Here is a 54,169-nt window from a genome sequence, read left to right as displayed (position 1 = left end):
CGACCAAGAGCGGCATCATGGTGGGCCTGGGCGAGACCGACGAGGAAATCCTGCAGGTGATGCGCGACATGCGCGCCCATGACATCGACATGCTGACCATCGGCCAGTACCTGGCGCCCAGCAACAGCCACCTGCCGGTGCGCCGATATGTGCACCCCGACACCTTCAAGATGTTCGAGGAAGAAGCCTACAAGATGGGCTTCACGCACGCTGCGGTGGGCGCCATGGTGCGCTCCAGCTACCACGCGGATCAGCAGGCACACGCCGCAGGCGTTTGAGTTCGCCGCACCCAGGCGGCTCTCAATGCCCAGCCCTCGCCAGCCCTGCTGCCGAGGGCTTTTTCATGGCCGCATGACGGCACATCAAGACGCGCAGGCAACAAAAAAGCAGAGCCGCTGACGCATGCTCTGCTTGAATTGGAGGCGATGTTGCCTCTTCTGACATCGTAGAAAAAAAGCCTGGCTAACCGGCAGACCGCTGGCTGGCAAACCGACTTGCTGCAGGCTGAACAGGCCTGGCGAGTCGCCCCACGATGAAACTGAAAAAGGCTTGCAGCTCGAATTCCCCACCAGAGAGTTTCTTGCTGCATTGGGGGATGATCATAGCATCGAATGAGAATCAATCGCAACTGAAGTCGCAAATCTTTTTCTGCGCCTCCCCGCCTGGATGAATTCATGGTCCCAGCAGCGCTGCGGGACTGTCCGAGCGCAGGACTTCCTGCGCCCAGGCAGTCAGCTTGCGTGTGTCGGCGCGCAAGATTTCCTGCTTGACGACCAGGATCTGCGCCGGATGCATGGAAAAGCTGCGCAAACCCAGGCCTAGCAGCAGGCGCGTCATGCCCACATCCCCTGCAGTCTCCCCGCAGACACAGACGCTCTTGCCCTGCGCCCTTCCTTCGGCGATCACGTCCGCCACCAGCTTGAGCACGGCGGGATGCAAGGGGTCATAGAGATGGGCCACGGTCTCGTCGGCGCGGTCGATGGCCAGCGTGTACTGGATGAGGTCGTTGGTGCCGATCGACAGGAAGTCGAAGTAACGCAAAAAGGTGCGCACGATCAGCGCGGCCGCAGGCACTTCGATCATGGCGCCCAACTTGACCGGGCCATGGGCCACGCCTCGCGCGTCGAGTTCGCTTTGCGCCAGCCGCACCTGGGCCAGGGTCTGCTCGATCTCGCTTTGGTGGGCCAGCATCGGAAACAGCAGATGGATCTGCCCATGCGCCGCCGCACGCAGGATGGCGCGCAACTGGGTGCGGAACATGGCCGGGTCAGCCAGGCTCCAACGGATGGCGCGCAGACCCAGCGCGGGGTTCAGGTAGTAGTCCTTGGGCTGTGCCTTGTCCAGCGGCTTGTCGGCGCCCACGTCCAGCGTGCGAATGGTCACGGGCATGCCCTGCATGCCGTCCACTGCCTCGCGGTAGGCGCGGTACTGCTCCTCCTCACCGGGCAGGTTGCCGCCGCGCCCCATGAACAGGAATTCCGTGCGGAACAGCCCCACGCCCACGGCGCCTGCATGCACGGCCGCAGGCCCGTCGCCGGGTTGCTCGATATTGGCCAGCAACTCGATGCGCTCTCCGTCCAGCGTCAGCGCGGGCGTGTGGCGCAGGCGTGAGAGGCGCTCGCGCTCCAGCTCGTTCTGGCGCTGGCGAAAGCCATATTCGGCCAGGATGATGGGAGAAGGATCGACGATGACGACGCCTGCGTTGCCATCGATGATGATCCAGTCGTCCTGGCGGATCAGCTGGCTGGCCGCGCGCGCGCCGACCACGGCCGGGATGTCCATGCTGCGCGCCACGATGGCCGTGTGCGAGGTGCGCCCGCCCACGGCCGTGATGAAGCCGGCAAACAGCCGGCTCTTGAACTGCAGCATGTCCACAGGCGAAAGGTCCTGCGCCACCAGGACCAGGGGCACATCGGTGACCTCGTCGAGCAGCAGCGGCTGCTGCGGCGCGCCCTCCCCCGTTGCATCGGCTCGCGGCAGCGCGGCAGGCGCGGGCACGGGGCTGGCCATGCCCTTCATGTAGCGCAGGATGCGCTCGACCACCTGCTCCAGGTCAGCCTTGCGCTCGCGCAGATACTCGTCCTCCATCTCGTCGAACTGGCGCGAGACGACCTCAAGCTGCGTGGTCAGCGCCCATTCGGCGTTGTAGAGACGATCGGAAATCCAGTGCTTGATGGCGGCGGCCAGGGCCTCGTCCTGCAACAGCAGCAGGTGGACGTCGAGCAGGGCATCGAGCTCGCCCGGCGCATCCTGGGGCATTTCATCCTGCAGACGGCGCAGCTCGTCGATGACGGCGTTGCGTGCGCTGCGGGCGCGGTCGATTTCCGCGTCCACCTGGTCGGGCCGGATGAAGTAGTGCACCACCTCCATGCGGCTGGAGGCAACCACCACCGCGCGTCCTATCGCAATGCCCCGTGAAACGGCCAGTCCGTGGATTGCAAACGTCATTGCGCCTGTCCTTTGCCTGCTGCTGCGCAGGCTCCGGGCCGTCGCAATGCGGCAGCGTCCGGGCCCGGCGCGTGTTGCTCTTTTGCGCTCACCGTCTGCCAGCGCAGCGGAGGCCCATCACTGGCCTTCGCCAAATTTGTCGTTGATCAGGGCCGTCAGCGCATCCATGGCTTCCTGCTCCTGCGGTCCTTCGGTTTCCAGCAGCACCTCGGAGCCCATGCCGGCAGCCAGCATCATCACGCCCATGATGCTCTTGGCGTTGATGCGCCGCTCGCCCTTGCTCATCCAGACTTCGCAGGGAAAGCTGCCTGCAAGCTTGGTGAGCTTGGCGGAGGCGCGGGCATGCAGGCCCAGTTTATTGCTGATGGTTATAGGGGTCTTGATCATTGGATGGTCGCGGACTCTGGTTCTGAGGCGTGTTCACGCCCACCTGCATCACCCCATGGCTGCCTCCCGCCAAGGCACGCTCGGCCACGGCTTCCAGCGCCTCGTGGCGATAGCCTATGGAGCGCAGCAGCATGGGCAAGTTCACTCCGGCCACCAGCCGCCCGGCAGGCAGCTGCGCCACCAGGCGCTGCGCCACGTTGCAGGGCGTCGCGCCAAAGAGGTCGGTCAGCACCAGCGTGGGCAGCGCCACCAGGCCGCCATGGTCCTCGAGCAACTGCTCGGCACGCATCAAGGTGGCCTCGGGCGGCTCCTGAGCGGGCACATCCAGGGCAAGGACGTCCTCGGCACTGTCGGCGAACACATGCAAGGCGCATTCGCGCAGTGCATGGGCCAAAGGTGCGTGGGTGAACAAAAGGATGCGCGTGGTCATGAAGTCACAGGGTTCGGAGTCGATTATGGCGTGCGCAGGCGCATGCAGGGCAACCGGCGCGCCTGCACTGCGTTCCATGCCACAGCTGCCTCCCGCATCCGTGGCTCCGAAACCTGTTGCCGTTGCTATTGCAGTTGCAGGCTGGCGAAGAAGTTGTTGGCCTCGTCTGTGCGCGGCTTGTCGCTGTAGATCACGGCATGGTAGAGGCGTGCGCCTGCCGGCTCCATTCGTGCAAACCACACGCCATGGGCGGTGAGCTTCCAGCCCTGGGGCCCCACGCCTTCAAACGTGGTGCGCAGCGACTGCGGCAGATTCAGTGCGCCTGCAGGCAGGAAAGGACCATCTTCCTTGGAGCGCAGTTGCTTGGCGCCCGCCGGTGCCTGCCCCGGAGCACCTGGGTTCATCTGGCCGAGCACGGCTGCCTGCCAGTACGACAGCATCTCGGCGGCTCTGGACGGCTCGCTGACCAGGAAGTGGGACACCGCGTAGGTCGACGCATCGGCGTCGCATCCCATCATGGACATCTGCACCGTGCCCATGCCCTGGCCCAGCTCCACCGGCCGTGTTGCGGATTGCGGATCGCAGGGCAAGAGCACGCGCAGCGGCGTGCCTTCGACCGCGACCTGCCGCCAATCCAGCCTGGGACTGCAGGCGGCCAGGGGCGCCAACACCAGCAGCGCGGCGCCGAGCCGCAGGGCCAGAGCGCGGCCCTTTGCTTTCGAAAAGCTTTCCATCAATGTCATGCCGGCATTATCGGCATGGCCCGACCTGTCCGAGCCCCGAACTTTTGCCCTTGCCGCGCATCGAAAGGCGGTGCACGGCATGCGTGCAGGCCTTCGGGCGCAACTTTGGGCACAATCGTCGCTATGGCAAGCAAACATTGGATCGCAGGCGTGGTGATCGCCGCAGCCGCCGGCATGGGCGCATGGGTGTATTCAGGTGCCGGCCAGACGGCCGCGCCGCAGTCCACCTTCGTGCTGCTGGACGGCAGCAAGCAGACCACGGCCGACCTCAAGGGCAAGGTGACCTTGGTGAACTTCTGGGCCACCAGCTGCACCACCTGCGTGGCCGAGATGCCCGAGATTGTTGCCACTCACCAGAAATTCCAGAGCCAGGGCTTCGAGACCCTGGCCGTGGCCATGAGCTACGACCCGCCCAGCTATGTGGTGAACTTCGCCGATTCGCGCAAGCTGCCTTTCAAGGTCGCGCTGGACAACACCGGCGCCGTGGCCCGGGCCTGGGGCGATGTGCAACTGACGCCCACCACCTACATCGTCAACAAGCGCGGCGACATCGTGAAGCGCTATGTGGGCGCACCTGACTTCGCGGAGTTGCATCGGCTGATCGAGAAGCTGCTCGCCGAGGCCTGATACAGCGCAGACCAGGGCACAAAAAAACCGGCACCAGGCCGGTTTTTCATTGGTGCATCCTCCGCCCGCCGCTCAACGGCTGCGGAAACTGTCGTGGCAGGCCTTGCAGCTGGCGGCGGCCGGGCCGAAGGCGGCCTTGAGCTGGTCCAGGTTGCCGGACTTGGCCGCAGCCGCGAGCTTGACCGTCTCGGCCTGCATCTTCTCCGACAGGTCCTGGAACTTGGCCTGCTCCTTCCAGATTTCAGGCTTGGCCTTTCCACCTTCCGTGCCCGCGCCAAACCCGGCCCAGGGCAGCTTGGCCATGAAGGCCACCACCTCGGCGTTTTCCTGGGCCGCCTTGGCATCGAAGGGGATCTTTCCGTTCGCCATGGCGCCCAGGCGCCCGAAGTGCTGGCCCAGCACGGCGAGCGCGCCCTGGCGGTACTTGATGGCGTCTTCGGACTTGGCGAACTGTGCGGACGCGGGCAGCGCCGTGGTGGCCACCAGGGCGGCCAGCGCCCATGCAGAAACTTTCTTCATCGTGGTTTTCCTTTGGGAGTGTGGGGAAATCTGCCGGGCCAGTATGGCAGCGGCGTCTTGCCGGCGCCGCTTTGATTGACCACGGCCAGGGTGCATTCCTGGTCCTCGCAGGAATGCGGGGCGGCACAATGCCCCATCCCCATCCCCATCCCCATCCCCATCCCCACCCGCATCCCAGCTTTCATGCCATGGCACAAGAATCGACCGCACAAGGCGCCGCCAAGCACAAGGTCCGCATCTGGGACCTGCCCACCCGTCTGTTTCACTGGCTGCTGGCCGCAACGGTGGTCGGCCTGGTCGTGACGGCCAAGCTGGGCGGCAATGCCATGAACTGGCATCTGCTGCTGGGCCATGCCATGCTGGCCCTGCTGCTGTTTCGCCTGCTTTGGGGCCTGGTGGGCGGCCGCTGGTCGCGCTTTGCCAGCTTCATCCACGCGCCCGCCACCGTGCTGCGCCATGTGCGGGGACAAGGAACGGAGAGCGACAGCGCAGGCCACAGCCCGCTGGGCGCCCTGTCCGTGTTTGCCATGCTGGCCGTGCTGATCGCCCAGGTGGGCAGCGGGTTGCTCAGCGACGACGAGATTGCGTTCTCCGGGCCGCTGAGCCGCTTCGTATCGGGTGACACCGTGGCACAGGCCACCGCCTACCACGCGCACTGGGGGCAGTATCTGCTGTACGCGCTGGTGGCCCTGCACCTGTTGGCCATCCTGTTCTATGCCTGGCGCGGACGGGGTCTGGTGCGCGCCATGGTGACGGGAGACAAGCACTTGCCCGAACCCCTGCCCTCTTCACGCGACACGGCAGCCAGCCGCCTGTTGGCCTTGGTCCTGGCGTTGGTGGCGGGGGCCGCCGCATGGTGGGTGCAGCAGCTGGGGGGTGCTTTCTGACGGCGTGGCCAGATGTTGCCAGCTTGCCGCTACACTGCGTTTTCCGTCGTTTTAGCCAAGTGCCCGTGGACAAGCCTGCTGTCGCCTTGCTGGCGCCGAATCCCCTGGAAGACATGGACGAAGTCCGCCAGATCTTCCAGGAGTACGCCGCAAGCCTGGATGTCGATCTGCAATTTCAAGATTTCGAGGCCGAGATCGCCGATCTGCCTGGCGACTACGCATCGCCGCGCGGCCACATCCTGCTGGCCAAGGTCGATGGCGCCGTGGCCGGCTGCTGCGCCTTGCGCCCGTTGGACAACTGCGATTACGCCAACGCCGCCGAGATGAAGCGCCTGTTCGTGCGCAAGGCCTTTCGCGGTTTCGGCCTGGGCCGCCAGCTCGCCGAGGCCATGCTCGATGTGGCGCGCCAGGCCGGCTATGACCATGTGCTGCTGGACACGCTGGACGACATGGAGTCGGCACGCGCCCTCTACACGGACCTGGGCTTCCAGGAAATCCCGCCCTACTATCACAACCCCATCGCAGGGGCGCATTACCTCAAGGCCGATATCTTCTAGGGCCGGCTGAGGCAGCCCCCTGAAATACAAAAAGGCATTGCACCTGGGTGCAATGCCTTTTTTCGCAAAAGCGCGGTGCCCAGGCCCGGCAGGCCTGCAGCACGATCAGGATCAGGCCTTGGCCTGGCCCAGCAGGGTGGCAGCGTCGCTGACTTCGAACTTGCCGGGGCCTTCCACGTTCAGCGTGGCGACCTTGCCGTCCTTGACCAGCATGGAGTAGCGGTTGCTGCGCAGGCCCAGGCCCTTGCCGTTCAGGTCCAGCGTCAGGCCGGTGGCCTTGGCGAAGGCGGCATCGCCGTCGGCCAGCATGCGCACCTTGCCGTCGGTCTTCTGGTCACGGGCCCACGCGCCCATCACGAAGGCGTCGTTGACCGACAGGCACCAGATCTCGTCCACGCCGGCAGCCTTGAAGGCTTCGGCCTGCTCCACGAAGCCGGGCACATGCTTGGCCGAGCAGGTGGGAGTGAATGCGCCGGGCACGGCGAAGACCGCGATGGTCTTGCCGGCAGCGGCTTCGGGCAGCTTCACGGGGTTGGGGCCGATGCTGCAGCCATTGCCTTCGACTTCCACGTATTCCATCAGGGTGGCAGCGGGCAGGGCATCTCCGACTTTGATCATCTCTATCTCCTTTGTGGTGCAAAACCGGGGGCCGCCGAAATGGTGGTCCCCAAACGAAAAAACGACCCACATTGTGGGTCGTTTCCTGTGGCCTTGCAGCCGGTGGGCCTGTGTAGGCTTACACCAGAGCAGCCTTTTGCACCAAGCGGGTAGCAACCCAGTTCTTGGTCTTGGACAGCGGGCGGCTTTCCGTGATTTCAACCACGTCGCCCAGCTTGTATTCACCTTGCTCGTCGTGAGCGTGGTACTTGCTGGACTTGATCATGATCTTGTCATAGATCGGGTGCTTGACGCGGCGTTCAACCATGACCGTCACGGTCTTGGCACGCTTGTCGCTGACCACCTTGCCAATCAAGGTGCGCTTGAGGGATTTTTTAGCTTCCGTCATGTCGGCTTCCTGATTACTTGGCAGCTTGCTTTTCAGCAAGGATGGTCTTGGCGCGGGCGATGTCACGGCGCGTGGTACGCAGCGTGTTCGTGTTACCCAGCTGTTGCGTAGCCTTTTGCATACGCAGGCCAAAGTGAGCCTTTTGCAGGGACTTCACTTCGGCTTCCAGGCCGGCAACGTCTTTTTGGCGGAGTTCAGCAGCTTTCGTCATGTTGTTCTCCTTAGGCACCAATTTGACGGGACACGAAGGTCGTACGCAGCGGCAGCTTTGCAGCGGCCAGGCGGAACGCTTCACGAGCCAGCTCTTCAGGGACGCCCACGATTTCGTAGAGCACCTTGCCGGGCTGGATTTCGGCCACGTAGTACTCGGGGTTGCCCTTACCGTTACCCATACGCACTTCTGCGGGCTTGGTAGAGATTGGCTTGTCCGGGAACACGCGGATCCAGATACGACCGCCACGCTTGACGTGACGCGAGATCGCGCGGCGAGCCGCTTCGATCTGACGCGCCGTCAGGCGACCACGGTCAGTGGACTTCAGGCCGAAGTCACCGAAAGCAACGGAGTTACCACGCGTTGCGATACCGGTGTTGCGACCCTTTTGCTCCTTGCGGTATTTGCGGCGAGCAGGTTGCAGCATCTTTATTCTCCTTTACCGTCCGCTGCTGTAGCGGGCGCGTCAGTCTTGCGAACGCGCTTAACGGAATCAGCGCCAGCGCCGGCGGGCTTATCGCTGCCGTCAGCAGGTGCTGCGTTAGCGCCTGCGGGGCGGCGGGCACCACGGCCAGCACCGTCACGACGACCATCGCCGCGACCATCACGGCGGGGGCCGCGAGGACGACGTTCTTCTTCGGGGCGGGGGGTCTCGGCTGCCGGCAGGTCGTTACGACCCAGCGTGTCACCCTTGTAGACCCAGACCTTCACACCGATCACGCCGTAGGTCGTCTTGGCTTCGGAGAAGCCATAGTCGATGTCGGCGCGCAGTGTGTGAAGTGGCACACGGCCTTCGCGATACCACTCGCAACGTGCAATTTCGATACCGTTCAGACGGCCCGAAGACATGATCTTGATGCCTTGGGCACCCAGACGCATGGCGTTTTGCATTGCACGCTTCATGGCGCGGCGGAACATGATGCGCTTTTCGAGCTGCTGGCAGATCGAATCGGCGATCAGCTTGGCATCGATTTCAGGCTTGCGCACTTCTTCGATGTTCACAGCCACGGGCACGCCCAGACGGGTTGCGAGTTCCTTCTTCAGGTTCTCGATGTCCTCGCCCTTCTTGCCGATCACGACACCAGGACGTGCCGAGAAGATCGTGATGCGGGCGTTCTTTGCAGGACGCTCGATCAGGATGCGCGACACGGCGGCATTCTTCAGCTTGGCCTTCAGGAACTCGCGCACCTTGATGTCTTCGGCCAGCATGCCGGCGAAGTCACGGTTGCTTGCGTACCAACGGCTGGCCCAGTTGCGGCTAACAGCCAGGCGGAAGCCGGTAGGATGGATTTTCTGTCCCATATTCTTCCCAGGCCTTTCAGTTGCCAACCGTCACGTACACGTGGCACGTGGGCTTGCTGATGCGATTGCCGCGGCCCTTTGCACGCGCGGTGAAGCGCTTGAGCGTGGTGCCTTGTTCGACGAAGATGGTCTTGACCTTCAGTTCGTCGATGTCGGCGCCGTCGTTGTGCTCGGCGTTGGCGATGGCGGACTCGAGCACCTTCTTGATGATCACGGCAGCTTTTTTCTGCGTGAACGTCAGGATGTTCAGGGCTTGGTCCACTTTCTTGCCGCGGATCAGGTCCGCGACCAGGCGACCCTTGTCCACAGACAGGCGGACGCCACGGAGAACAGCACGTGTTTCAGACATGTTCTATTCCTTACTTCTTGGCTTTTTTGTCCGCCGGGTGACCCTTGAAGGTACGGGTCAGCGCGAATTCGCCGAGCTTGTGGCCGACCATCTGGTCAGTCACATACACGGGCACGTGCTGCTTGCCGTTGTGCACGGCGATGGTCAGACCGATGAACTCGGGCAGAACCATGGAGCGACGCGACCAGGTCTTGACGGGCTTCTTGTCCTTGGTGGCGACGGCCTTTTCGGCCTTTGCCAGCAAGTGATGGTCAACAAACGGACCCTTTTTAAGAGAACGAGTCATTTGCTACCCTTTACTTCTTGCGACGCGACACAATCATCGACTGCGTGCGCTTGTTGTTACGGGTACGGTAGCCCTTCGTCAGGTTGCCCCATGGGTCAACAGCGTGACGACCTTCACCGGTCTTGCCTTCACCACCACCGTGCGGGTGATCGACAGGGTTCATCACCACGCCGCGAACGGTCGGGCGAATACCCATCCAACGCTTCACACCAGCCTTGCCCAGACGGCGCAGGCTGTGTTCTTCGTTGGCGACTTCACCGATGGTCGCGCGGCATTCGATGTGCACCTTGCGCACTTCGCCGGAACGCATACGCACTTGGGCGTAGATGCCTTCACGGGCCAGCAGCGTAGCCGACGTACCTGCCGAACGGGCGATCTGCGCGCCAGCGCCGATCTTCAGCTCGATGCAGTGGATGGTCGAACCCACGGGGATGTTGCGGATCGGCAGGGTGTTGCCCACGCGGATCGGGGCTTCCGAACCGCTGACGATCGTTGCGCCGACTTCCAGGTTGCGCGGAGCAATGATGTAGCGACGCTCGCCGTCGGCATAGCACACCAGAGCGATGTGGGCCGTACGGTTGGGGTCGTACTCAATGCGCTCGACCTTGGCGGGGATGCCGTCCTTGGTGCGCTTGAAGTCCACCACGCGATAGTGGTGCTTGTGGCCACCGCCCTTGTGACGGGTGGTGATGTGACCGTTGTTGTTACGGCCCGACTTCTGGTGCTGAGGCTCCAGCAGGGGGGCGAAACCTGCACCCTTGTGCAGATGGTCACGCGTGACCTTGACCGTGCCGCGTTGGCCGGGGGTCGTCGGTTTGAGCTTGATAACAGCCATGATTACGCAGCCTCCCCGGACAGGTTCAGCTCTTGACCGGGCTTGAGCATCACGTAGGCCTTGCGAACGTGGTCGCGGCGGCCAGTGGTCTTGCCAAAGCGCTTGGTCTTGCCCTTGATGTTCACCACGGAGACACCAGCAACTTCCACCTTGAACATCAGTTCCACGGCGGCCTTGATTTCATGCTTGGTGGCGCTCTGCAGCACCTTGAACGTCACGGCGTTGGACTTCTCGGCAACCATGGTGGCCTTTTCGGACACGATGGGAGCAACCAACACCTGCATCAGACGACCTTCGTCAAACTTGAGCGTGCTCATTCGAACATCTCCTTGAGTTTGTCGATCGCACCCTTGGTGACGAGCACTTTCTTGTAGTGCACCAGCGACACGGGGTCGGCGTAGCGCGGCTCGACCACGAACACGTTCTTCAGATTGCGGGAAGCCAGGTACAGGTTCTCGTCGACTTCTTCAGCGATCACCATGACCGATTCCAGGTTCATGGCCTTGAACTTGTCGGCCAGCACCTTGGTCTTGGGGCTTTCGAGCTTCAGCGAGTCCACCACGGCCAGACGGCCTTCGCGGGCCAGCTGCGACAGGATGGCAACCATACCGGCGCGGTACATCTTCTTGTTGATCTTCTGCGTGAAGTTTTCTTCAGGCAGATTCGGGAAGATGCGGCCGCCGCCACGCCACAGAGGCGAGGAAGACATACCGGCACGAGCACGGCCGGTGCCCTTTTGCTTGAACGGCTTGGCAGTCGTGTGACGAACCTGCTCGCGGTCCTTCTGAGCGCGAGTGCCCTGACGTGCGTTGGCACGGTAGGCGATCACGATCTGGTGGACGAGGTCTTCGTTGAATTCACGACCGAAAACAGTCTCGGGCGCATCGAACTTGGATGCGGCCTGGCCTTGTTCATTCAGGAGTTCGAGCTGCATTAGTTCGCTCCCTTGGAAGCTTTGGCCTTGATGGCGGGGCGCACCGTCACGAAGCCACCCTTGGAGCCCGGAACAGCGCCCTTGATCAAGAGCAGTTGGCGTGCTTCGTCAATGCGAACCACGTCGAGATTTTGGGTGGTGATGGTTTCATCGCCCATGTGACCGGTCATCTTCTTGCCCGGGAACACGCGACCTGGATCCTGGGCCATCGAGATGGAGCCGGGAACATTGTGCGAACGGCTGTTGCCGTGCGAGGCGCGCTGCGAGCGGAAGTTGTGACGCTTGATGGTGCCGGCGAAGCCCTTACCGATGGAAGTGCCTTGCACGTCCACCTTCTGGCCCACCGAGAACAGCTCGGCGACGGGCAGGACGGAGCCTGCGGCGTACTTGCCAGCGGTTTCTTCGGTCACGCGGAATTCACCCATCACTTCACCGGCTTCGACACCTGCCTTGGCAAGGTGGCCGGCTTCTGGCTTGGTCACGCGAGATGCCTTGCGCGAACCGAAAGTGACCTGCAGGGCCACGTAGCCATCGTTCTCTTGGGTTTTGACCTGAGTCACACGGTTGTTGGACACATCCACCACCGTGACGGGCACTGCGTCCCCGTCATCGGTGAACAGACGCATCATGCCCACCTTGCGACCCAGCAACCCGAGGGAGTTGCTCAGACTCATTTGTTTGCTCCAAAACTTTCGCCGCTGAAACTGCAATTGGCCCAGCGTTGCGCTCCCGCCCCAGATGTCCAAGGCCTTGCGCACGAAAGAAGGTTGATAAAACTTCGCTCAAGAAAGGCGAAGCCCCAAATTTTAACGCGAACTGCCTTTTCAAGCAAGTTCGCGTTAAATCAAAGCCCTTCAACGGCCCCGCAAGGGGCCGTGAAGTTCTTATTGCAGCTTGATCTCGACGTCCACGCCTGCGGGCAGGTCCAGCTTCATCAGAGCGTCAACCGTCTTGTCAGTCGGGTCAACGATGTCCATCAGGCGCTGGTGCGTGCGGATTTCGAACTGGTCGCGGCTGGTCTTGTTGACGTGCGGCGAGCGCAGGATGTCGAAACGCTTCATGCGTGTCGGCAGGGGCACGGGACCCTTGACGATCGCGCCGGTGCGCTTGGCAGTGTCAACGATTTCAGCAGCCGACTGGTCGATCAGCTTGTAGTCAAACGCCTTCAGGCGGATGCGGATTTTTTGCTTGGACATTGTGTATTCCTAGTTTTCCAAGAATTACGCAATGATCTTTGCAACCACGCCAGCGCCCACGGTACGGCCACCTTCGCGGATGGCGAAGCGCAGACCTTCTTCCATGGCGATGGGGGCGATCAGCTTGACGGTGATCGACACGTTGTCGCCAGGCATCACCATTTCCTTGTCGGCGGGCAGCTCGATGGAGCCGGTCACGTCGGTCGTGCGGAAATAGAACTGGGGACGGTAGTTGTTGAAGAACGGAGTGTGGCGACCACCTTCGTCCTTGGACAGCACGTACACCTCAGCCGTGAAGTGGGTGTGGGGCTTGATGGAGCCGGGCTTGCACAGCACTTGGCCGCGTTCCACGTCTTCACGCTTGGTGCCGCGCAGCAGCAGACCCACGTTGTCGCCAGCCTGGCCTTGGTCCAGCAGCTTGCGGAACATTTCCACGCCGGTGACGATGGTCTTCTGGGTGTCGCGGATACCGACGATTTCGATTTCTTCGCCGACCTTGATGATGCCGCGCTCGATACGGCCAGTCACCACGGTGCCACGGCCAGAGATCGAGAACACGTCTTCCACGGGCATGGCGAAGGCACCGTCCACAGCGCGCTCGGGCGTGGGGATGTAGGAGTCCAGTGCTTCAGCCAGGCGCAGGATGGCAGCTTCGCCCTTGTCGGACTGGTCGCCTTCCAGGGCCAGCTTGGCCGAGCCGCGGATGATGGGGGTGTCGTCGCCGGGGAAGTCGTACTTGGCAAGCAGCTCGCGCACTTCCATTTCGACCAGTTCCAGCAGCTCTTCGTCGTCCACCATGTCGCACTTGTTCAGGAACACGATGATGTAGGGCACGCCCACCTGACGGGCCAGCAGGATGTGCTCGCGGGTCTGGGGCATGGGGCCGTCAGCGGCCGAGCACACCAGGATGGCGCCGTCCATTTGAGCAGCGCCGGTGATCATGTTCTTGACGTAGTCGGCGTGGCCGGGGCAGTCAACGTGAGCGTAGTGGCGACCGGCCGTTTCGTACTCGACGTGGGCGGTGTTGATCGTGATGCCGCGAGCCTTTTCTTCAGGTGCTGCGTCGATCTGGTCGTAAGCCTTGGCTTCGCCGCCGAACTTCTTGGACAGAACGGTAGCGATAGCAGCCGTCAGGGTCGTCTTGCCGTGGTCCACGTGACCGATGGTGCCAACGTTGACGTGCGGCTTGTTCCGCTGGAATTTTTCTTTTGCCATGATTTCTCCGAAAGAGCAAAACCTGTGTGATGTTTAAGGTCTGCACCCCATTGCTTGGTCGCCCCGCACAGGTGACAGGGCGGCATGGGATCGCAGACCGGCAAAAATCGCAGCATCCCGGAGCCAAAGGCGCCGGGATGCTGCGATTCAAAAGCCTTCAATTATACAAAAAAGCTTACTTCGCGCGAGCAGCAACGATGGCTTCAGCCACGTTGCGGGGAGCTTCGGCGTAGTGCTTGAACTCCATCGTGTACGTAGCGCGGCCTTGCGTCTGCGAACGCAGCGACGTGGCGTAGCCGAACATTTCCGACAGAGGCACTTCGGCCTTGATGGACTTGCCGCCGCCGGCCATGTCGTCCATGCCCTGCACCATGCCGCGACGCGAGGACAGATCGCCCATCACGGTACCGGCGTAGTCTTCAGGCGTCTCGACTTCCACGGCCATCATGGGTTCCAGGATGACGGGACTGGCCTTGCGGGCACCTTCCTTGAAGCCGAAGATGGCAGCCATCTTGAAGGCCATTTCGTTCGAGTCCACATCGTGGTACGAGCCGAAGGTCAGGCGCACCTTGACGTCCACCACGGGGTAGCCAGCCAGCACGCCGGAAGTCAGCGCTTCGATCACGCCCTTCTCGACTGCGGGGATGTATTCGCGAGGAACCACACCACCCTTGATTTCGTCGACGAACTCGAAGCCCTTGCCTGCTTCCTGGGGTTCCAGGGTCAGCACGACGTGGCCGTACTGGCCCTTACCACCGGACTGGCGAACGAACTTGCCGTCCACATCGGTGACCTTCTGGCGAATGGTTTCGCGGTAGGCAACCTGGGGCTTGCCCACGTTGGCTTCCACGTTGAATTCGCGCTTCATGCGGTCAACGATGATTTCCAGGTGCAGCTCGCCCATGCCGGCGATGATGGTCTGGCCCGATTCTTCGTCGGTGCGCACGCGGAACGACGGATCTTCAGCAGCCAGGCGCGACAGGGCGATGCCCATCTTTTCCTGGTCGGCCTTGGACTTGGGCTCCACGGCCTGTGCAATCACGGGCTCGGGGAAGACCATGCGTTCCAGCACGATGGGAGCTTCAACAGCGCACAGCGTTTCGCCGGTCGTCACGTCCTTCAGACCCACGCAGGCAGCGATATCGCCGGCGCGGATTTCTTCGACTTCCACGCGCTCGTTGGCCATCATCTGCACGATACGGCCGATACGCTCCTTCTTGCCCTTGACCGAGTTGAACACGGTGTCGCCCTTGGTCAGGACGCCCGAGTACACGCGCACGAATGTCAGCTGACCGACGAACGGGTCGGTCATCAGCTTGAAGGCCAGGGCCGAGAACTTTTCGCCGTCGTCGGCCTTGCGGCTGAGCTTGGTTTCTTCGTTTTCGGGATCGGTGCCGGTGACGTCAGGGATGTCCACGGGCGCGGGCAGGTAGTCGATCACGGCGTCCAGCATGCGCTGCACGCCCTTGTTCTTGAAGGCAGTGCCGCACAGCATGGGCTGGATTTCGGTAGCCAGCGTACGAGCGCGCAGGCCAGCCTTCACTTCCTCTTCGGACAGAGTACCTTCTTCCAGGTACTTGTTCATCAGCTCTTCGCTGGCTTCAGCGGCGGCTTCCACGAGGTTCTCGCGCCACTTGTTGGCGGTCTCCACCAGCTCGGCGGGGATCTCGTGGTATTCGAACTTCATGCCTTGCGAGGCTTCGTCCCAGATGATGGCCTTCATCTTGACGAGGTCGACCACGCCCTTGAAGTTTTCTTCGGCGCCGATCGGGATCACGACGGGCACGGGGTTGGCCTTCAGGCGCAGCTTCATCTGGTCCACGACCTTGAAGAAGTTGGCACCGGTACGGTCCATCTTGTTGACGAAGGCCAGACGGGGCACCTTGTACTTGTTGGCCTGGCGCCAGACGGTTTCCGACTGGGGCTGCACGCCGCCGACGGCGCAGTAGACCATGCAGGCGCCATCCAGCACGCGCATGGAACGCTCCACCTCAATGGTGAAGTCCACGTGGCCGGGGGTGTCGATGATGTTGAAGCGGTGCTCGGGGTAGGACAGGTCCATGCCCTTCCAGAAGCAGGTCACTGCAGCGGAAGTGATGGTGATGCCGCGCTCTTGCTCTTGCTCCATCCAGTCGGTCGTAGCAGCGCCGTCGTGCACTTCGCCCAGCTTGTGGGTCACACCGGTATAGAACAGGATACGTTCCGTGGTGGTGGTTTTGCCTGCGTCGATGTGGGCGGAGATACCGATGTTGCGGTAGCGCTCGATGGGGGTCTTGCGAGCCATGATGGATCCTTGATCGTATGGAGGGAGTCTCTGCCCGTTCCAGCCTCATGGTGCAGACGGACAGCAGTCTTATCTGGGGATGCTCCTAATCGAGACAAGGCCGCAGGCAAAAATGCATGCGGCCTGTCTGATCGGGAGCGAAGTGCTCTTAGAAGCGGAAGTGGCTGAATGCCTTGTTGGCTTCGGCCATGCGGTGAACTTCGTCACGGCGCTTCATGGCGCCGCCACGGCCTTCGGTGGCCTCGAGCAGTTCGTTGGCCAGGCGCTGGGCCATGGACTTCTCGCCGCGCTTGCGGGCGGCTTCCTTCAGCCAACGCATGGACAGGGCCAGGCGACGCACGGGGCGCACTTCGACGGGCACTTGGTAGTTGGCACCGCCAACACGGCGGGACTTCACTTCGACCATGGGCTTGACGTTGTTGATGGCAACAACGAAGGCTTCCAGCGGGTCTTTGTCAGGGTGCTTCTTTTGAATCAGGTCCAGGGCACCGTAGATGATGCGTTCTGCGACCGCCTTCTTGCCGCCTTCCATGATCACGTTCATGAACTTGGACAGCTCGACATTGCCGAACTTGGGATCCGGCAGGATTTCACGTTTGGGGACTTCGCGACGACGTGGCATTTTTTACCTCTATCTTGCTTCAGTTGGCATCTTTTCAGACACCGCGAGAGTCAACAGGACTCCCACTTACTCGACCCGCGCAAAACACTTGCGTTTGGGGTCACTACGCTGAATCTCGCGCCACGCGGGATACAGCACCTTCCTCGAAAAAACGCAGGGCTTACTTGGCCTTGGGCTTCTTCGCGCCGTACTTGGAACGGGATTGCTTGCGGTCCTTGACGCCTTGCAGGTCAAGGGAGCCACGCACGATGTGGTAACGCACACCGGGCAAGTCCTTCACACGGCCGCCGCGCACCAGAACAACGCTGTGCTCTTGCAGGTTGTGGCCTTCACCACCGATGTAGGAGATGACCTCGAAGCCGTTGGTCAGGCGCACCTTGGCAACCTTACGCAGAGCGGAGTTAGGCTTCTTAGGCGTCGTGGTGTACACACGGGTGCACACGCCGCGGCGCTGAGGGCAGTTTTCCATAGCAGGGCTCTTGGATTTGACAACTTCGACCGTGCGGCCCTGACGCACGAGTTGGTTAATGGTTGGCATTAATAAACGTCCCTAAACGTGAATTGCTTGCGAAAAGCGAAAACGTGAATCCCTTCGGAAATTCCGAAAAGCCCTCGACTGTACCAGCTTGCGGGAGATCGCACAACTGCACCCTCTCCAAGCCAGTACGCGAGGGCCTGCGCGACAGGCGCGGGGCTTACTTGATCCAGAGGCGGATCGCATCCCAGGCACGGCCGAAGAAGCCAGCCTGCTCCACGCCTTCCAGCGCCACCAGCGGCACTTCGGCCACGGTGTCGGCACCCATCTTGACCTTGAGCGTGCCCATGGCCTGGCCCTTGGTGAACGGGGCGATCAGCGGGTCCTGGCGCACGACTTCGGTGCTCAGCTTGCCGCCGCTGCCGGCCGGCACGGTGACCACGATGGGCGTGGTGCGGCCGATCTTGACGGTGTTCGCCTTGCCCTTCCAGACTTCGGGCGTGGCCACGGCCTGCTCGGCATCGAACAGCTTGACCGAATCGAAGGCCGCATAGCCCCAGTTCAGCAGCTTCTGGCTTTCATTGGCACGCGCGTTCTCGCTGGCCGCGCCCAGCACGATGGAGATCAGGCGGCGGCTGCCCACGTTGGGCAGGTCGCGCTTGGCGGTGGCCACCAGGCAGTAGCCGGCGGCGGCCGTGTGACCGGTCTTGAGGCCATCGACGGTCGGGTCGCGGAACAGCAGCGAATTGCGGTTGGTGCCGTTGGAGGCCGGCGTGCCCGGATAGAAGTACTTCTTGGTCGAGTAGTAGTGCATGTACTCGGGGAAGTCCTGCATCAGGCGCTGGGCAAGGATGGACAGGTCGCGCGCCGTGGTCAGGTGGCCGGGCTCGGTCAGGCCTTCGGGGTTCTTGTAGCTGGTGTTCTTCATGCCCAGCGCCTTGGCCTGCTCGTTCATGAGCCGCACGAAGTTCTCGGCCGAGCCGCCCACGCCTTCGGCCAGGGCCATGGTGGCGTCGTTGCCGGACTGCACGATCATGCCCTTGATCAGGTCATCGACCGGCACCTGCATCTTGGGGTCGATGAACATGCGCGAGCCGGGCATCTTCCAGGCGCGCTCGCTCACGGGCAGGCGCTGCTCCAGCGTGATCTTCTTGGCGCGCAGCGCGTCGAAGACCAGGTAGCCGGTCATCAGCTTGGTCAGCGAGGCCTGCTCGATGGGCGCATCGATGTCCTTGGCGCCCAGCACCTGGTTGGCGGTGACATCGACCAGCAGATAGTTGCGCGCCGCGATTTCGGGCGGCTGGGGCGGGGTGATCTGCGCCAGCGCCAGGGCCGGCGCCATGGCGGCCGCCAGTGCCAGGACTCGCAGCGTGGAGGAAAGTGGCTTCATGAGGAAAACTCTCGCTAAAGGGCAGGGAATGCAGGAAAGGCGAAAACATGCCCGCCCGATGGGGCAGGCCTGTTGAGCAGCGGCGCGTGCCGCTAGGGGAGTGAGCGCAAATGGCGGACCACGAGGCTTTTGAGCAGCGGCAATTGTCCGTGAAAGAAATGACCGCCCCCGGGCACGACGGTAACAGGCAGTATCTGCGGGCGCGCCCAGTCCATGACGGCAGACAGCGGCACCGTGTCATCGGCTTCGCCGTGCACCACCAGGGTCCGGTCATGGGCCTCAGGCGGGACAGGCGCCACGGTGAAACGGCTGGCCGCCGTTCCCACCAGCACCGCCTTTTCCACCCGGCCCTCGTTCCAGAGCCCCGCCAGCACATGGCTGGTGACGAAGGCTCCGAAGGAGAAGCCGGCCAGCGCAATCGGTCCTTCGGGGGCGACCTGGCGGACCACGGACAGCATGTCCTGGGCCTCGCCGACGCCTGCGTCGTGCTCGCCGGCACTGGCGCCCACGCCGCGGAAGTTGAATCGCACGGCCGTGTAGCCGCACTGCACGAAGGCACGCGCCAGGGTCTGCACCACCTTGTTGTCCATGGTGCCGCCGAACAGCGGATGGGGGTGGGCGATGATGGCCACGCCGCGCGGCGGTGCATCGGCGGCCGGCGCATCGCGCAGGGCCTCCACGGCCCCGGCAAGGCCGGTCAAGGTCAAACGTTCGGTCTGCGCATTCACAATCGCTATCCTAGTAGTAGCAGCCAATCCAAGCTGACAAAGCACTGATGCCCGGAAAGGCCCAAAGTTCCAGCCGGTGCTCAGCGCCCCACGTCGGGCGGCAGCAGCAGGCGCTCCACGGGCTGGCCGTTCTTGAGGTGGGACTCGACGATCTCGTCGATGTCGGATTCGTCCACGAAGGTGTACCAGGTGCCTTCGGGGTAGACCACGGCCACGGGACCGCCCGCGCAGCGGTCCAGGCAGCCGGCCTTGTTCACGCGCACCTGCCCCTTGCCGGCCAGGCCCAGCTGCTTGACCTGCTTCTTGCAGTGGTCAAAGCCCGCCTTGGCGCCGTGCAGCGCACAGCAGTCCTCGCCGTTGGGCCTCTCGTTGAGGCAAAAGAAGATGTGGCGCGCATAGTAGTTGCCTGCGCCTTGCTGGCCGCTGTCGGCCCCGGGACGTGGGTGTTCGCTCATGGAGCGGATTCTAGGCCTGCGGCACTGCCGGCGCCGGGGGCGGCGGCGGTGCCGCATCGCGGCGCGCCAGCCTGAGCAGCACATAGACCAGGGTCGCATAGGGCCACAGCCAGCCCAGCCACTGGCCCAGCCCGTAGAAGCGGATGAAGCGGCCCTGCTCCCAGGCCTGCAGCGTTTCCGAGAAATAGGCGCTGGTGGGCGCCTGGTTCAGGATGCTCAATTGCAGCACCAGCACCAGCAGCAAGAGGGCCGCACAGGCCCGGCGCGGCAGCGGCATGGCCACCATGGCCAGGCCCAGGCCACCCCACACGCCCATGCGCACCGGCAGGTCCACCCACTCCCAGGCATGGGCCGGCCCCCAGCTCAGCGCGGCCGACAGTGCCGAGACACCGATGCCGATCACCACCGCAGAGCCCGCCAGTATGGCGCGCCGGCCCATGTGGCGCATCACGCAGTAGGCCAGCAGACAGGGCACCCACAGGCCCAGCATCACGCACAGCATCTCGGTCACGGGCGACAGCGGCGTCAGCGCGGACTCGCGCAGCGGCAGCCACATGAGGAAGGGCGTGCCTTCGAGCAGATCCAGCAGCCCCTGCTCCAGCCGCTCCAGCACCTGGCCCAGGCCAAAGGGCACGGCGGCGGGAAAGAGCAGCGCCCAGGGCCACAGCGCCAGCAGAACCATGGCGCCGCCGCCGTCCTCGCCCAGCCAGTGGGTGCGAAAGGCGCTCCAGCGCGCCAGCGCGCCCAGCCGCTCCAGCAGCAGCGCCACCAGCGCCCCCAGCAGGGTGCCGCCCGCATTGAGCACCAGGTCCAGGTTGGAGGGAACGCGCCGCGGCAGGTAGATCTGCAGGAACTCCATGGACAGCGACAGCAGCGTGCCGGCCAGCGCCGCCAGCGGCACGGCCGCGCGCTGGCTGCCGCTGCGCACCAGGGCCAGCGCCAGGAAAAAGCCCAGCGGCGCGTAGCCGACGATATTGATGTTGACGTCGAACCAGGTCCAGTACGGCGGCGGGATCTTTGCCGTCAGGAAGACCAGCGGATCAATACCCTGGGCACGCCAGCCATCGAAAGGAAACAGGCTGGCGAAAACGATGAGCACCGCATAGACCAGTGCCAGCGGCCAGGCCGAAGTCTTTTGCACCACGCCCTGCCTCCCTCTTCGTTGGATCGGTTTCTCAGAAAGGTTTGACGACCACCAGGATGACGATGGCCATCAGCAGCAGCACCGGCACCTCGTTGAAGAAGCGGAACCAGCGGTGGCTGTGCTGGTCCCGGTTGTCGATCAGCTTGCGCAGCAGGCGCGCGCAGGCGTGGTGGTAGCCGATGACCAGCAGCACGCCGGCCAGCTTGGCATGCATCCAGCCGTTGCCCGGCCCCTTGCCGATGCCGTAGCCCAGGTACAGCCACAGGCCCAGGCCCAGTGCGGGCACGGCCAGCAGCGTGGTGAAGCGCAGCAGCTTGCGTGCCATCAGCAGCAGGCGCTCGCGCTCGGCCACCGAGCCGGGCGTGACCATGGCCACGTTGACGAAGATGCGAGGCAGATAGAACAGGCCCGCAAACCAGCTTGCCACGAAAACGATATGAAAGGCTTTGACCCACAGCATGCGGGCAGTGTACGTGCGTACAGGGGTGCGCCAGGCTGCGCAGGCGCAAAAGCCGAGTCCCGCGTGCCGGCGTCGTCGCCAGGTTTGCGGGGCCTGCGGCGGGAATGGGGCACAATTTTCGGCATGCATCTGTCCAGCCCCACCCCCTTCCCGCACAACCGCCCTCGCCGCCTGCGCCGCGACGCCTTCACGCGCAATCTGGTGCGCGAGAACGTGCTCACGGCCCATGACTTCATCTACCCCGTGTTCGTGCACGAAGGCACGAACCAGCGCGAGGCCGTGCCCTCCATGCCCGGCGTGGACCGCCTGAGCCTGGACCTGCTGCTGCCCGTGGCCGAGCAGTGCGTGCAGCTGGAGATCCCGTTCCTGGCGCTGTTCCCCGCCATCGAGACCTCGCTGAAGACGCCCGACGGCAAGGAGGCGCTCAACCCCGACGGCCTGATCCCGCGCGTGGTGCGTGCGCTCAAGAAGGAATTCCCGCAACTGGGCGTGATGACCGACGTGGCCCTGGACCCCTACACCAGCCACGGCCAGGACGGCATCCTGGATGAGTCCGGCTACATCATCAACGACGAGACCGTGCAGGTACTGGTGGGCCAGGCCCTGAACCATGCCGAGGCCGGCGTGGACATGGTGGCGCCCAGCGACATGATGGACGGCCGCATCGGCGCCATCCGCGAGGCACTGGAGGCCCACGGCCACATCCACACCCGCATCATGGCCTACAGCGCCAAGTACGCCAGCGCCTTCTACGGCCCGTTCCGCGACGCCGTGGGCACGCGCGGCGCGCTGGGCAAGGCCGACAAGAACGTCTACCAGATGGACCCCGCCAACACCGACGAAGCCCTGCGCGAAGTCGCCCAGGACCTGGCCGAAGGCGCCGACATGGTCATGGTCAAGCCCGGCATGCCGTACCTGGACGTGGTGCGCCGCGTCAAGGACGAGTTCGGCGTGCCCACCTTTGCCTACCAGGTCAGCGGCGAGTACGCCATGCTCAAGGCCGCCGCCGCCAACGGCTGGCTGGACCATGACCAGGTGATGATGGAATCGCTGCTGGCCTTCAAGCGCGCGGGTGCCGACGGCATCCTGACCTACTTCGCCATCGACGCCGCGCGCAAGCTGCGCGGCTGAGCGCATGCAGCCGGTGACGCCGCCCGCGGGAGCCGCTCCCGCCGCCAGGAACATGCGCATCTTCCACCTGCAGCCGGGCGGCGCCACCGAGCTGGCCGCCCTGCCCGACCAGGCGCCCGCGCAGGGATTCGTCTGGATCTCCTGCACCCGCGCCACCTTGCAGGAGCGGCTGACCGAGGTGCAGCGCACGCTGCAGCTGCTGTCGGGCCAGCAGCTGGTGGACCTGCATGTCTCGGACCTGCTCAACGCCCAGTTGCCCTCGCGCTACGACTACACCTCGCAGTACGACCTGCTGGTGTTTCGCCGCCTGGCCAGCGGGCAGGCGCGTGCTGCCGCTTCCACCGGCGTGCCGGCGGCCCCCACCGCAGCGCCTGCAGCACCCGTGAAGCGCACAGGCCCGCCCGTGCTGCGCAACATCGACACCAGCCCCGTGGGCTTTGCCATGTTCGATCAGGTGCTGCTGTCCGTGCACCCCGACGACTGCACCGTGCGCGACGCCTATGCTGCGCGGCTGCTGGCCGCCGTGCCCAATGACCCCCGCGAGGGACGGCTGAACCCCACCTCCGGCACGCGGCTGCCTGCCAGCCCGCCCGACCTCATGCTGCGCGTGGTCAACCTCATCGTGGACGGCTTCCTGGACCTGCGCCGCGAACTGTCGCGCCAGCTGGACCACTGGCAGACCGAGCTGCTGCGCCCGCGCACGCGCTTTGCCAACTGGAGCGCGCTATTGGACGCTCGGCTGGCCCTGCACGAGCTGGACGAGGTCTGCGAAGACCAGCGCGCCGCCGTTCAGGACTGGACGGACGCGCTGGAGACCTGGGCGCCGCCTGAAGATGCGGCGTCGCTGCGCGAGCTGGACCTGCTCAAGGTGCGCAGCCGCGACGTGCTGGAACACATAGAGCGCGTGGTCCACCACGTGCGGCGGCTGGAGCAGAGCACCGAGACCGTGGTGCAGATGCATTTTTCGGTGCAGAGCAACCGCACCAACGACATCATGCGCACGCTCACCGCGCTGACGGCCGTCTTCCTGCCGCTGAACCTGATTGCCGGCATCTTCGGCATGAATTTCGAATTCATCCCCCTGGTGCACAAGCAGGACGGCTTCTGGTGGGCCATGGGCTCGATGACGACGATTGCCGTGGGCCTGACCGTGTTCTTCTGGCGCAAGCGCTACATGGCGCGCACGGCGCAGGACTAGGGCCCCGCCCGCTCCAGCGGCATCCACAGCGTGAAGCGATTGCCGCCGGCCAGCGGCGCCCAGTCCAGCCGGGCCTGCAGCGCCAGCGCGCGCGTGCGCATGTTCGCCAGTCCCTTGCGGCCCTCGGTGGGTGCCTGGGCGCGGTCGAAGGGGTGGCCGTCATCCTCCACCAGCACCTGCACGCCGGCCCGGCCTTGCAGCGGGGCCTGGGCCGTGCGCACCGTGATCTCGCGCGCGCCGCTGTGCTTGATGATGTTGGTCAGCACCTCCTGCAGGATGCGCAGCACATGCAGGGCGGCCTGCGCGTCCAGCCAAGGCAGCGCGGGCAGGTCGCTCACCTCCCAGTGCAGCCGCAGCCCCGCCCCCTCCAGGCGCGGCCCCAGCCGATAGCGCAGCCCGGCCAGCAGCGCCAGCAGGTCGCAGTCCAGCGGCTCCAGCGAATCGATGGACAGCTTCAGGTCATCGATGCACTCCTGCAGCAGCTGCACCAGGTTCACCGTGCCGGCCTGGTTGAACTCCACCACGCGCAGCGCGCTCATCAGCGAGGAGCCCACACCGTCGTGCATCTCGCGCATCAGGCGCTGGCGCTCGTGCATCAGCGTCTGCTCGCGCTCCCCGGCCAGCAGGCGCTCATGGGCCTGGGCCAGCTCGGCTTCCTGGGCCTTGAGCCGTTCCGCCAAATGCAGGTTGGCGTTCTCGGCCACGGCCAGCGCGCCGTTGTAGCGCCGGTAGGCCACCAGCAGGAACAGCGTGAACAGCCCCAGGTACACATAGGGCGTCAGGTAGATGCTCTCTATGCTGATCAGGTAGCTCTGCAGCGCCAGGTCATGGAAGCCGATGGGAAACGACAGCAGCATCCACACCGCCAGCATGGTGCTGCCGCCATCGCGCATGCGCCAGGCGCCCGCCACGGCCATGCACAGCACCAGGATCTCCGGCGGCACCATCAGCAGCCGCAGCAGCGGCAGGATGGTCTCGTGCACCGGCCCCCACAGCGGCACCGCCACCAGCAGCACCGTGCCCACATAGCCCTGCAGCACCCGGGCCAGCCAGGGCCGGCGCCTGCGCTGCATCAGGCACAGGAAATGGAAGGCCGCCACCGTGGCGCCCATGAGGCCGGCCAGGGTCAGCCAGGAGAACCAGCCGTCCGACAGGGCCAGCCCCTCGCCGTCCACCATGAACTGCAGCGAGCCCAGCAACTGGCACAGCGACATCAGGAAGAACAGCAGGAACACCACATCCCCGCGCCGCCGCTGCAGCGTCCACAGCGCCAGTGCGAACAGGCCCAGCACCAGGTAGGAGCCCGCCGTGTAGACCACCAGATCGGCCTGGAGCAGGCTGCGCAGCCGCCAGGACAGGCGCAGCGACTCGGCCGGCCCCGCCCACAGACTGGACAGCGCCCCGCCCACGCCCTGCTGGCTGGCCATGCGCACATGCACCTGCAGCGGCCTGCCCGGCTGCGCCAGCCCGCCCAGGTCCAGCCACACCGGCCGGTTGAAACTGTTCCACACCCGGCTGCCGCGCGTCTGCCAGGCCAGCGCCCCGTCCACATACACCGCCACCGTGCCCACCGTCTGCCAGCGCGGGATATACAGGCGCGCGCCCTGGGGCGTGGGCGCCAGCGCCTCCGGCGGCACCACGGCGCGGAACCAGCGCACCTCGGGCGGCGCCGCGGCCAGGTCGCCGCTGCCCGACACGGCCCTGTCGCCCCCATAGGGCAGGTCCACATCGCTCCACGGCGTCGATGCATCCAGCACCGCGTCGTCGGCCGACGCAAGCGCCGCAGGCGGCGCCCAGTGCGGGCTGTCCGACCGCCACAGCTGCGCCTGGCGCAGTTGCACCGCTTCGCCTGCGGCGGGGCCACGCAGCCCGAACGCCCCCGCCAGCAGCATCGCCAGCGCCACCAGCCCCGCCGAAACCAGCAAGACCCTCCCCTGCAGCAGCGGCTGCGTCATCTGCTCACCCTGGCGGCGCTCATTGCCGCCCCTCGGCCAGCCAGCCGCGCTGCAACGCCACATGCATCATCTGCGTGCGGCTGGACACCTGCAGCTTGCCGTAGATGCGCCGCACGAAGGTGCGCACCGTATGGCGCGACACGCCCAGCTGGCGCGCCACCTCGTCCAGCGTGTGGCCGCGCGCCACCAGGCGCAGCACCTCCAGCTCGCGCGCAGAAAGCGCCTGCGCGGCGGCCTGCGGCTCGGCAGGCGGCTGCAACCCGGCCACCGCCCCGGCCCGCTGCTGGCGCAGCAGCAGCTTGCGCGCCACCATGGGATTGATGGGGCTGCCGCCCGCGTGCAGGCTGCGCACTTCCTCCAGCACCGCGTCGGCGGCCAGGTCCTTGAGCAGATAGCCCATGGCGCCGGCCTCGATGGCGGCCAGCACATGCTGCTCGTCGCCAAAGATGGTGCTGACCATCACCGCCGCCCCGGGGTGGCGGGTGCGCACGGCAGCAATCACCTCCAGGCCACTGCCGTCGGGCAGGCCCAGGTCCACCAGCATCACGTCCATGGCACCGGCCCCATCGGCCCGGCCGAGCTGGTGCAGGGCCTCCGCGCGGCTGGCTGCCGCCCAGCACAGGACCATGTCCTTCGCGGCATTGATCACGCCCACCAGGGCGTGGCGGCAGGCGGCGTCGTCCTCCACCACGGCCACGCGGATGGGTGTGGCGCCACCCGTCGCGGCGGCAGAGTAAGGGTCTGTGTGCGTGTCCATGGAGGTGGAGTGCGTGGCGAGGGCCGCATGTTCACATGGAACAAGACCGCTGTCATGTCGCCCGGATAGGCGATATGGGCGACATGGGCGGCATGGCGACCCCGCCCCCTCTCATCGGCCATGTAGCCCGAACGGGGGACATACAGAAAGCCGGACACCCCATAGATTTGCCCTCTTCAGCACATCACCGAGATGCTGTGCCTACCGAGGGGGTCCGCCATGTCCATCATCCACCCGTCTGCTGCAGCCGACGTACCACCCATGCCCACGCCGAGACCCTGGGGCCGGACATCCCTGGGCCTGACGGTCGGGTTGGCACTGGCCCTTGCCGGCGCCGCGGCCCGGGCAGCCACACTCACCGTCACCACCGCCGGCGAGATTGCAGACACCGAGCCGCTGTCTCGTGCGCAATGCTCGCCTGCCGCAGGCGACCGCAACTGCGACACCCTGCGCGATGCCATCAACCATGCCGCCGATGGCGACATCATCGTCTTCGGCGCGGCCCTGGATGGGCAGACCATCTCGCTGACCCGCTTTACCAACTGCCTGGACACCGGGCAGGCCGCCGGCGCCACCTGCCTGCCGCTGGCCAGCTGGCCCGGCTACGTCTCGCAGTTCGGCCCCAGCGCCTTCTTCATCAGCGGCAAGCGCATCACCATCGATGCCACCGCCAATGGCCTGACGCCCCAGGGCGTGAGCGTGCAGCGCCTCGGTACCGCACCTGGTTTCCGGCTGTTCGACATTGATGCGCAGGGTGGCCTGGTCCTGCGCGGCCTGACCCTGGCCGGGGGGCAGGCCACAGGCGGCTCCAGCCGCTTTGGCGGCGGCGCGCTGGGTGCGGGCGGTGCCATCTTCAATCGGGGCCAGCTCACCATCGAACGCAGCACGCTCACGCGCAATCACGCACAAGGGGGGCAAGGAGGCAGGCTTTCCTTGAACTCCTTTGCAGGTGCCGGCGTGGGCGAGGATGGGACTTTGTCCCCGGGGGGAGGGCCGAACGCTGGCGGCCCGAACGATGGCGGCCTGGGCGGTGGCAGTGGCAGCGCCAGCGGCAAGAACGGCGGCTTCGGTGGTGGCGGCGGCGGCTCCGGCGGTGGCGGATTTGGCGGTGGTGGTGGCCGTCGTGGCAGCGGTGGCGGCTTCGGCGCTGGCAACGGTGGGGGCGGCCCCTTCGACGCTGGCGGTGGCGCAGGCGGCATGGGAGGGGCCATTTTCAACAACGCAGGCACCTTGACGCTGAACCAGGTCACCCTGGCTGGCAACGGTGCACACGGCGGGCTGGGCAACAGCAGCGGCGGCGGCGCCGGCCTGGGTGGCGCCGTTTTCAACTACAACGGCGTGCTCACCATCCGTTTCTCCACCCTGGCCGGCAATACCGTGCAGGCCAATGGCGACGACAACCCGGCCGCGCAAGGCGGCGCCATCTACAGCCTGGGCGATTCCCAGGCGGCCTGCAGTGCGGGTGGCAACATCAGCTGCACCCGCAGCGGCGCCTCGCTGGAAATGCAGGCCAGCATTGCCCAGGACAGCGTGTTCGAGCCGGCCACCAAACAGCCCGCTGGCAGGGACGTGGTGCTGGACCTGCGCAATGGCGGCACCAGCGATGCCAGCGGCAGCAACAATCTGCTGGGCCTGGCGCAGGCCCTGAACAATGCCGACATCAGCGCCCTGGCCTTCACCACGGGCAACCCGCAGCTCGGCCCCCTGGCCAGCCACGGCGGCCCCACCCAGACCATGTTGAACAGCACCGGCAGCCCGGCACTGGACGGGGTGGCCTGCACGGCCGCACCTGGCACGGACCAGCGCGGTGTGGTCAGGCCCCAGGGTGCACGGTGCGACATCGGCGCCGTGGAGGCGAACGTCTTCCAGGCGGCATTGACCGTGCTGGCCAGCGGCGCGGGCGGCGTATCGGCGCAGGCCTCCCCGCCTGCGGCCACGGGTGCCGTACAGGACTGCGGCCGCCCAGGCGGCCTGTGCCAGGCCGGCTATGGCTACTTCGAAGGCGCGCCCACCCTGGTGACCCTGGCCGCCACGCCCGACGCTGGCCATGCCTTTGCCGCCTGGAGCGGCGCCTGCAGTGGAAGCACGCCCACCTGCAGCGTCACCATCGATGCAGCCAGGAGCGTGCAGGCCAGCTTCACGGCCTTCAGCGTCACGGCAAGCCTGCCCTCCGGCACCTACGGCACGGCCTACAGCCAGCCGCTGGCGCCCGTGCCCAGCGGCGGCGTGGGACCGTTCAGCTACAGCGTGAGCGGTTTGCCCGCAGCCTTCAGCCAGGCCGCCGGCACCCTCTCGGCTCCAGCCACGCAGGCGGCAGGCAGCTACAGCTTCACGCTGACCGCCACCGATGCCAACGGCGCCACCACCGAACCCGCAGCCGTGACCGTGGTGATCGGCCCGGCGGCCACCAGCGCCCACCTGTCGGCCTCCCCCGCTGCGCCAGGCCCTGGCCAGAGCGTGACTTTCAGCGCCCAGGTCACGCTGCCTGCCGGCGCCAGCGGCACGGTGGATTTCTTGAACGGAACGCAGGTGCTGTGCGCCAGCGTTGCGGTGACTGGCGGGCAGGCCAGCTGCAGCGTGCCCCGGCTGCCACCGGGCACGGCCACGGTGCAGGCGCGCTATGTGCCCGGTGATGGCAATACCTCCGGCTCGGACAGCAACACCGTGACCGTCACGACAGCCGCTGCGGCGCCCATTCCAGCGCTGGGCGCCGGGGGGCTTGCGCTGCTGGGCCTGCTGACCGCAGCGGGCGCGGCGGTGTCGCGCAGGATGGGCACTTCACGGAAAATCGGCGCTGGCACATCGCCACGCACCCCCAGGAGTTCCCCATGACCGCATCCGCAAGCCGGAGCCCGCTTTCACGCCGCAGCCTGCTGGCCGCCAGCGCAGCCACCGGCCTGGCCCTGTGCGAAAGCGCCCTGGCCGCCCCCGCCGCCCCCGGGAAAAGCACCGAAGCCGCCGTGCTCACCATCAGCGGCCCCGGCGTGCGCGGCAACCGGGGGCCGCTGGACCCGGTGGCCGACCTGCTGCTGAAAAACCATGGCCTGGCCTTCGACTCGGCCTGGACCACAGGGGCTGGTGCGCTGGAGCGCCTGCCCACGGTGGAGATCACGCCCCATATCGAATACGACGGCCAGCCCCACCGGCTGCGCGGCCCGCTGCTGGCCACCGTGCTGCAGGCGGCCGGAGTGGACAGCGCCGCCGCAGCGGCCAGGGGCCAGTGGATCACCCTGCAGGCCATCGACGGCTACCGCGCCCAGCTGCCGCTGGCGCAGGCCCTGCAATGGCGCATGCTGCTGGCCACGCACATGGACGGCCGGCGCCTGGGCCTGGGCGGCCTGGGCCCGCAATGGGCCATGTACGACGCCGACCGCATTGCCGATCTGGCAGGCAAGCCCCTGAAGGAACGCTTTGCGCAGGCGCCCTGGGGGCTGTACCACATGGGGCTGCACGCGCAGCAGCCCCAGGGCTGACCTCAAGACTGCGCATGGTTCCGTTTCGGCGGGGCTGTGCAGGACCTCCGCAAGGGGGTGCCGGCTCCTTTGCCCGGCCCGCCAACCTGCACAGCCCTGCCACCCGTTGGCGGCGGCAAGCTCAGCATAGCGTTGACCACATTGCAACCCGGCCTGCGGCGCGCATTTGGAGTACCATTTCGCGGTCCCCTCGGGGGATACGGGCTTGGCGGCCCGGAACAACGTAGGCGCAGCAGCCGCACGCCTTTTGATGAGGCAGCGGCTTTTCATCTTCCCGGTGCTGCGCCGGGCACGGTTCCGTTTTTGGCGGGGCTGTGCGGGACCTCCGCTAGGGGGTGCCAGTTCATGCCAAAGGAGCCGCCATGCCTGACCTCGATGCGCCCAGCGGAGCACACGCCTCCCCGCCTTTCTTCTCTTCCCCGCAAGTGCCGAGGGAAGAGACCAGCCTGTACTACCCCATTTCCGAATACGAGGTCTATCGCATCAAGGACTGCATGCACCAGATGGGCCTGGTGATCGACCTGTGCTGCATGGCCGGCCCAGACCAACAACTGAGCGACCTGGGCGGGCTGATGAGCTTCCTGACCGCGCAGCAGCGCGCGCTGCGGGGCACGCTGCAGACCGTGCAGGCGCGCAAGGCGACGCCGGGGCCGGCCTGTGATCCGGACCCCGGGGGGTGATCAGGCCAGTTGCTGGTCGAAGAAGGCCAGCGTGCGGTCGCGCGCCTGCAGGGCGCTGGCCTCGTCGTAGGCGCTGCGCTGGTCGCAGTTGAAGCCGTGGTCGGCGTCGTACAGGTGCACCTGCACATGCTTTTGCGCCTGGGCAAAGGCCTGCACGGCGTCCACGGGAATGTGCGAATCGCGCCGGCCGAAGTGGGCGATGACGGGGCACAGCGGCTCGCGGCCCATCTCCAGCGGCGTGGTCATGCCGCCGCCGTAGTAGCAGGCCGCAGCCGACAGGCTGGGCAGGTTGCAGGCCGCGCGCCAGGCCCACAGGCCGCCCCAGCAAAAGCCCACGATGCCCACCTTGCCGCCGGGCACCAGCGTGGCGGCATGGGCAATGGCGGCCTCGATCTCGGGCAGCACGCCGGGCTGGGGCAGCGCCTCGGCGGCGGATTTCAGCGCCATGCCCTTGGCACGGTCGGCGTCGCCGTAGCCCAGGTCCACACCGGCCTCGACACGCGTGAACAGCGACGGCGCCACGGCCATATAGCCGCGGGCTGCCAGGCGGTCGGCCACGGCGCGGATATGGGCGTTGACGCCGAAGATCTCCTGCAGCACCACGACGGCGCCGCGCGCGGGCACATCGGGCCGCGCCACCCAGGCCGGCGAAGCCGTGCCATCCAACGAAGTCAACTGCACAAAACTGCCCATGTCCGTGTTCCTTTCTGTCTGAGAACCTGTTGTGATTTCCCGGTGGGCGGACGCGCCCCGCAATGCTGTAATGGCGGCGGGCCGGCCCGTGCGGCAATTCTTTCACAGGAGACATTCGATGGAACGAAAAGTCGTGCGTACCGGCAAGGGCCGGGCACAGGTGGGCGGCGGCAACCTACAGGGAATGCGATGGACCTCAAACCGCTGATCACGCTGGTGGCCATCATCAACCCGCTGGCCATCGTCCCCTTCTTCATCCACTACACCGAGGGATTCAGCGCCCAGCAGCGCCAGCAGACCATTCGCACGGCGGCGCTGGCCTCGTTCTGCGTGATCGCTGCCTGCGCCATCATCGGGCTGCAGGTGCTGGACTTCTTCAACATCTCGCTGCAGAGCTTTCAGGTGGGCGGCGGCCTGCTGCTGCTGATCAGCGCGATGAACATGCTCAACGCCCGCCCGGCCGAGGAACGGCCCAACGCGCCCACGCTGGTCGCTGGCGCGGAAAAGGCTGCCATGGGCAACAGCATTGCCGTGGTGCCGCTGACGATTCCGCTGCTGACAGGGCCGGCCTCCATGTCCACCGTGGTGATCTACGCCGACCAGGCACGCACCATCTGGCAGCACCTGGCCCTGGTGGGCTATGGCGTGGTGGTGGCGCTGGTGGTGATGGTCTGCTTTTCGCTGGCCGACCCGATCGCCCGCGTGCTGGGCAAGACCGGCATCAACGTGATGACGCGGCTCATGGGCCTGATCCTCGCGGCCCTGGCCGTGGAGGTGATGGCGGGCGGGCTGGTGAAGATCTTCCCCATCCTGGCCTCGCCCGCGATCGTGCCCTGAGCGGGCTGGCTGACTGGTGGCCTTACTGCCGGTTCAGGCCGGATCAGGCCGGCACGGCCCGCGCGCGGTCGGCGCTGCCGTCGCAGGCACCGCCGCAGCCCGTGATGGGCTGCTCGGGCAAGGCCTCAGGGTGCGCCAGGGAGCCCGTGGCGGGATCGAAGCCCGCACTGCGCAGATGCAGGGCCAGCGCCGCATCCATGGTTTGCGCATGGTGCACGAACCAGGCCGCCAGCTCGCCTGCCATGCTGCGGATCACGGCCAGATCACCGGCCACCGCCTTGGCCGCCCCCTCGCGCATCACCTGCATCACCACCTTGTGCTGCAGGCTGTGGCAGTTGGTGCTGGTGAAGCGCGTGGACTGCATCCAGCGGTCTTCCTGGTCGAAATGCACCTGCGTATGCGCGATCAACTCATCCCAGCGCGCGCACAGCTGCGCATCATCGGCCGCCTCCACCTCGGCCAGCAGCAGGACGAACTCCTGATGCACCTCGTCCATGGCCGGCAACTCCAATGCCAGCGCTCCGCTCCATTCCAGCACGGCCATATGCTTCTCCTGCCTTCATCGTGAAAGCCTGCAGCTTAGGAACAGCACCGCCCAACCCGTTTGACCCACATCAGCCAACCCGAAAACAGCAAAGCCCCGCGAACGGGGCTTGGTCAAGGCGGATAAAACTGGCGCGCCCCAACATCAGGGACGCCAAGCAAGAGCCGCCTCGCGGCGAGGGCGTCGTCCCCCTCCCCCGCGAAGCGGGTAGAGAGGGGGAAGCGGCCTCAGCCGCTCAGGGGGAGCTTACTGTCCAAACTTCCGCTTGGCATCAGCCACGCAGGTGTCCTTGGCAGCGCCGCTCATGGTGTCGCAACGGGCCTTGGCAGCCTTGTAGTCGGCTTCGCGGGTTTCCTCGGCAGCGTCCTTGCGGGTTTCTGCCACGTTGGCAGCCTTGGCTGCGGAGTTGGCAGCGGGCTCGGCCTGGGCCTTGTTCACCTTGGCGGCTTCCACGGCGTGCACGTGGGCAGCCTTGGCATCCTTCACGCAAACATCCTTGGCGTCGCCCTTGAGGTCGTCACACTTTTCCTTGGCGATGTCGTAGTCGGCATCAGCCTTGGCGATGAGGGCCTTTTCACTGTTCTTGGGCGAGGGATTGCGGCGCGATTCCAGTTCGGCCTTGGCCACGTTTTCCTGGCCCTTGGCCTGCTTCTCGCAGACGTCCTTGGCGTTGCCCTTGAGCGGCTTGCACTGTTCCTTGGCAGCCTTGTAATCGGCCTCGATCTGGTTCTTGGCGGCCGTGTGCTCCGCATTGGTCATGGCCATGGCGCCGGAGGCCATCAGGCCCAGGGCGACAGCGGAAAGCATGTGGCGAAAGCGTTGCGGTGTTTGCATGATGGAACTCCTTGTATTTGTACTGAACCGGCCCTTGGTGCCTGCGGCGGCGGGCCATTGGTGCGTGCCCTCAGGCACGCTGGCTGTCGAGGAGCGGATGGCGGCGCCGGCCAGGGCGTCCAACCCATCCGCAGTCCACCCTCGTCAGTCTTCGAAGCGGAAGTCGGGATTGCGCTTTTGCCAGTCGGTCAGCTGCTTTTCGGCAGCGTCGCGGGCCAGGCCCTGGCGCTCCTGCAGCTTGCCCAGGAATTGCTCGCGCTTGCCGGCGATCACGTCCAGATCGTCATCGGTGAGCTTGCCCCATTGCTCACGGATCTTGCCGGTGAATTGCTTCCAGTTGCCCTTGATGCGGTCTTCATTCATGGCTTGGTCCTTTCAGTGATGTTGAAGTAGCGCCGTGCAATCAGGCCTTGTTTTTTCAAAGCCGCGATCTGCATCAGCGACGGTTCCACTGTAAAAAACCTGGGGGCTGCGCGCCGTAGTCTGGACCTAGTGTTGACGGTCGTCCCAGGGGCAGCCGAGACGGTGGGATCGGGACTACAGCCCCTGACGGACGCGCGGGAAGCACTGGGTCAGGCGCGGCCCGCCCCTGCCCTGAGTACCCGGCCTTTCCCCGTATGTCAGCGCCTGCGTCGTGGCGGTTGCGGGGTTGCAGTCCCGCCGAAGGACAGGACTGCTTCGTCATCTGACTCGCCGTGATTGTTTGAACGTAGCGCGCAGCGCGAAGAGAGTTTCACGGCGAACCCCGCGGCCGCCACGGCGCAGGTTGCCCCGCAGCGAAGCGAAGGGGTCGCGGACATTCGGGTCGCCTTCTTTGATCTGACCTTTCTTGGCGAATCAAGAAAGGGCAGTCGGCTGCCGGGCCGAGACCCGGCCTCGAAAAGCAACCACCCGGCAGGGGCGGAAAAAGCCCCACTTGCTTGCAGAGCCAATTGCCCGAGAACAAAAAACGGCCAGCGGATGCAATGCACCCACCAGCCGTTCTCAAGAGAATGGATGGGCTGGAAATCCAGCCGCCGCTCAGTGCCCCTGCTGCCCCAGCCACTCATCGATCTGCGCAATGGCGGCATCGGCCGCCGTCGCCAGCGCCTTCGCGCCGCCTGCGGCATCGCCGGAGGCGGCAGGACTGCGCACCTCGAACAGCTTCTGACCCAGCAGGCGGTCCACGGCACCGCTTTGCTCGACCAGGGTGGCGCGCAGGCGCACGACTCCGGCACTGGAGCCGGGCGCGTAGAAGACCTGGCTGAACTCTTCGATGTCCACGCGCAGCAGCGTGGGCACGGCACCCTGCAGGCGCGGCTGGGCCACGCTTTCGCTGCTGGCGAGCACGGGGCGCTGCAGGCCCAGTTGGCTGCGCAGGCGCTGCTGCAGCAGCAGTGCAGGAGGCTGGCTCCAGCGCGCCAGCTGGTAGGGGCGCAGTTCCTGGCCGTTGGCATAGGCCAGGCGGTAGAACATGGCCGTGCTGCCGTCGGACAGGGCGGGTGCCTCCACATCGGCCAGCGCCAGCGGCGTGCGAGCCTGCGGGGCTGCGGATGTGGCGGACTGCGCGGGCGCGGACAGCGGCGCCAGGCCGAAGTCATAGCGCGCGGGCTGGGCGGGGGGCTGCGGCAGGGCCGAGCAGCCGGCCAGCAGGATCAGGGCGGCGGCCAGTCCAGCGCTGGCCACGGCGGTCTTGCGAGATAGGGGCATGCGGGTTCCTTGGGTCAGGGCTGGGTGGCTGCGGACGGGGCGACGAAGCCGGGCTCGCCCGGCCCCGGACGGGCCTGGCCCGGCCCGTAGATCACGGCCTGCGGGTTGTCGCTGAAGCGGCTGGCCGCCGTGCCCATCTGGCGCGCGGCGCGCGAGACATCGTCGGCCGCGCGGTTGGCGTGCGGCACCGTGCTGCGGCCCAGCGAATCGGCCATGCGGGTCAGTGCGCGCGTGCTTTGGGCGATCTGCTCCAGCGGCCCATCCTGCGCGTTCACGCGGCGCACGGTCTGCTGCAGTTCGGAGGCCACGGCAGAGGCGCCGTTGCTGGCCTTCTCCAGCGACTGCAGGGTGTTGTGGGCGTCGGCGGCGAGCTGCGGCACCTGGGTGGACAGCGTGCGGTCCAGGTTCTGCGTGAGCTGCTGCACGCCTGCGGCAGCGGCCGCAATGTTCTCCAGCGCCTGGCTCACGCGCTTTTGGTTGTCGGTGTCCAGCATGTCGCTGAGGCGGCGCGAGATTTCATCGGCGCGCTCCAGCAGCACCTGCCCCTGGTCGGCCAGCATGCTCAGCGGCGACGAGCGCAGCGGCAGGCGCGGCAGGCCGCTGGGGCCCGGGGGCAGCTGGGGCTGAGGCTGGTCCGCATCATCGAGCTGCACATGGGCCAAGCCCGTGACGCCCTGGTAGCCCAGCACGGCGAACGTGGTGGGCGTGATGGGCGTGTTCACACCGATGGCGATGCGGATCAGCACGTTGCCATTGGTCTGCGGATCGAACCCGATCTGTGTGACCTTGCCCACCGCCACGCCCTTGTAGCGCACGGCAGCCTGGGCCTGCAGCCCGCTGATGCCGTCCTTGGTGGACAGCTCGTACTCGTTGTACTGCCGCGTATCCCGCGTCAGCCAGATCGCCAGCCCCGCCAGCAGGGCCGCCACGACCAGCACGAAAATGCCGGCCGCCATGGCATGTGATTTGTTTTCCATATCAATGGTCCATAACGTTAGCCCAGCAAACAAGGCATGGGGCCGCGGGCCCCAGTCAATTCACAACTCAGGGCGAGGCCTTCAAAACCGGCGTGCCCGAAGGCGAGGGACACCGAGCAAGGGCCGCCCCGCAGTGAGGGTGTCGTCCCCCCCCGCAAAGCGAGAGGGGGGAAGGCGCGAAGCGACTCAGGGGGGCTTCTCATACCGTGCTCATCGCGCGCCTGCCGCGCTCGCCCTGGAAGAAATGCTCGATGAACGGATGCTTGAACTCGGCCACCTCGCGCGGCGGGCCGCTGACCAGCACCTTCTTCTCGGCCAGCACGGCCACGCGCGAGGACAGGGCGAACAGCGTGTCCAGGTCGTGCGTGACCATGATGACGGTCAGGCCCAGTTCGGCACGCAGCTCGCGCAGCAGTTCGCAGAATTCGTCGGAGCTGGTGGGGTCGAGGCCGGCCGTGGGCTCGTCCAGCAGCAGCAAGGGCGGATCCATGATCAGCGCCCGCGCCAGCGCCACGCGCTTGATCATGCCGCCCGAGAGATCGGCCGGCATGCGCGAGGCATGCTCGGGCTTGAGGCCCACCATCTGCAGCTTGACCAGGGCCGCGTCGCGCACCAGATCGTCGGGCAGCGTGCCCTGCTCGCGCAGCGCGAAGGCCACGTTGTCCAGCACGCTGAAGGCCGAGTACAGCGCCCCATGCTGGAACAGCATGCCCACGCGGCTGGCGGCGCCCTCGCGGCCCATTTCGCTGGCCGGACGGCCCAGCACTTCGACACGGCCCTTGGTGGGCTCCAGCAGCCCCAGCATCTGGCGCAGCAGCACGGTCTTACCCGTGCCCGAGCCGCCGACGATGGACAGCATCTCGCCGCGCTGCACATCCAGATCCAGGTCCTGGTGCACGGCAAAGGCGTTCTCGCCTTCGCCGAACACGCTCCACAGCCCGGCGATGCGCACGATGGGCTCGTCGGCTGCGGGCGTGGAGGAGGTTTCGGTGTCCATGGCCATCAGATGCCTACGTCCTTGAACAAGATGGCGAAGATCGCGTCCACCACGATGACCATGGTGATGGCCGTCACCACCGAGGCCGTCGTGCCCTTGCCCAGGCTCTGCGTATTGGGCTCCACGCGCAGGCCCCAGTGGCAGCCGATCAGGGCGATGAGGGCGCCGAAGACCACGGATTTGCCCATGGCGATCCAGAGGTTGCCGATCTTCACGGCGGCAGGCAGGGCCTCGGCAAAGTAGGCGCCCGTGACGCCCATGGTGAGGTCGGCCGCGAGCATGCCGCCGGCCAGCGCGGCCAGCGTGGTCCACAGCGAGACCAGGGGCATGGCGATGGCCAGCGCCAGCGCGCGCGGCAGCACCAGGCGAAAGCCGTGCGGTATGCCCATGACCTGCATGGCATCCAATTCCTCGGTCACGCGCATGACGCCGATCTGGGCGGTGATGGCCGAGCCCGTGCGGCCCGCCACCAAAATGGCCGCCAGCAGCGGACCCAGCTCGCGGATCAGCGAGATGCCCAGGATGTTGACGATGAAGGATTCAGCCCCGAACTGGCGCAGCTGCAGCGCCATAAGGTAGGCCAGCACCACGCCGATCAGAAAGCCCACCAGGGCCGTGATGGGCAGGGCCGTGGCGCCCATGGAATAGAGATGGCCGGAGATGTCGCGCCAGGGCCCCCGGTGCGGCGCACGCGCAAAGCGCAGCAGGTCGATCAGCAACTGGCCGATGAGCCGCGTCATCTGCGCGAAATGGCCGCAGGCGTTGATCACCAGGCAGCCCAGGCTGTCGATGCGCTCCAGCAGGTTCAGGCGCGGGGGCGGCGGCGCAGGCTCCTTGGAGAAACGGCCCACGCGTTCGAGCATGGCGCGCTGCGCATCGCTGGCCGCCAGGCGCGCGGGCAGGCGACGACCCCAGTGGTTCCACAGCAGCTGCGCGCCCACGTGGTCCAGCCAGTCCAGCCCTTCGAGGTTCCAGCCCAGGTCATCGCCCTTGGCATCGGCCAGCTGCGCACGCAGCTTGCGCCACTGCGCCCGCCGGCCCAGCTCGGCCGCGCCCCAGGAACCGGTCAGCAACGCCCACTGGCCGTCGTTGTCGCGGCGCAGGCTGCATTGGGGTGGATTGTTGAGGGCAGACAAGTGCGGGAGATCCTTGGGGGTTGCGAAGGCGGGGCGCGCGGGCAGGGCCGGGCGGCATTGCAGCCAAGACCGCAGGATAACCGAGCGGCGCGGGCCGCAGATTGCCTGGCGACGCCGTGCGCACGACAGCTTTGCCCTACGCGTGCAATTTTTATCAAAAAACCAGCGCGACAGCCATGACTGCTGCATGCGATGCTGCAAAAAAAGGAGTCCAGCGCGCTTTCCCTCTCGACAGTGCGCATGCCGTCCGCACAATGGGCCGAAGCACCAACCCCGGCTCCCAAGGACGCTCCGGCCCGCAGCGGGCGCCCGCCCATCTCCATGAGCAACACCACCTTCGACTACATCGTCATCGGCGCCGGCACGGCGGGCGCCCTCCTGGCCAATCGGCTTTCGCGCGATGGCCGCAGCCGCGTGCTGCTGATCGAGGCGGGCGCCAAGGACGACTACCACTGGATCCACATCCCCGTGGGCTACCTGTACTGCATCGGCAATCCGCGCACCGACTGGCTCTACCAGACCGAGCCCGACGCAGGGCTCAACGGCCGCAGCCTGCGTTATCCGCGCGGCAAGACGCTGGGCGGCTGCTCCAGCATCAACGGCATGATCTACATGCGCGGCCAGGCCCGCGACTACGACGGCTGGGCCGAGCTGACCGGGGACGACGCCTGGCGCTGGGACCAGGTGCTGCCGGCCTTCCGCCAGCATGAAAGCCATTGGCGGCTCGATGCCGGCGGCAACGCCGATGCGGGCTTTCGTGCCCTGCACGGCGGCACGGGCACAGGCGGCAGCGCTGAATGGCGCGTGGAGCGGCAGCGCCTGCGCTGGGACATCCTGGACGCCTTTGCCGAAGCCGCGCAGCAGGCCGGCATTCCGGCCACAGAGGACTTCAACGGCGGCAGCAACGAGGGGGTGGGCTACTTCGAGGTCAACCAAAAGGGCGGCCTGCGCTGGAACACCGCCAAGGCCTTCCTGCGGCCCACCTGCTATGGCCGCCCCAATTTCGAGCTGTGGACCCATGCCCAGGTCAGCCAGCTGCTGTTTGAACAGCTGCCCGCCGGCGGCCTGCGCTGCAGCGGCGCCCAGGTCTGGACCGGCTCGGAAATGGTCAACGTGCAGGCAAGCCAGGAGGTGCTGCTGTGCGCGGGCGCCGTCAACTCCCCGCAGATCCTGCAGCTGTCGGGCATCGGCCCGGGCGCGCTGCTGCAGAACCACGGCATTGCCGTGCGCCACGACCTGCCCGGCGTGGGCGAGAACCTGCAGGACCATCTGCAGATCCGCTCGGTCTACAAGATCAAGGGCGCGCGCACGCTGAACACCATGGCCAATTCGCTGTGGGGCAAGGCCGGCATCGGACTGGAATACCTGCTGCGCCGCAGCGGGCCGATGAGCATGGCGCCCTCCCAGCTGGGGGCCTTCACGCGCAGCAGCCCGCAGCAGGAGCACCCCAATATCCAGTACCACGTGCAGCCGCTGTCGCTGGACGCCTTCGGTGAGCCGCTGCACGGTTTTCCGGCCTTCACGGCCAGCGTCTGCAACCTCAATCCCACGAGCCGGGGCACGGTGCGCATCCACAGCGGGGACTTCCGCCAGGCGCCGGCCATTGCGCCGCACTACCTGTCCACACCCGAGGACCGGCAGGTGGCCGCCGACAGCCTGCGCGTGACGCGCCGCATCGTCGGCCAGAGCGCACTGGCGCGCTTCGCGCCCGAGGAATGGAAGCCCGGCGTGCAGTACCAGAGCGACGAGGATCTGGCGCGCCTGGCCGGCGACATCGCCACCACCATCTTCCACCCCGTGGGAACCACGAAGATGGGCCGCGCCGACGACCCCATGGCCGTGCTGGACAGCCGCCTGCGCGTGCGCGGCGTACAGGGGCTGCGCGTGATCGATGCAGGCGCCATGCCGCGCATCACCAGCGGCAACACCAACAGCCCCACGCTGATGATGGCGGAGAAGGCCGCCGGCTGGATTCTTGCGGACCGGCAGGGGCAGGGCCAGGAGACCGCACGGGAGAGCACGGAACCGGCCGTGGCGCTGGCCGCCTAGGACTGCTCCTGCAGCAGCGGCGGAATCGCCGCCAGCAGCGCATCGATGGTCACGCGCAGCCGGTAGGGCAGAAAGCGCGTGCGCGGCCACAGCACATGCAGGGGAATGCGCGCGGCCGGTACGTCGGGCAGCAGGCGCACCAGCGCTCCGCTGTCCAGCGCACTGCGCACCCGCCACAGCGGCATGTGGGCCAGGCCCGCGCCCTGCAGCGTGGCCGTGGCGATGGTCTCTATGTCGTCAAAGCCCAGCGCCGGCTCCAGCACGGGCGCGGCCAGCGACCCATCCTCACCGGCCAGCCACCAGGGGGCAGCGCGGCCGCTGCGCATATAGGCAATACAGCGATGCCCGGCCAGGTCGGCCACGCTGCGCGGCGCGCCATGGGCCTGCAGATAGGCGGGTGATGCGCACAGCACCATGGTTTGCATGCCAAGGCGCCGCGCAACCAGCCAGTCGCTGTCAGGCAGTTCCCCGCTACGTATGGCCAGGTCGATGCCGTCATCGGCGAAGTCCAGCTGGCGGTCGGTGAAGCTGGCCTCGATGCGCAGGCGCGGATGCAGCTGCGCCAGCTCCAGCAGCAAGGGGGCCACGTGGTGGCGGCCGAAGACCACGGGTGCGCTGATGCGCAGCCGGCCCACCACTTCCCGCCGCCCGGCTTCCAGCATGTGCCGGGCGGCATCCAGGTCCTCCAGCGCCTGCGCGCAGCGCTCGTAGAACATCTGGCCGTCCTCGGTCAGCCCCAGGCTGCGCGTGGTGCGCACGAACAGCCGCGCGCCCAGGCGCTCTTCCAGCCGCGCAACGGCCTTGCCAACAGCCGAGCGCGTAAGGCCCAGGCGCTCGGCCGCCTGGGCGAAGCTGCCGGCCTCGGCAGAGGCGACGAAAGCGCTGACGCCTGCCAGCCTGTCATTTGCAATTGGTTCCATAAATTCTACAAACCATAGCCTCAATTGAATCAATGCAATTATGAGGGAATCAATAGACTGAAGTCCTGTTTGATACCTGCCTCGAAAGGACCGCCTTCCATGACCGTGCCTGCGTCTTCCCCATTCATGCAGCAATGGCAACTGCCCGCTCTGGGCCATGAAAACCTGCAGCTGGTGCAAGTACCCATTCCCGAGCCCGGGCGGGGCCAGGTACTGGTGCGCGTGCATGCGGCATCGCTGAACTACCGCGATCTGCTGATCCTGCGCGATGGCATGGGCATGGTGCCGACCCTGCCCCTGGTGCCCGGCTCGGACATGGCTGGCGAGGTGGTCGCCCTCGGCCCCGGCGTCTCGGAGTTCGCGGTTGGCGACGCCGTGATCAGCACCTTCTTCGCCGGCTGGCAGGACGGCGTGCAGCCGCGCACCAGCCTGCCGCTGGGCTCGCCCGGGCCGGGCATGCTGTCGGAATACGTGGTGCTGGGCGAAGACAACCTGGTCGCCGCGCCCCTTCGGCTGGACTTTGCGCAGGCCAGCACCCTGACGTGCGCGGGCGCAACCGCCTGGTTCGCGCTGGCCGAGTCCGCGCCCACGCGGCCCGGCGACACCGTGGTCATCATGGGCACGGGCGGCGTGGCGCTGTTCGCCATGCAGATTGCCCATGCCCAGGGTGCGCGCGTGGTGGTGGTTTCGGGCAGCGACGACAAGCTGGCGCGGGCTGCGCAGCTGGGTGCAGACCACGGCATCCACCGCCACCGCACGCCCGACTGGGCCGCCGAAGTGCGCGCCCTCACGGGAGGACGTGGCGCCGACCATGTGCTGGAACTGGCCGGGGGGGATAACTTCGGCCGCTCGCTATCGGCCCTGGCACAGGGCGGCCGCGTGTCGGTGATCGGCAATCTGCAGGGCGATGAGCTGCGCGGCTCGGTCTATCCGCTGCTGCTGGGGCGCGCCACCGTTCAGGGCATCGGCGTGGCACACCGGCGTGCGCTGCAGGATCTGGTGCGTGCCGTGGACTGGCTGAAGCTGCAACCTGTGATCGACAGCGAATACGCGCTGGCCGATCTGCCGGCAGCCCTGGAGCATCTGGAGCGGGGTGCTTTCGGCAAGCTGGTGCTGCGCATGCGCTGAACGTCCGGCAACCGACAATCATCGCTCCAGCCCTTTGCTGGTGCAATCCCGCACTTTTGCGGTAACTGCGGGAAATCCCCGATGCACCACCCAGGTGCGACCATTAAAGTCCACCCACTCTCGCGGCACCACAGTGCTGCACAAGAGGGGCCGAGGAGACAACTCGTACACAACCAGATCAACATTCATAAATAGCATCTCAAGATGCATTTCCCAGAGCGCCGGCAAGTCCGGCGCTTTTTTTATGCCTGCGGCCAGCCTGCTGCGGCACCTGGGCGGTGCGACAATCGCCGCCCTATGGAATGGATCATCGTCTCGCTGGCCTCGATGCTGGCCGGCTTCGTGGACGCCATCGTGGGCGGCGGGGGCCTCATCTTGCTGCCCGCGCTGTTCGCCACCTTCCCCACCGCACCGCCCGCCACGCTGCTGGGCACCAACAAGAGCGCCTCGGTCTGGGGCACGGCCATGTCCACCTGGCAGTACGGCCGCAAGGTGCAGTTGCCCTGGCGCGCGATGATGCCGGCGGCCTGCGTGGGCATGGCGGGCTCCTTTGCGGGCGCCTGGGCCGTCACGCAGATCTCCCCCGATTTCCTGCGCCGGCTGCTGCCGCTGGTGCTGCTGGGCGTGCTGGTCTACACGCTGGCGCGCAAGGACATGGGCCGCCACCACACGCCGCACTATTCGGGCCGCGCCGAGACGCTGATCGCCTGCGCCATCGGCCTGTTGATTGGCTTCTACGACGGTTTCTTCGGCCCCGGCACGGGCAGCTTCTTCGTGTTCCTGTTCGTGCGGCTGATGGGCTATGACTTCCTGAACGCATCGGCCTCGGCCAAGCTGCTGAACATGGCCACCAACCTGGCTGCGCTGGCGCTGTTCGCGCTCAAGGGCCATATCTGGTGGCACCTGGCTGTGCCCATGGCGGTGGCCAATGTGCTGGGCGCCATGCTGGGCACGCACATGGCCCTGCGCCATGGAACGGGCTTTGTGCGCGGCATTTTCATCGGCGTGGTGAGCCTGCTGATCCTCAAGACCGGCTACGACGCCTTCATCGCCTGAGCACGGGCCAGCGGCGTTCGCAACACCTGCCATCGGCGTTGGCGACGGCAACCTTCTATAATTGCCGACTTTTCGCCTTGAGCTGCGGCGGCTGGTGCATGTCGCACCCCTGCCAGCGGCCGTACCCGACCAGCCGACCAGCCGCAAAAAACCGGCCCCGCCGTCCATGGCCCATGCACTGATGCGTGCCTTGGCGCTTTCTTCATGCTGCGGCGCCGGGGTCAGGTCTTGAGCGACAGCCCAGGAGTTCCATGAAACGCTTTACCGTCATCGCCGCCGCCGCGCTGGCCCTGTGGACCGCCGCCGGCGTTCAGGCCCGCCCCTTCGAAGCCATCCAGAAGGAAGGCACGCTGCGCCTGGCCACCGAGGGCTACTACGCGCCCTTCGCCCATTTCGAGGGCAAGCAGCTGACCGGCTTCGAAGTCGAGCTGGCCCAGATGATGGCCGCCAAGATGGGCGTGAAGTACGAGTGGAAGACCATCAGCTTCGACGCCCTGCTCACCGGCCTGCAGCAGGACCGCTGGGACCTGGTGATCTCCTCGCACGGCATCACGCCCGAGCGCGAGAAGGCCGTGACCTTCACCCAGCCCCACTACTGCTCTGGCGCCATCGTGATGTCGCTGGACCCGGCCATCCGCTCGGCCAAGGACCTGGCGGGCAAGACGGTGTCGGTGCAGACCGGCACCACCTATATGCAGTACATGGAGAAGAACCTGCCCGGCATCAAGCGCCTGGTCAACTTCCCCACCAACGAGGCAGCCCGCAATGCGCTGCTGTCCAAGCGGGTGGACGCCTGGGTGACCGAACGCTTCATCGCCAAGGAGCTGCAGCAAAAGAACCCCAATGCCCAGCTCAAGCAGGGCGAGTTGCTGCTGGTCGAGCGCATTGCCGCCGCCGTGGCCAAGGACAACAAGTCGCTGGCCGATGCCTGGAACAAGGCCTTCAAGGAAGCCCTGGCCGACGGCAGCTACGCCAAGCTGTCGCAGAAATACTTCCACGAAGACATCCGCTGCCCTGACTGAGGCCCCGGGCAGATCTGCCCGACCGGCGCCCACTTGCAGGGCGCCTTTTTGTTTCTAGCCCACCTATGCTTACCGTCCTCTGGCCCGCCCACTGGAGCCGCTCGCAGCGCAGCAACGCCACCCTGGTCACGGCCCTGCTGCTGATGGTGCTCGTGGTTTCGCTGCTGGGGCAACTGCTGTCCCTGCTGCCCGAGCCCATAGGCTCCAATGCCGACACCTTCGCCGAAGGCGCGCGCACCACGCTGTACCTGACGCTGGTCAGCGGCGCCGCCGGCCTGGTGCTGGGCATCGCCGCCGCGCTGGCGCGCACCTCACGCACGGCCGCCCTGCGCTGGGCCGCGGGCTTTTATGTCTGGGCGATCCGCGGCACGCCGCTGCTGGTGCAGATCCTGTTCATCTACTTCGCGCTGCCGGTGCTGATCCCGGGCCTGAACCTGCCCGACTTCGCAGCTGCCTGCATTGCGCTGGCGCTGAACGTGGGCGCCTACAACGCCGAAGCCGTGCGCGCCGGCCTGCAGGCCGTGCCGCGCGGCCAGGCCGAGGCCGCACGCGCCCTGGGCCTGCCGCGCATCTGCGTCTTCATGGACGTGGTGTTCCCGCAGGCCTTCAAGATCTCGCTGCCGCCGCTGGTGAGCAACTTCGTCGCCCTGCTCAAGGATTCGTCGCTGGCGTACGCCATCGGCGTGGTGGAGCTGACCAATGTGGGCAACCGCATCCAGTCGGCCACCTTCCAGCCCGTGGAGACCCTGGTCACCGTGGGCGTGACCTACCTGGTGCTGACCACGCTGGTGACCCAGGTCACGGCTGCCGTGGAGTACCGCTTCGACGTGGAGGGCCGCCACAAATGAGCGCCGACAAGCTGGCACGGGGCATGCCCTACATCGTGGCCGAGAAGGTCACCAAGTCCTTCGGCAGCCACCAGGTGCTCAAGGGCGTTTCCACGCAGTTCTGCACGGGCGAGGTGACGGTGATCATCGGCGCCTCGGGCTCGGGCAAGTCCACGCTGCTGCGCGCCATCAACCGGCTGGAGCCGCACGACGGCGGGCGCATCACCATCGACGGCGTCGAAGTCACCGACAACGAAGCCACGCTGCAAAAGCAGCGCTGCGAAGTGGGCATGGTGTTCCAGCAGTTCAATCTGTTCGGCCACATGACGGTGCTGGACAACGTGACCCTGGCGCCGCGCCGCATCCACAAAACGCCGCGCGCCCAGGCCAATGCCAAGGCCATGGCCCTGCTGGAGCGCGTGGGCATGCAGGCCCATGCCCACAAGTACCCGTGGCAGCTGTCGGGCGGCCAGCAGCAGCGCGTGGCCATTGCCCGCGCCCTGGCCATGGAGCCGCAGGTGATGCTGTTCGACGAGCCCACCAGCGCGCTGGACCCGGAGATGGTGCAGGAAGTGCTGGACGTGATGCGCGAGCTGGCACGCGGCGGCATGACCATGATCGTGGTCACCCACGAAATGGGCTTCGCCCGCGAAGTCGCCGACCGCGTGATGTTCTTCGACCAGGGCTGCATCGCCCACGAGGCCCCACCGGCCGAGTTCTTCGGCAACCCGGCCAGCGAGCGGATCGCGGCGTTCATCGGGCGCATGGGGCATTGAGGCCTGGGCCTGCGCACGCAGGCTGCTCAAGAAAACAAAGAGCCGGCAATGCCGGCTCTTTTGCTTTCTCAATCCTCCAGCTCGCCAGCAGACGGCGGCGGCAGAGCGGCAGCGCGGTTGGATGCCACGGGCGCCGATGCCTCGGGCGGCTCGTAGCGCGGCAGGCCGGGCAGGTTCACGGTTTCTGCGTCCAGCGTGATTTCGGAGACGCGGCGCGGGGCGCCTATGGGCACGCCGGCCTGGCCCTTGCGCATGGCGGCCATGTCCTCCAGGCTGGGGTAGCGGCCCAGCAGCCAGTAGTCGAACACGCGGCGTGCCAGCGGCGCGGCGGCGGCGGCGCCAAAGCCGGCGTTCTCCACGATGACGGCGACGGCGATGGTGGGGTTGTCGGCCGGCGCGTAGGCGATGTACAGCGAGTGGTCGCGCTGGAACTCGGACAGGCGGGAGGCGTTGTACTTCTCGTTCTGGCGCACGCCCACGGCCTGGGCCGTGCCGGTCTTGCCGGTGGAGGTGTAGGGCGCGTTGCCGAAGATGCCGCGCGAGGTGCCCTCCACCGTCACGGCGGCCACGGCGGCGCGCACGGCTTCCACGTTCTCTGGCTTGTAGCCCATGCTGGTGCCGGGGTCCTTGTTGATGGCCGAGAACTGCTGCGTCACGGCATCGACACGTCCCACGGCCAGGTGGGGCCGGTGCTTGACGCCTTTGGCCGCCAGCGTGGACATGGCGTTGGCCAGCTGCAGGATGGTGAAGTTGTTGTAGCCCTGGCCGATGCCCAGCGAGATGGTCTCGCCCGCGTACCACTTCTTCTGCTCGGGCCGCTTGTAGGTGTTGCGCTTCCACTCGGTGCTGGGCAGCACGCCGCGCGCCTCGCCGCGCACGTCGATGCCGGTGATCTGGCCGAAGCCCAGCGGCTTCATGTAGTCGTGGATCATGTCCACGCCCATGTCGTTGGCCAGCATGTAGTAGTACACGTTGGACGACTTGATGATGGAGCGGCGCAGATTGGTCGGCCCGTTGGGGTGGCCCGAGCGGAAGGTATGGCCGCCGAAGGTCCAGCTGCCGTTGTCCATGATGGTGGTGTCGGGGCGGCGCTTGCCCGACTCCAGCGCGGCAATCGCCATGAAGGGCTTGTAGGTGGAGCCCGGCGGATAGGTGCCCCGCAGCGCGCGGTTGAGCAGCGGGCGGTTGATGGATTCGTTGAGCGCGGCCCAGCTTTCCTGGTCGATGCCATCGACGAAGAGATTCAGGTCGAAGGTCGGGCGGCTGACCATGGCCAGCAGCTCGCCGCTGCGCGGATCGATGGCCACCAGGGCGCCACGGCGGTCGCCGTACAGCTCCTCCACCATGCGCTGCAGCTTGATGTCCAGCGACAGCACCAGGCTGTCGCCCGGCGTGGCGGGGCGGCTGCCGAGCTTGCGCACGGCATGGCCGCCGGCCGAGGTTTCCATCTCTTCCCAGCCGGTCTGGCCGTGCAGGTCGGTTTCGTAGCTCTGCTCCACGCCCAGCTTGCCGATGACGTCGGTGCCCCGGTAGTTGGCGGCGTCGTCGGAGTCTTCCAGCGCCTCTTTCTCGCGCTGGTTGATGCGGCCGATGTAGCCGATGACGTGGCTGGCCGTGTCCTGCATGGGGTAGGTGCGGAACAGCCGCGCCTTGATGTCCACGCCCGGGAAGCGGTAGCGCTGCGCGGCGAAGCGCGCGACCTCGTCATCGGTCAGGCGCGTGCGGATGGGCAGGGAGTCGAAGCTGCGGGAATCATCCACCAGGCGCTTGAACTTGCGGCGGTCGCGCGGCGTGATCTCGACGATCTCGGCCAGGCCGTCGATGGTCTCTTCAAGGTTGCCCGCGCGCGAGGGCATGATCTCCAGCGTATAGGCCGAGTAGTTGGTGGCCAGCACCACGCCGTTGCGGTCCAGGATCTGGCCCCGGTTGGGCACGATGGGCACCACGGCCGTGCGATTGCTTTCGGCGCGCTCGGCCAGCTCCTCATGGCGCTGCACCTGCAGCACCAGCAGCCGCGCCACCACCAGCCCGAAGGCCAGCAGCACCACCACGCTCATCACCCATGTGCGCAGCCTGAATCGCTGCAGCTCGGCTTCTGTATTGCGGATTTCCATCACGCGTCAAGCCTCACAGAGGACGGTTCTCGTCACTGTCCGGCGGACGGCGCTGCGGCGCCAGCAGCAGGCCGCTGACCAGGGGCCACAGCAGGGCCTCGATCAGGGGGGCCACCACCACCAGCGGGCCGGGCACGATGCCGCCGGCCAGCATGCGCAGCAGCACCTGCAGGCCATGCACCACGGCGAACAGGGGCAGCAGGTGCAGCGCCTGCACGGGCGTGGAGAACCAGGACAGGCGCCGGCCCATGGCGCCGGCCGCGAACACCAGCAGCGCATAGGCCAGCGCATGCTGGCCCAGCAGGGAGGAGCGGTCCACATCCATGCACAGGCCCAGCAAAAAGGCCACGCCCATGCCCACGCGCTGGGGCTGGTTCAGCGCCCAGAAGGCCAGCAGCACCATCAGCAGGTCGGGCTGCCAGGCCTGGCGGCCCAGCGGCAGCATGTTGAGTGCCAGCGCCGCCAGCAGGCTGACGACGATGAACAGGGGGTTGACCGGCAGCAGCAGCTGCTGGCCGCGCGGCATGATCATGCGGGCTCCTTCCTGGCGGAGGCGGGTGCGGCGGGAGCGGCAGGTGCGGCAGGCGTGGCCGGTGCATCTGTCTTGCCGGCCTTGCCGTCCTTGGAGGCTTCCTTGCCCTTGCCGTCCTTGGCCTTGTCTTTTTCCTTGCCCTTGTCTTTTTCCTTGCCCTTGCCGGCGCGCAGGGGTTCTGCGGCGCCTTCGGCCTCGGGGTGGGTGGCGCGGTCCAGCGGCTTGAGCACCACGACGTGGCGCACGCCCTGCACGCGGCCCACGGGCTCGCAGTAGATGCGCGAGAAGGCCGAGTCGGCGCGGCGCTCCACCGAGACCACCTTGGCCACGGGCAGGCCCGGCGGGTACAGGCCATCGACGCCGCTGGTGGTCAGCAGGTCGCCTTCCTGAACATCGGCATTGCTGGGCATGAAGCGCAGCTCGATGCCGCCGGTGCGCAGCGGCGACGGATCGCCATAGGCCACGCTGCGCGCGCCGGTGCGCGGATTGAAGACGGGAATGGCCTGGTCGCGGTCGATGAGCAGGGTGACCTCGGCACGCAGCGGATACACGCGCGTGACCTGGCCGACCACGCCCTTTTCATCGAGCACGGGCGAGCCCTGGTCGATGCCATCCACCTGGCCGCGGTCGATGACCACGCGGCGCGTATAGAGGTCGGGGCTGTCGTAGACCACCTCGGCAGCGGTGCCGGGCGTGGTGAGGCGATCGCGCAGTTGCAGCAGCTCGCGCAGGTGGTCGTTTTCCTGGATCAGCTCGTCGGCCAGCGATGCACGCTGGGCCATGGCCACCAGTTCCTTGCGCGCGGCCTGTTCGCGGGCCTGGGCATCGTCCAGCGAGCCCAGGTAGCGGCTGGCGTCGTGCACGGCCTGCACCGGCTTGAGCATCACCCATTGCACGGGGTACAGCACGGTGGCCACGGCCACTCGCACGGGATCGGTGATCCTGAAACGCGCGTCGGCCACCATCAGGAACAGCGCCAGGGCGCTGTACAGGGCCAGTTGCGAGACCCGCGAGGGCCGCCGCTTGAACAGCGAGGGCGCCGAGTGGTCCAGGGTATTGGGATTCATGCCGCCCTCCCGCGTGGCAGGGCCTGCCCTGCCGCACTTGCTGCAGCCTGGAAAGCACGGGCCGGTCCCGGTGCGAAGGAAGGCAGGGCAAGCATGCAGGTCACCACGGAAGGGGGAGAAAAATCGTTGCAGTCAGACGGCTGCGGCCCCGGGCCCGCGACAACGGGCCCCGGCCTGCGCCGCATCAGTCGCTGGTGAAGATGCTGCCCTGGCGGTCCATGGTCTCCAGCGCCATGCCGCAGCCGCGCACCACGCAGGTCAGCGGCTCTTCGGCCACCAGCACGGGCAGGCCGGTTTCTTCGGCCAGCAGGCGGTCCAGGTCACGCAGCAGCGCGCCGCCGCCGGTGAGCATCATGCCGCGCTCGGCAATGTCGGCGCCCAGCTCGGGCGGTGTCTGCTCCAGCGCGTTCTTGACGGCGCTGACGATCTGGTTGAGCGGATCGGTCAGGGCTTCCAGCACCTCGTTGGACGAGATGGTGAAGCTGCGCGGCACGCCTTCGGAGAGGTTGCGGCCCTTGACTTCCATCTCTTTGACTTCGGAGCCGGGGAAGGCCGAGCCGATGTTCTTCTTGATGGACTCGGCTGTGGGCTCGCCGATCAGCATGCCGTAGTTGCGGCGGATGTAGCTGATGATGGCTTCGTCAAACTTGTCGCCGCCCACGCGCACGGAGCCCTTGTAGACCATGCCGCCCAGGGAGATGACGCCGACTTCGGTGGTGCCGCCACCGATGTCCACCACCATGGAGCCCGACGCCTCGGACACCGGCAGTCCGGCGCCGATGCCGGCAGCCATGGGTTCCTCGATCAGGTAGACGGAGGTGGCGCCTGCCGCCTCGGCCGCGTCCTTGATGGCGCGGCGCTCGACCTGGGTGGAGCCGCAGGGCACGCAGATGATGATGCGCGGGCTGGGCGTGAGCACCGAGCGCGGATGCACCATCTTGATGAACTGCTTGATCATCTGCTCCGTGATGACGAAGTCGGCAATCACGCCGTCCTTCATCGGGCGGATGGCCTCGATGTTGCCGGGCACCTTGCCCAGCATGGCCTTGGCCTCGCGGCCCACCGCCTGGATCACCTTCTTGCCGTGCGGCCCGCCTTCGTGGCGGATCGCGACAACGGAGGGTTCGTCCAGAACAATGCCCTTGTCGCGGGCGAAAATCAGGGTGTTGGCTGTGCCAAGATCAATGGCAAGGTCGGTGGAGAAATACCGACGGAAAGCTCCGAACATTACGAGAGTCCTCTCAGGCACGGCATGCTCGTCGGCCTGCCATCGCCGGGATGAAAGTTAGGGAGTCTGGATGGGGTTGGCTTTTCGCACAATGACCGGCTCGGAGAGGGTATTGCGGCAAAGCCGAGATAATACCGTATCCCCTGTGAATAACTTCTACTGCCGGGGCTTGAAATACGGGTTTACATCCCGTTGCCCCCTTCAAAAATCCTATGGCACTGAACGCACAAGACATCGCACGCATCGCGAACCTGGCACGACTTGAGCTCTCCTCCACCGAGAGTGAGCGCATGCTAGGCCAGCTCAATGATTTTTTCGGCATCGTGGAGAAGATGCAGGCTGTGGATACTTCAGGCGTCAGCCCGCTGTCACATCCGGTCGCCGCCATCCAGGACATTGCCCTGCGTCTGCGCGAGGACATTGCCAGCGAGCCCGACCAGCGCGACGCCAACCAGCGCAGCGCACCGGCCGTCGAGCGCGGCCTGTTCCTGGTCCCCAAGGTGATCGAGTAAGCGCCGCGCGCCCTCGTCACTGGCATCCGTCCCCGTTTTCCGCACCCCATACATGACCCAGCAAACCACTGATCTGCACACGCTCGGCGTGTCGGCCCTGTCGGCCCTGCTGCGCGAGCGCAAGCTCGGCGCCGTCGAAGCCGCCCAGCATTTCCTGGCCCGCGCCCAGGCGCACCAGAACCTGGGCGCCTTCGTCAGCATCGACGAAGAGGCCACCCTGGCCCAGGCCCGCGCTGCCGACGCCCTGATTGCCCAGGGCAAGGGCGGCCGCCTGGCTGGCGTGCCCATTGCGCACAAGGACATCTTCGTCACGCGCGACTTCCCGACCACGGCCTCCAGCAAGATGCTGGCCGGCTACCGCTCGCCCTTCGACGCCACCGTGGTGACGCGCCTGGCCGAGGCCGGCGCCGTGACGCTGGGCAAGCTCAACTGCGATGAATTCGCCATGGGCTCGGCCAACGAGAACTCGGCCATCGCGCCCGTGGGCTTCGACGCCCCCGCGCCCGTGCGCAACCCCTGGAACACGGACCGCGTGCCCGGCGGCTCCTCGGGCGGCTCGGCCGTGGCCGTGGCCGCCGGCCTGGCGCCCGCCGTCACCGGCACCGACACGGGCGGCTCCATCCGCCAGCCCGCATCGTTTTGCGGCATCACGGGCATCAAGCCCACCTATGGCCGCGCCAGCCGCTACGGCATGATCGCCTTCGCCTCCAGCCTGGACCAGGCCGGTCCCATGGGCAAGAGCGCCGAGGACTGCGCCCTGCTGCTGTCCGAGATGTGCGGCCCCGACCTGGACCGCGACTCCACCAGCCTGGACGTGCCCGCAGAGGACTTCACGGCCCGCCTGAACGACGGCATCGAAGGCCTGCGCATCGGCATCCCCGCCGAGTTCTTCGGCGAAGGCCTGTCGGCCGACGTGCGCGCCGCCGTGGATGGCGCGCTCAAGGAATACGAGAAGCTGGGCGCCCGCCTGGTGCCCATCTCGCTGCCCCGCACCGAGCTGTCGATTCCCGTGTACTACATCCTGGCCCCGGCCGAGGCATCGTCCAACCTGTCGCGCTTCGATGGCGTGAAGTTCGGCCACCGCGCCAAGAACTACACGGACTTGGTGGACATGTACAAGAAGACCCGTGCCGAAGGCTTCGGCGACGAGGTCAAGCGCCGCATCATGATCGGCGCCTATGTGCTGTCCGAGGGCTACTACGACGCCTACTACCTGCAGGCGCAGAAGATCCGCCGCATGATCGCCGACGACTTCCAGGCCGCCTTCCAGCAGTGCGACGTGATCGCCGGCCCCGCCGCGCCCACCGTGGCCTGGCAGCTGGGCGGAAAGAGCGACCCGCTGGCCAACTACCTGGCCGACATCTTCACGCTGCCCGCATCGCTGGCCGGCCTGCCCGGCATGAGCGTGCCCGCAGGCTTTGGCGAGGCCGGCATGCCCGTGGGCCTGCAGCTGATCGGCAACTACTTCAAGGAAGGCCAGTTGCTCAACGCCGCCCACCGCTTCCAGCAGGCCACCGACTTTCACCTTCAAGCTCCGAAGGGCATCTGAGACCCCATGACCGCGAAACTCATCCAGGGCTATGAAGTCGTCATCGGCTTCGAGACCCACGCCCAGCTGGCCACCCAGTCCAAGATCTTCAGCCGCGCCAGCACCGCCTTCGGCGCCGAGCCCAACACCCAGGCCTGCGCCGTGGACATGGCACTGCCCGGCACGCTGCCGGTGATGAACAAAAAGGCCGTCGAGTGCGCCATCCGGCTCGGCCTGGCGCTGGGCTCGCACATTGCGCCGCGCAGCATCTTCGCGCGCAAGAACTACTTCTACCCCGACCTGCCCAAGGGCTACCAGATCTCGCAGTTCGAGATTCCCGTGGTCCAGGGCGGCGAAGTGTCCTTCTTCCTCGGCGACGAGAAGAAGACCATCCGCCTGGTGCGCGCCCACCTGGAGGAAGACGCCGGCAAGTCGCTGCACGAGGACTTCATCGGCCAGTCGGGCATCGATCTGAACCGCGCCGGCACGCCGCTGCTGGAGATCGTGACCGAGCCCGACATCCGCAGCACGGAAGAAGCCGTGGCATACGCCAAGACGCTGCACCAGATCGTGACCTGGATCGGCATCTGCGACGGCAACATGCAGGAAGGCAGCTTTCGCTGCGACGCCAACGTCTCCGTGCGCAAGCCCGGCCAGCCGCTGGGCACGCGCCGCGAGATCAAGAACCTGAACAGCTTCAAGAACATGCAGCTGGCCATCGACTACGAGATCCGCTGGCAGATCGAGGAAATCGAGGACGGCCGCCGCATCCAGCAGGCCACCGTGCTGTTCGACCCCGACACGGGCGAGACGCGCTCCATGCGCACCAAGGAAGACGCGGCCGACTACCGCTACTTCCCCGACCCGGACCTGCCGCCGCTGGTGGTCGCGCCCGAGTGGGTGGAACAGGTCAGGGCCGACATGCCCGAGCTGCCGCGCGCCATGGCCGCGCGCTTTGTCGAGCAGTACGCCCTGCCCGAGTACGACGCCACCACGCTGACGCAAAGCCAGGCCATGGC

The 54,169-nt window shown here is 66.4% G+C and carries 60 protein-coding genes (2 of these 60 running past the window's edge); 19 read left to right on the top strand and 41 right to left on the bottom strand.

All coding sequences use genetic code 11. The features are described 5' to 3' along the window. Positions 1 to 278, top strand: partial view of a lipoyl synthase gene (lipA, locus tag DACI_RS02050; RefSeq protein ID WP_012202348.1) — the 3' portion only. It extends 703 nt beyond the left edge of the window; 278 of the gene's 981 nt are visible here — the last part of the coding sequence; its start codon lies beyond the left edge, outside the window; its stop codon occupies positions 276 to 278. Between the two features lie 394 nt (positions 279 to 672). On the opposite strand, the gene ptsP is transcribed toward lipA, so the two are convergent. The 4 genes from ptsP to DACI_RS02030 all read right to left on the bottom strand — a co-directional run bounded on the left by ptsP (position 673) and on the right by DACI_RS02030 (position 4,008). Then, complete coding sequence (ptsP, locus tag DACI_RS02045; RefSeq protein WP_012202347.1) at positions 673 to 2,448, bottom strand: phosphoenolpyruvate--protein phosphotransferase; 1,776 nt, start codon at positions 2,446 to 2,448, stop codon at positions 673 to 675. A 117-nt stretch (positions 2,449 to 2,565) separates the two neighbouring features. Beyond that, the gene (locus DACI_RS02040) at positions 2,566 to 2,835 is read right to left on the bottom strand and encodes an HPr family phosphocarrier protein (RefSeq protein ID WP_012202346.1); all 270 of its coding nucleotides are present in this window, start codon (positions 2,833 to 2,835) and stop codon (positions 2,566 to 2,568) included. Beyond that, positions 2,804 to 3,265, bottom strand: a complete 462-nt coding sequence (locus tag DACI_RS02035; RefSeq protein WP_170962107.1) for a PTS sugar transporter subunit IIA — start codon at positions 3,263 to 3,265, stop codon at positions 2,804 to 2,806. The genes DACI_RS02040 and DACI_RS02035 overlap by 32 nt, the downstream gene beginning before the upstream one ends. A gap of 125 nt (positions 3,266 to 3,390) precedes the next feature. Further along, entirely contained in the window at positions 3,391 to 4,008 is a 618-nt protein-coding gene (locus DACI_RS02030; RefSeq protein WP_012202344.1) for a hypothetical protein, read from the bottom strand. 123 nt (positions 4,009 to 4,131) lie between these two features. Between DACI_RS02030 and DACI_RS02025 the strand changes: the two genes are divergently transcribed. After that, positions 4,132 to 4,635, top strand: coding sequence for a TlpA disulfide reductase family protein (locus DACI_RS02025; protein WP_043780365.1), 504 nt, complete (start codon positions 4,132 to 4,134; stop codon positions 4,633 to 4,635). 72 nt (positions 4,636 to 4,707) lie between these two features. Here the strand turns inward: DACI_RS02025 and DACI_RS02020 are convergent, their stop codons facing one another. Further along, on the bottom strand, positions 4,708 to 5,154 hold the full coding sequence (locus tag DACI_RS02020; protein ID WP_043780359.1) for a c-type cytochrome: 447 nt from the start codon (positions 5,152 to 5,154) through the stop codon (positions 4,708 to 4,710). Between the two features lie 188 nt (positions 5,155 to 5,342). Here DACI_RS02020 and DACI_RS02015 point away from each other — a divergent pair, with 188 nt between their 5' ends. After that, positions 5,343 to 6,041, top strand: a complete 699-nt coding sequence (locus tag DACI_RS02015; protein WP_043783130.1) for a cytochrome b/b6 domain-containing protein — start codon at positions 5,343 to 5,345, stop codon at positions 6,039 to 6,041. Between the two features lie 65 nt (positions 6,042 to 6,106). Further along, the gene (locus DACI_RS02010) at positions 6,107 to 6,598 is read left to right on the top strand and encodes a GNAT family N-acetyltransferase (RefSeq protein ID WP_043780357.1); all 492 of its coding nucleotides are present in this window, start codon (positions 6,107 to 6,109) and stop codon (positions 6,596 to 6,598) included. Between the two features lie 111 nt (positions 6,599 to 6,709). On the opposite strand, the gene DACI_RS02005 is transcribed toward DACI_RS02010, so the two are convergent. The 21 genes from DACI_RS02005 to DACI_RS01905 all read right to left on the bottom strand — a co-directional run bounded on the left by DACI_RS02005 (position 6,710) and on the right by DACI_RS01905 (position 21,490). Beyond that, a complete protein-coding gene (locus DACI_RS02005) occupies positions 6,710 to 7,216 on the bottom strand; it encodes a peroxiredoxin (RefSeq protein ID WP_013800250.1) in 507 nt (168 codons plus the stop codon). Positions 7,217 to 7,334: 118 nt separating this feature from the next. Next, positions 7,335 to 7,604, bottom strand: coding sequence for a 30S ribosomal protein S17 (rpsQ, locus tag DACI_RS02000; RefSeq protein ID WP_012202338.1), 270 nt, complete (start codon positions 7,602 to 7,604; stop codon positions 7,335 to 7,337). 13 nt (positions 7,605 to 7,617) lie between these two features. After that, complete coding sequence (gene rpmC / locus DACI_RS01995; RefSeq protein WP_012202337.1) at positions 7,618 to 7,815, bottom strand: 50S ribosomal protein L29; 198 nt, start codon at positions 7,813 to 7,815, stop codon at positions 7,618 to 7,620. A gap of 10 nt (positions 7,816 to 7,825) precedes the next feature. Then, positions 7,826 to 8,242 carry a 50S ribosomal protein L16 gene (gene rplP / locus DACI_RS01990; protein WP_012202336.1) on the bottom strand — a complete coding sequence of 139 codons (417 nt, stop codon included), beginning with the start codon at positions 8,240 to 8,242 and terminating at the stop codon, positions 7,826 to 7,828. 2 nt (positions 8,243 to 8,244) lie between these two features. Beyond that, entirely contained in the window at positions 8,245 to 9,117 is an 873-nt protein-coding gene (gene rpsC, locus DACI_RS01985) for a 30S ribosomal protein S3 (protein ID WP_012202335.1), read from the bottom strand. Positions 9,118 to 9,133: 16 nt separating this feature from the next. Then, entirely contained in the window at positions 9,134 to 9,466 is a 333-nt protein-coding gene (rplV, locus tag DACI_RS01980) for a 50S ribosomal protein L22 (protein ID WP_012202334.1), read from the bottom strand. Positions 9,467 to 9,476: 10 nt separating this feature from the next. After that, the gene (gene rpsS, locus DACI_RS01975) at positions 9,477 to 9,752 is read right to left on the bottom strand and encodes a 30S ribosomal protein S19 (RefSeq protein WP_012202333.1); all 276 of its coding nucleotides are present in this window, start codon (positions 9,750 to 9,752) and stop codon (positions 9,477 to 9,479) included. 10 nt (positions 9,753 to 9,762) lie between these two features. Next, positions 9,763 to 10,587 carry a 50S ribosomal protein L2 gene (gene rplB, locus DACI_RS01970; protein WP_012202332.1) on the bottom strand — a complete coding sequence of 275 codons (825 nt, stop codon included), beginning with the start codon at positions 10,585 to 10,587 and terminating at the stop codon, positions 9,763 to 9,765. Between the two features lie 2 nt (positions 10,588 to 10,589). Further along, complete coding sequence (rplW, locus tag DACI_RS01965; RefSeq protein WP_012202331.1) at positions 10,590 to 10,904, bottom strand: 50S ribosomal protein L23; 315 nt, start codon at positions 10,902 to 10,904, stop codon at positions 10,590 to 10,592. Next, on the bottom strand, positions 10,901 to 11,521 hold the full coding sequence (gene rplD, locus DACI_RS01960) for a 50S ribosomal protein L4 (RefSeq protein ID WP_012202330.1): 621 nt from the start codon (positions 11,519 to 11,521) through the stop codon (positions 10,901 to 10,903). Before rplD ends, rplW begins: the two co-directional genes overlap by 4 nt. Further along, on the bottom strand, positions 11,521 to 12,195 hold the full coding sequence (gene rplC, locus DACI_RS01955) for a 50S ribosomal protein L3 (RefSeq protein WP_012202329.1): 675 nt from the start codon (positions 12,193 to 12,195) through the stop codon (positions 11,521 to 11,523). The genes rplD and rplC overlap by 1 nt, the downstream gene beginning before the upstream one ends. Positions 12,196 to 12,405: 210 nt before the next feature. Continuing rightward, positions 12,406 to 12,717 (bottom strand): 30S ribosomal protein S10, encoded by a 312-nt coding sequence (gene rpsJ, locus DACI_RS01950; RefSeq protein WP_003059431.1) that lies wholly within the window; start codon positions 12,715 to 12,717, stop codon positions 12,406 to 12,408. 24 nt (positions 12,718 to 12,741) lie between these two features. Continuing rightward, entirely contained in the window at positions 12,742 to 13,932 is a 1,191-nt protein-coding gene (gene tuf / locus DACI_RS01945; protein WP_012202328.1) for an elongation factor Tu, read from the bottom strand. A 175-nt stretch (positions 13,933 to 14,107) separates the two neighbouring features. After that, a complete protein-coding gene (gene fusA / locus DACI_RS01940) occupies positions 14,108 to 16,216 on the bottom strand; it encodes an elongation factor G (RefSeq protein WP_012202327.1) in 2,109 nt (702 codons plus the stop codon). Positions 16,217 to 16,364: 148 nt separating this feature from the next. Continuing rightward, the gene (gene rpsG, locus DACI_RS01935; protein WP_012202326.1) at positions 16,365 to 16,838 is read right to left on the bottom strand and encodes a 30S ribosomal protein S7; all 474 of its coding nucleotides are present in this window, start codon (positions 16,836 to 16,838) and stop codon (positions 16,365 to 16,367) included. Between the two features lie 160 nt (positions 16,839 to 16,998). Continuing rightward, entirely contained in the window at positions 16,999 to 17,376 is a 378-nt protein-coding gene (gene rpsL / locus DACI_RS01930; RefSeq protein ID WP_012202325.1) for a 30S ribosomal protein S12, read from the bottom strand. Between the two features lie 157 nt (positions 17,377 to 17,533). Continuing rightward, positions 17,534 to 18,703 carry a D-alanyl-D-alanine carboxypeptidase family protein gene (locus DACI_RS01925; RefSeq protein WP_012202324.1) on the bottom strand — a complete coding sequence of 390 codons (1,170 nt, stop codon included), beginning with the start codon at positions 18,701 to 18,703 and terminating at the stop codon, positions 17,534 to 17,536. A gap of 92 nt (positions 18,704 to 18,795) precedes the next feature. Then, positions 18,796 to 19,431, bottom strand: a complete 636-nt coding sequence (locus DACI_RS01920) for an alpha/beta hydrolase (RefSeq protein WP_012202323.1) — start codon at positions 19,429 to 19,431, stop codon at positions 18,796 to 18,798. 80 nt (positions 19,432 to 19,511) lie between these two features. Continuing rightward, on the bottom strand, positions 19,512 to 19,886 hold the full coding sequence (locus DACI_RS01915; RefSeq protein WP_012202322.1) for a (2Fe-2S) ferredoxin domain-containing protein: 375 nt from the start codon (positions 19,884 to 19,886) through the stop codon (positions 19,512 to 19,514). 10 nt (positions 19,887 to 19,896) lie between these two features. Then, positions 19,897 to 21,030 carry a VanZ family protein gene (locus tag DACI_RS01910; RefSeq protein WP_012202321.1) on the bottom strand — a complete coding sequence of 378 codons (1,134 nt, stop codon included), beginning with the start codon at positions 21,028 to 21,030 and terminating at the stop codon, positions 19,897 to 19,899. A gap of 31 nt (positions 21,031 to 21,061) precedes the next feature. Next, positions 21,062 to 21,490 carry a CopD family protein gene (locus tag DACI_RS01905; RefSeq protein ID WP_012202320.1) on the bottom strand — a complete coding sequence of 143 codons (429 nt, stop codon included), beginning with the start codon at positions 21,488 to 21,490 and terminating at the stop codon, positions 21,062 to 21,064. 123 nt (positions 21,491 to 21,613) lie between these two features. Between DACI_RS01905 and hemB the strand changes: the two genes are divergently transcribed. Then, positions 21,614 to 22,621, top strand: coding sequence for a porphobilinogen synthase (gene hemB / locus DACI_RS01900; RefSeq protein ID WP_013800242.1), 1,008 nt, complete (start codon positions 21,614 to 21,616; stop codon positions 22,619 to 22,621). Positions 22,622 to 22,625: 4 nt separating this feature from the next. Then, positions 22,626 to 23,819: a magnesium transporter CorA family protein gene (locus DACI_RS01895; RefSeq protein WP_012202318.1), complete on the top strand. Its 1,194-nt coding sequence runs from the start codon at positions 22,626 to 22,628 to the stop codon at positions 23,817 to 23,819. On the opposite strand, the gene DACI_RS01890 is transcribed toward DACI_RS01895, so the two are convergent. After that, a complete protein-coding gene (locus DACI_RS01890) occupies positions 23,816 to 25,774 on the bottom strand; it encodes a sensor histidine kinase (RefSeq protein ID WP_012202317.1) in 1,959 nt (652 codons plus the stop codon). The two genes, DACI_RS01895 and DACI_RS01890, sit on opposite strands and share 4 nt — an antisense overlap. 19 nt (positions 25,775 to 25,793) lie before the next feature. Then, positions 25,794 to 26,531, bottom strand: a complete 738-nt coding sequence (locus DACI_RS01885) for a response regulator transcription factor (protein WP_012202316.1) — start codon at positions 26,529 to 26,531, stop codon at positions 25,794 to 25,796. A 219-nt stretch (positions 26,532 to 26,750) separates the two neighbouring features. Between DACI_RS01885 and DACI_RS32680 the strand changes: the two genes are divergently transcribed. The 3 genes from DACI_RS32680 to DACI_RS01870 all read left to right on the top strand — a co-directional run bounded on the left by DACI_RS32680 (position 26,751) and on the right by DACI_RS01870 (position 30,684). Beyond that, the gene (locus DACI_RS32680; RefSeq protein WP_012202315.1) at positions 26,751 to 29,363 is read left to right on the top strand and encodes a choice-of-anchor Q domain-containing protein; all 2,613 of its coding nucleotides are present in this window, start codon (positions 26,751 to 26,753) and stop codon (positions 29,361 to 29,363) included. Continuing rightward, positions 29,360 to 30,004 carry a molybdopterin-dependent oxidoreductase gene (locus DACI_RS01875; protein WP_012202314.1) on the top strand — a complete coding sequence of 215 codons (645 nt, stop codon included), beginning with the start codon at positions 29,360 to 29,362 and terminating at the stop codon, positions 30,002 to 30,004. Before DACI_RS32680 ends, DACI_RS01875 begins: the two co-directional genes overlap by 4 nt. 362 nt (positions 30,005 to 30,366) lie before the next feature. After that, complete coding sequence (locus DACI_RS01870; RefSeq protein ID WP_012202313.1) at positions 30,367 to 30,684, top strand: hypothetical protein; 318 nt, start codon at positions 30,367 to 30,369, stop codon at positions 30,682 to 30,684. On the opposite strand, the gene DACI_RS01865 is transcribed toward DACI_RS01870, so the two are convergent. After that, positions 30,685 to 31,377 carry a dienelactone hydrolase family protein gene (locus DACI_RS01865; RefSeq protein ID WP_012202312.1) on the bottom strand — a complete coding sequence of 231 codons (693 nt, stop codon included), beginning with the start codon at positions 31,375 to 31,377 and terminating at the stop codon, positions 30,685 to 30,687. It abuts the gene before it with no gap. Positions 31,378 to 31,566: 189 nt separating this feature from the next. On the opposite strand from DACI_RS01865, the gene DACI_RS01860 reads away from it, so the two are divergent. After that, positions 31,567 to 32,214: a MarC family protein gene (locus DACI_RS01860; RefSeq protein WP_012202311.1), complete on the top strand. Its 648-nt coding sequence runs from the start codon at positions 31,567 to 31,569 to the stop codon at positions 32,212 to 32,214. Between the two features lie 43 nt (positions 32,215 to 32,257). Here the strand turns inward: DACI_RS01860 and DACI_RS01855 are convergent, their stop codons facing one another. The 7 genes from DACI_RS01855 to DACI_RS01825 form a co-directional block, all read right to left on the bottom strand. Then, positions 32,258 to 32,758 carry a hemerythrin domain-containing protein gene (locus tag DACI_RS01855; RefSeq protein WP_012202310.1) on the bottom strand — a complete coding sequence of 167 codons (501 nt, stop codon included), beginning with the start codon at positions 32,756 to 32,758 and terminating at the stop codon, positions 32,258 to 32,260. A gap of 246 nt (positions 32,759 to 33,004) precedes the next feature. After that, a complete protein-coding gene (locus tag DACI_RS01850; RefSeq protein ID WP_012202309.1) occupies positions 33,005 to 33,592 on the bottom strand; it encodes a hypothetical protein in 588 nt (195 codons plus the stop codon). A 144-nt stretch (positions 33,593 to 33,736) separates the two neighbouring features. After that, positions 33,737 to 33,955, bottom strand: a complete 219-nt coding sequence (locus tag DACI_RS01845) for a CsbD family protein (RefSeq protein ID WP_012202308.1) — start codon at positions 33,953 to 33,955, stop codon at positions 33,737 to 33,739. 657 nt (positions 33,956 to 34,612) lie between these two features. Further along, positions 34,613 to 35,281: an ABC-type transport auxiliary lipoprotein family protein gene (locus DACI_RS01840; protein ID WP_012202307.1), complete on the bottom strand. Its 669-nt coding sequence runs from the start codon at positions 35,279 to 35,281 to the stop codon at positions 34,613 to 34,615. Positions 35,282 to 35,295: 14 nt separating this feature from the next. After that, entirely contained in the window at positions 35,296 to 36,258 is a 963-nt protein-coding gene (locus DACI_RS01835; protein WP_012202306.1) for an MlaD family protein, read from the bottom strand. 199 nt (positions 36,259 to 36,457) lie between these two features. Beyond that, positions 36,458 to 37,261, bottom strand: coding sequence for an ABC transporter ATP-binding protein (locus DACI_RS01830; RefSeq protein WP_012202305.1), 804 nt, complete (start codon positions 37,259 to 37,261; stop codon positions 36,458 to 36,460). Further along, a complete protein-coding gene (locus DACI_RS01825) occupies positions 37,261 to 38,391 on the bottom strand; it encodes an MlaE family ABC transporter permease (protein ID WP_012202304.1) in 1,131 nt (376 codons plus the stop codon). Before DACI_RS01825 ends, DACI_RS01830 begins: the two co-directional genes overlap by 1 nt. A 321-nt stretch (positions 38,392 to 38,712) precedes the next feature. Between DACI_RS01825 and DACI_RS01820 the strand changes: the two genes are divergently transcribed. After that, complete coding sequence (locus DACI_RS01820) at positions 38,713 to 40,440, top strand: GMC family oxidoreductase (protein ID WP_043780341.1); 1,728 nt, start codon at positions 38,713 to 38,715, stop codon at positions 40,438 to 40,440. Here DACI_RS01820 and DACI_RS01815 read toward each other — a convergent pair. Then, the gene (locus tag DACI_RS01815; RefSeq protein WP_012202302.1) at positions 40,437 to 41,360 is read right to left on the bottom strand and encodes a LysR family transcriptional regulator; all 924 of its coding nucleotides are present in this window, start codon (positions 41,358 to 41,360) and stop codon (positions 40,437 to 40,439) included. The genes DACI_RS01820 and DACI_RS01815 overlap by 4 nt on opposite strands. Before the next feature lie 99 nt (positions 41,361 to 41,459). Here DACI_RS01815 and DACI_RS01810 point away from each other — a divergent pair, with 99 nt between their 5' ends. The 5 genes from DACI_RS01810 to DACI_RS01790 all read left to right on the top strand — a co-directional run bounded on the left by DACI_RS01810 (position 41,460) and on the right by DACI_RS01790 (position 46,169). Continuing rightward, a complete protein-coding gene (locus DACI_RS01810; RefSeq protein WP_225971022.1) occupies positions 41,460 to 42,488 on the top strand; it encodes a zinc-dependent alcohol dehydrogenase family protein in 1,029 nt (342 codons plus the stop codon). 297 nt (positions 42,489 to 42,785) lie between these two features. Continuing rightward, positions 42,786 to 43,544 (top strand): sulfite exporter TauE/SafE family protein, encoded by a 759-nt coding sequence (locus tag DACI_RS01805; protein WP_012202300.1) that lies wholly within the window; start codon positions 42,786 to 42,788, stop codon positions 43,542 to 43,544. 251 nt (positions 43,545 to 43,795) lie between these two features. Beyond that, entirely contained in the window at positions 43,796 to 44,566 is a 771-nt protein-coding gene (locus DACI_RS01800) for an ABC transporter substrate-binding protein (RefSeq protein WP_012202299.1), read from the top strand. Between the two features lie 65 nt (positions 44,567 to 44,631). Then, entirely contained in the window at positions 44,632 to 45,414 is a 783-nt protein-coding gene (locus tag DACI_RS01795) for an amino acid ABC transporter permease (protein ID WP_012202298.1), read from the top strand. Continuing rightward, positions 45,411 to 46,169, top strand: a complete 759-nt coding sequence (locus DACI_RS01790; RefSeq protein WP_012202297.1) for an amino acid ABC transporter ATP-binding protein — start codon at positions 45,411 to 45,413, stop codon at positions 46,167 to 46,169. The genes DACI_RS01795 and DACI_RS01790 overlap by 4 nt, the downstream gene beginning before the upstream one ends. 68 nt (positions 46,170 to 46,237) lie before the next feature. Here DACI_RS01790 and mrdA read toward each other — a convergent pair whose 3' ends face one another. The 4 genes from mrdA to DACI_RS01770 all read right to left on the bottom strand — a co-directional run bounded on the left by mrdA (position 46,238) and on the right by DACI_RS01770 (position 51,110). Beyond that, on the bottom strand, positions 46,238 to 48,283 hold the full coding sequence (mrdA, locus tag DACI_RS01785) for a penicillin-binding protein 2 (RefSeq protein ID WP_012202296.1): 2,046 nt from the start codon (positions 48,281 to 48,283) through the stop codon (positions 46,238 to 46,240). Between the two features lie 13 nt (positions 48,284 to 48,296). Further along, complete coding sequence (mreD, locus tag DACI_RS01780; RefSeq protein WP_012202295.1) at positions 48,297 to 48,815, bottom strand: rod shape-determining protein MreD; 519 nt, start codon at positions 48,813 to 48,815, stop codon at positions 48,297 to 48,299. Continuing rightward, positions 48,812 to 49,882 (bottom strand): rod shape-determining protein MreC, encoded by a 1,071-nt coding sequence (gene mreC, locus DACI_RS01775; RefSeq protein WP_012202294.1) that lies wholly within the window; start codon positions 49,880 to 49,882, stop codon positions 48,812 to 48,814. Before mreC ends, mreD begins: the two co-directional genes overlap by 4 nt. A gap of 184 nt (positions 49,883 to 50,066) precedes the next feature. Beyond that, positions 50,067 to 51,110, bottom strand: coding sequence for a rod shape-determining protein (locus DACI_RS01770; protein WP_012202293.1), 1,044 nt, complete (start codon positions 51,108 to 51,110; stop codon positions 50,067 to 50,069). Positions 51,111 to 51,322: 212 nt separating this feature from the next. On the opposite strand from DACI_RS01770, the gene gatC reads away from it, so the two are divergent. The 3 genes in view from gatC to gatB are tightly spaced (at most 52 nt apart) and all read left to right on the top strand, a layout consistent with a single transcriptional unit that may run on beyond the window. After that, positions 51,323 to 51,622, top strand: a complete 300-nt coding sequence (gene gatC, locus DACI_RS01765) for an Asp-tRNA(Asn)/Glu-tRNA(Gln) amidotransferase subunit GatC (protein WP_012202292.1) — start codon at positions 51,323 to 51,325, stop codon at positions 51,620 to 51,622. A 52-nt stretch (positions 51,623 to 51,674) separates the two neighbouring features. Then, the gene (gene gatA, locus DACI_RS01760; protein WP_012202291.1) at positions 51,675 to 53,171 is read left to right on the top strand and encodes an Asp-tRNA(Asn)/Glu-tRNA(Gln) amidotransferase subunit GatA; all 1,497 of its coding nucleotides are present in this window, start codon (positions 51,675 to 51,677) and stop codon (positions 53,169 to 53,171) included. Between the two features lie 6 nt (positions 53,172 to 53,177). Then, a protein-coding gene (gene gatB, locus DACI_RS01755) for an Asp-tRNA(Asn)/Glu-tRNA(Gln) amidotransferase subunit GatB (RefSeq protein ID WP_012202290.1) crosses the window boundary here: on the top strand, positions 53,178 to 54,169 show its 5' portion. The gene runs 454 nt beyond the window's last position; the window shows 992 of its 1,446 coding nt (coding positions 1-992); its start codon is at positions 53,178 to 53,180; the stop codon falls past the right edge of the window.

The sequence above is a fragment of the Delftia acidovorans SPH-1 genome (genome assembly GCF_000018665.1).
GTDB classification, from domain to species: Bacteria; Pseudomonadota; Gammaproteobacteria; order Burkholderiales; family Burkholderiaceae_C; genus Comamonas; species Comamonas acidovorans.
The sequence above is the reverse complement of the archived record's forward strand: the minus strand, read 5'-3'. Positions and strand labels throughout refer to the sequence as shown.

Bases quoted from the DNA above. Each gene is read 5' to 3' on its own strand.
- rplP (WP_012202336.1), bottom strand. From the start codon at position 8,242: ATGCTGCAACCTGCTCGCCGCAAATACCGCAAGGAGCAAAAGGGTCGC.
- DACI_RS01810 (WP_225971022.1), top strand. From the start codon at position 41,460: ATGACCGTGCCTGCGTCTTCCCCATTCATGCAGCAATGGCAACTGCCC.
- rpsG (WP_012202326.1), bottom strand. From the start codon at position 16,838: ATGCCACGTCGTCGCGAAGTCCCCAAACGTGAAATCCTGCCGGATCCC.
- rplV (WP_012202334.1), bottom strand. From the start codon at position 9,466: ATGTCTGAAACACGTGCTGTTCTCCGTGGCGTCCGCCTGTCTGTGGAC.
- mreD (WP_012202295.1), bottom strand. From the start codon at position 48,815: ATGATCATGCCGCGCGGCCAGCAGCTGCTGCTGCCGGTCAACCCCCTG.
- DACI_RS02040 (WP_012202346.1), bottom strand. From the start codon at position 2,835: ATGATCAAGACCCCTATAACCATCAGCAATAAACTGGGCCTGCATGCC.
- DACI_RS01815 (WP_012202302.1), bottom strand. From the start codon at position 41,360: ATGGAACCAATTGCAAATGACAGGCTGGCAGGCGTCAGCGCTTTCGTC.
- rpsJ (WP_003059431.1), bottom strand. From the start codon at position 12,717: ATGTCCAAGCAAAAAATCCGCATCCGCCTGAAGGCGTTTGACTACAAG.
- DACI_RS01865 (WP_012202312.1), bottom strand. From the start codon at position 31,377: ATGGGCAGTTTTGTGCAGTTGACTTCGTTGGATGGCACGGCTTCGCCG.
- DACI_RS02015 (WP_043783130.1), top strand. From the start codon at position 5,343: ATGGCACAAGAATCGACCGCACAAGGCGCCGCCAAGCACAAGGTCCGC.
- DACI_RS01845 (WP_012202308.1), bottom strand. From the start codon at position 33,955: ATGAATGAAGACCGCATCAAGGGCAACTGGAAGCAATTCACCGGCAAG.
- DACI_RS01895 (WP_012202318.1), top strand. From the start codon at position 22,626: ATGCAGCCGGTGACGCCGCCCGCGGGAGCCGCTCCCGCCGCCAGGAAC.
- DACI_RS01770 (WP_012202293.1), bottom strand. From the start codon at position 51,110: ATGTTCGGAGCTTTCCGTCGGTATTTCTCCACCGACCTTGCCATTGAT.
- DACI_RS01915 (WP_012202322.1), bottom strand. From the start codon at position 19,886: ATGAGCGAACACCCACGTCCCGGGGCCGACAGCGGCCAGCAAGGCGCA.
- DACI_RS01855 (WP_012202310.1), bottom strand. From the start codon at position 32,758: ATGGCCGTGCTGGAATGGAGCGGAGCGCTGGCATTGGAGTTGCCGGCC.
- DACI_RS01850 (WP_012202309.1), bottom strand. From the start codon at position 33,592: ATGCAAACACCGCAACGCTTTCGCCACATGCTTTCCGCTGTCGCCCTG.
- fusA (WP_012202327.1), bottom strand. From the start codon at position 16,216: ATGGCTCGCAAGACCCCCATCGAGCGCTACCGCAACATCGGTATCTCC.
- DACI_RS01820 (WP_043780341.1), top strand. From the start codon at position 38,713: ATGAGCAACACCACCTTCGACTACATCGTCATCGGCGCCGGCACGGCG.
- gatC (WP_012202292.1), top strand. From the start codon at position 51,323: ATGGCACTGAACGCACAAGACATCGCACGCATCGCGAACCTGGCACGA.
- DACI_RS01860 (WP_012202311.1), top strand. From the start codon at position 31,567: ATGGACCTCAAACCGCTGATCACGCTGGTGGCCATCATCAACCCGCTG.
- rpsQ (WP_012202338.1), bottom strand. From the start codon at position 7,604: ATGACGGAAGCTAAAAAATCCCTCAAGCGCACCTTGATTGGCAAGGTG.
- DACI_RS02035 (WP_170962107.1), bottom strand. From the start codon at position 3,265: ATGACCACGCGCATCCTTTTGTTCACCCACGCACCTTTGGCCCATGCA.
- rpsC (WP_012202335.1), bottom strand. From the start codon at position 9,117: ATGGGACAGAAAATCCATCCTACCGGCTTCCGCCTGGCTGTTAGCCGC.
- rplW (WP_012202331.1), bottom strand. From the start codon at position 10,904: ATGAGCACGCTCAAGTTTGACGAAGGTCGTCTGATGCAGGTGTTGGTT.
- DACI_RS01830 (WP_012202305.1), bottom strand. From the start codon at position 37,261: ATGGCCATGGACACCGAAACCTCCTCCACGCCCGCAGCCGACGAGCCC.
- DACI_RS02030 (WP_012202344.1), bottom strand. From the start codon at position 4,008: ATGACATTGATGGAAAGCTTTTCGAAAGCAAAGGGCCGCGCTCTGGCC.
- mrdA (WP_012202296.1), bottom strand. From the start codon at position 48,283: ATGGAAATCCGCAATACAGAAGCCGAGCTGCAGCGATTCAGGCTGCGC.
- DACI_RS01885 (WP_012202316.1), bottom strand. From the start codon at position 26,531: ATGGACACGCACACAGACCCTTACTCTGCCGCCGCGACGGGTGGCGCC.
- DACI_RS01875 (WP_012202314.1), top strand. From the start codon at position 29,360: ATGACCGCATCCGCAAGCCGGAGCCCGCTTTCACGCCGCAGCCTGCTG.
- gatA (WP_012202291.1), top strand. From the start codon at position 51,675: ATGACCCAGCAAACCACTGATCTGCACACGCTCGGCGTGTCGGCCCTG.
- rplD (WP_012202330.1), bottom strand. From the start codon at position 11,521: ATGCAGCTCGAACTCCTGAATGAACAAGGCCAGGCCGCATCCAAGTTC.
- rpmC (WP_012202337.1), bottom strand. From the start codon at position 7,815: ATGACGAAAGCTGCTGAACTCCGCCAAAAAGACGTTGCCGGCCTGGAA.
- DACI_RS02005 (WP_013800250.1), bottom strand. From the start codon at position 7,216: ATGATCAAAGTCGGAGATGCCCTGCCCGCTGCCACCCTGATGGAATAC.
- DACI_RS02020 (WP_043780359.1), bottom strand. From the start codon at position 5,154: ATGAAGAAAGTTTCTGCATGGGCGCTGGCCGCCCTGGTGGCCACCACG.
- DACI_RS01790 (WP_012202297.1), top strand. From the start codon at position 45,411: ATGAGCGCCGACAAGCTGGCACGGGGCATGCCCTACATCGTGGCCGAG.
- rplC (WP_012202329.1), bottom strand. From the start codon at position 12,195: ATGAGTCTGAGCAACTCCCTCGGGTTGCTGGGTCGCAAGGTGGGCATG.
- DACI_RS01805 (WP_012202300.1), top strand. From the start codon at position 42,786: ATGGAATGGATCATCGTCTCGCTGGCCTCGATGCTGGCCGGCTTCGTG.
- DACI_RS01905 (WP_012202320.1), bottom strand. From the start codon at position 21,490: ATGCTGTGGGTCAAAGCCTTTCATATCGTTTTCGTGGCAAGCTGGTTT.
- DACI_RS01835 (WP_012202306.1), bottom strand. From the start codon at position 36,258: ATGGAAAACAAATCACATGCCATGGCGGCCGGCATTTTCGTGCTGGTC.
- DACI_RS01925 (WP_012202324.1), bottom strand. From the start codon at position 18,703: ATGAAGCCACTTTCCTCCACGCTGCGAGTCCTGGCACTGGCGGCCGCC.
- hemB (WP_013800242.1), top strand. From the start codon at position 21,614: ATGCATCTGTCCAGCCCCACCCCCTTCCCGCACAACCGCCCTCGCCGC.
- ptsP (WP_012202347.1), bottom strand. From the start codon at position 2,448: ATGACGTTTGCAATCCACGGACTGGCCGTTTCACGGGGCATTGCGATA.
- DACI_RS01795 (WP_012202298.1), top strand. From the start codon at position 44,632: ATGCTTACCGTCCTCTGGCCCGCCCACTGGAGCCGCTCGCAGCGCAGC.
- DACI_RS01870 (WP_012202313.1), top strand. From the start codon at position 30,367: ATGCCTGACCTCGATGCGCCCAGCGGAGCACACGCCTCCCCGCCTTTC.
- tuf (WP_012202328.1), bottom strand. From the start codon at position 13,932: ATGGCAAAAGAAAAATTCCAGCGGAACAAGCCGCACGTCAACGTTGGC.
- rplB (WP_012202332.1), bottom strand. From the start codon at position 10,587: ATGGCTGTTATCAAGCTCAAACCGACGACCCCCGGCCAACGCGGCACG.
- mreC (WP_012202294.1), bottom strand. From the start codon at position 49,882: ATGAATCCCAATACCCTGGACCACTCGGCGCCCTCGCTGTTCAAGCGG.
- DACI_RS01840 (WP_012202307.1), bottom strand. From the start codon at position 35,281: ATGCCCCTATCTCGCAAGACCGCCGTGGCCAGCGCTGGACTGGCCGCC.
- DACI_RS01890 (WP_012202317.1), bottom strand. From the start codon at position 25,774: ATGACGCAGCCGCTGCTGCAGGGGAGGGTCTTGCTGGTTTCGGCGGGG.
- rpsL (WP_012202325.1), bottom strand. From the start codon at position 17,376: ATGCCAACCATTAACCAACTCGTGCGTCAGGGCCGCACGGTCGAAGTT.
- DACI_RS01800 (WP_012202299.1), top strand. From the start codon at position 43,796: ATGAAACGCTTTACCGTCATCGCCGCCGCCGCGCTGGCCCTGTGGACC.
- DACI_RS02025 (WP_043780365.1), top strand. From the start codon at position 4,132: ATGGCAAGCAAACATTGGATCGCAGGCGTGGTGATCGCCGCAGCCGCC.
- rpsS (WP_012202333.1), bottom strand. From the start codon at position 9,752: ATGACTCGTTCTCTTAAAAAGGGTCCGTTTGTTGACCATCACTTGCTG.
- DACI_RS32680 (WP_012202315.1), top strand. From the start codon at position 26,751: ATGTCCATCATCCACCCGTCTGCTGCAGCCGACGTACCACCCATGCCC.